Annotated in this window: 41 protein-coding genes; 18 read left to right on the top strand and 23 right to left on the bottom strand. The window is 74.2% G+C overall.

Annotation, left to right across the window (positions count from 1 at the left end):
• Nucleotides 1-286: 286 nt before the first annotated feature.
• A complete protein-coding gene (locus ACFV1L_RS12490; RefSeq protein ID WP_380365226.1) occupies nucleotides 287-490 on the top strand; it encodes a hypothetical protein in 204 nt (67 codons plus the stop codon).
• Nucleotides 491-547: 57 nt separating this feature from the next.
• Here ACFV1L_RS12490 and ACFV1L_RS12485 read toward each other — a convergent pair whose 3' ends face one another.
• Together ACFV1L_RS12485 and ACFV1L_RS12480 are read right to left on the bottom strand one after the other, a co-directional pair.
• Entirely contained in the window at nucleotides 548-955 is a 408-nt protein-coding gene (locus ACFV1L_RS12485; protein WP_380365225.1) for a RidA family protein, read from the bottom strand.
• 57 nt (nucleotides 956-1,012) lie between these two features.
• Nucleotides 1,013-1,780, bottom strand: a complete 768-nt coding sequence (locus ACFV1L_RS12480; RefSeq protein WP_380365224.1) for a GntR family transcriptional regulator — start codon at nucleotides 1,778-1,780, stop codon at nucleotides 1,013-1,015.
• A gap of 288 nt (nucleotides 1,781-2,068) precedes the next feature.
• Between ACFV1L_RS12480 and ACFV1L_RS12475 the strand changes: the two genes are divergently transcribed.
• The 7 genes from ACFV1L_RS12475 (at nucleotide 2,069) to ACFV1L_RS12445 (ending at nucleotide 8,250) form a co-directional block, all read left to right on the top strand.
• Nucleotides 2,069-3,235, top strand: coding sequence for an ABC transporter substrate-binding protein (locus ACFV1L_RS12475; protein ID WP_380365223.1), 1,167 nt, complete (start codon nucleotides 2,069-2,071; stop codon nucleotides 3,233-3,235).
• An 8-nt stretch (nucleotides 3,236-3,243) separates the two neighbouring features.
• Nucleotides 3,244-4,218 carry an ABC transporter permease gene (locus tag ACFV1L_RS12470; RefSeq protein ID WP_380365222.1) on the top strand — a complete coding sequence of 325 codons (975 nt, stop codon included), beginning with the start codon at nucleotides 3,244-3,246 and terminating at the stop codon, nucleotides 4,216-4,218.
• Complete coding sequence (locus ACFV1L_RS12465; RefSeq protein ID WP_380365221.1) at nucleotides 4,206-5,033, top strand: ABC transporter permease; 828 nt, start codon at nucleotides 4,206-4,208, stop codon at nucleotides 5,031-5,033. Before ACFV1L_RS12470 ends, ACFV1L_RS12465 begins: the two co-directional genes overlap by 13 nt.
• 22 nt (nucleotides 5,034-5,055) lie before the next feature.
• Nucleotides 5,056-6,123 (top strand): ABC transporter ATP-binding protein, encoded by a 1,068-nt coding sequence (locus ACFV1L_RS12460; protein WP_380365220.1) that lies wholly within the window; start codon nucleotides 5,056-5,058, stop codon nucleotides 6,121-6,123.
• Nucleotides 6,124-6,281: 158 nt separating this feature from the next.
• Nucleotides 6,282-6,947 (top strand): HAD family hydrolase, encoded by a 666-nt coding sequence (locus ACFV1L_RS12455; protein WP_380365219.1) that lies wholly within the window; start codon nucleotides 6,282-6,284, stop codon nucleotides 6,945-6,947.
• A complete protein-coding gene (locus ACFV1L_RS12450; RefSeq protein WP_380365218.1) occupies nucleotides 6,947-7,267 on the top strand; it encodes a DMT family transporter in 321 nt (106 codons plus the stop codon). Before ACFV1L_RS12455 ends, ACFV1L_RS12450 begins: the two co-directional genes overlap by 1 nt.
• Before the next feature lie 344 nt (nucleotides 7,268-7,611).
• Nucleotides 7,612-8,250 carry a DUF6584 family protein gene (locus ACFV1L_RS12445; RefSeq protein WP_380365217.1) on the top strand — a complete coding sequence of 213 codons (639 nt, stop codon included), beginning with the start codon at nucleotides 7,612-7,614 and terminating at the stop codon, nucleotides 8,248-8,250.
• 75 nt (nucleotides 8,251-8,325) lie between these two features.
• Here the strand turns inward: ACFV1L_RS12445 and ACFV1L_RS12440 are convergent, their stop codons facing one another.
• The 5 genes from ACFV1L_RS12440 to ACFV1L_RS12420 form a co-directional block, all read right to left on the bottom strand.
• Entirely contained in the window at nucleotides 8,326-9,567 is a 1,242-nt protein-coding gene (locus tag ACFV1L_RS12440; RefSeq protein WP_380365216.1) for a glycoside hydrolase family 3 N-terminal domain-containing protein, read from the bottom strand.
• 96 nt (nucleotides 9,568-9,663) lie between these two features.
• Nucleotides 9,664-10,344, bottom strand: a complete 681-nt coding sequence (locus ACFV1L_RS12435; protein WP_380365215.1) for a phosphonatase-like hydrolase — start codon at nucleotides 10,342-10,344, stop codon at nucleotides 9,664-9,666.
• A 32-nt stretch (nucleotides 10,345-10,376) separates the two neighbouring features.
• Nucleotides 10,377-11,498: a TIGR03364 family FAD-dependent oxidoreductase gene (locus ACFV1L_RS12430; RefSeq protein ID WP_380365214.1), complete on the bottom strand. Its 1,122-nt coding sequence runs from the start codon at nucleotides 11,496-11,498 to the stop codon at nucleotides 10,377-10,379.
• Nucleotides 11,499-11,606: 108 nt separating this feature from the next.
• Nucleotides 11,607-12,119: a pyridoxamine 5'-phosphate oxidase family protein gene (locus ACFV1L_RS12425; RefSeq protein ID WP_380365213.1), complete on the bottom strand. Its 513-nt coding sequence runs from the start codon at nucleotides 12,117-12,119 to the stop codon at nucleotides 11,607-11,609.
• Nucleotides 12,120-12,248: 129 nt separating this feature from the next.
• Nucleotides 12,249-12,887 carry a phosphatase PAP2 family protein gene (locus tag ACFV1L_RS12420; RefSeq protein WP_380365212.1) on the bottom strand — a complete coding sequence of 213 codons (639 nt, stop codon included), beginning with the start codon at nucleotides 12,885-12,887 and terminating at the stop codon, nucleotides 12,249-12,251.
• 215 nt (nucleotides 12,888-13,102) lie between these two features.
• Here ACFV1L_RS12420 and ACFV1L_RS12415 point away from each other — a divergent pair, with 215 nt between their 5' ends.
• The 3 genes from ACFV1L_RS12415 (at nucleotide 13,103) to ACFV1L_RS12405 (ending at nucleotide 16,012) form a co-directional block, all read left to right on the top strand.
• The gene (locus tag ACFV1L_RS12415) at nucleotides 13,103-13,471 is read left to right on the top strand and encodes a BlaI/MecI/CopY family transcriptional regulator (protein ID WP_380365211.1); all 369 of its coding nucleotides are present in this window, start codon (nucleotides 13,103-13,105) and stop codon (nucleotides 13,469-13,471) included.
• The gene (locus ACFV1L_RS12410) at nucleotides 13,468-14,460 is read left to right on the top strand and encodes a M56 family metallopeptidase (protein WP_380365210.1); all 993 of its coding nucleotides are present in this window, start codon (nucleotides 13,468-13,470) and stop codon (nucleotides 14,458-14,460) included. The genes ACFV1L_RS12415 and ACFV1L_RS12410 overlap by 4 nt, the downstream gene beginning before the upstream one ends.
• Before the next feature lie 136 nt (nucleotides 14,461-14,596).
• Nucleotides 14,597-16,012: a GAF domain-containing protein gene (locus ACFV1L_RS12405; RefSeq protein ID WP_380365209.1), complete on the top strand. Its 1,416-nt coding sequence runs from the start codon at nucleotides 14,597-14,599 to the stop codon at nucleotides 16,010-16,012.
• Here ACFV1L_RS12405 and ACFV1L_RS12400 read toward each other — a convergent pair.
• Nucleotides 15,931-16,428, bottom strand: a complete 498-nt coding sequence (locus tag ACFV1L_RS12400) for an SsgA family sporulation/cell division regulator (protein ID WP_380365208.1) — start codon at nucleotides 16,426-16,428, stop codon at nucleotides 15,931-15,933. The two genes, ACFV1L_RS12405 and ACFV1L_RS12400, sit on opposite strands and share 82 nt — an antisense overlap.
• Nucleotides 16,429-16,747: 319 nt before the next feature.
• On the opposite strand from ACFV1L_RS12400, the gene ACFV1L_RS12395 reads away from it, so the two are divergent.
• Nucleotides 16,748-17,689, top strand: a complete 942-nt coding sequence (locus ACFV1L_RS12395) for a hypothetical protein (RefSeq protein ID WP_380365207.1) — start codon at nucleotides 16,748-16,750, stop codon at nucleotides 17,687-17,689.
• 250 nt (nucleotides 17,690-17,939) lie between these two features.
• Here ACFV1L_RS12395 and pepN read toward each other — a convergent pair whose 3' ends face one another.
• Nucleotides 17,940-20,441 (bottom strand): aminopeptidase N, encoded by a 2,502-nt coding sequence (gene pepN, locus ACFV1L_RS12390; protein ID WP_380365206.1) that lies wholly within the window; start codon nucleotides 20,439-20,441, stop codon nucleotides 17,940-17,942.
• Nucleotides 20,442-20,579: 138 nt separating this feature from the next.
• Between pepN and ACFV1L_RS12385 the strand changes: the two genes are divergently transcribed.
• Entirely contained in the window at nucleotides 20,580-21,800 is a 1,221-nt protein-coding gene (locus tag ACFV1L_RS12385) for a TerD family protein (RefSeq protein WP_380365339.1), read from the top strand.
• A gap of 84 nt (nucleotides 21,801-21,884) precedes the next feature.
• On the opposite strand, the gene ACFV1L_RS12380 is transcribed toward ACFV1L_RS12385, so the two are convergent.
• Together ACFV1L_RS12380 and pruA are read right to left on the bottom strand one after the other, a co-directional pair.
• Nucleotides 21,885-22,814 carry a proline dehydrogenase family protein gene (locus ACFV1L_RS12380; RefSeq protein WP_380365205.1) on the bottom strand — a complete coding sequence of 310 codons (930 nt, stop codon included), beginning with the start codon at nucleotides 22,812-22,814 and terminating at the stop codon, nucleotides 21,885-21,887.
• Nucleotides 22,815-22,901: 87 nt separating this feature from the next.
• A complete protein-coding gene (pruA, locus tag ACFV1L_RS12375) occupies nucleotides 22,902-24,530 on the bottom strand; it encodes an L-glutamate gamma-semialdehyde dehydrogenase (protein WP_380365204.1) in 1,629 nt (542 codons plus the stop codon).
• Between the two features lie 202 nt (nucleotides 24,531-24,732).
• On the opposite strand from pruA, the gene ACFV1L_RS12370 reads away from it, so the two are divergent.
• Nucleotides 24,733-26,358: a PucR family transcriptional regulator gene (locus ACFV1L_RS12370; protein WP_380365203.1), complete on the top strand. Its 1,626-nt coding sequence runs from the start codon at nucleotides 24,733-24,735 to the stop codon at nucleotides 26,356-26,358.
• Nucleotides 26,359-26,445: 87 nt separating this feature from the next.
• On the opposite strand, the gene ACFV1L_RS12365 is transcribed toward ACFV1L_RS12370, so the two are convergent.
• The 3 genes from ACFV1L_RS12365 to ACFV1L_RS12355 form a co-directional block, all read right to left on the bottom strand.
• Nucleotides 26,446-27,933: an alkaline phosphatase PhoX gene (locus ACFV1L_RS12365; protein WP_380365202.1), complete on the bottom strand. Its 1,488-nt coding sequence runs from the start codon at nucleotides 27,931-27,933 to the stop codon at nucleotides 26,446-26,448.
• Between the two features lie 143 nt (nucleotides 27,934-28,076).
• Nucleotides 28,077-29,183, bottom strand: a complete 1,107-nt coding sequence (locus ACFV1L_RS12360; protein WP_380365201.1) for a hypothetical protein — start codon at nucleotides 29,181-29,183, stop codon at nucleotides 28,077-28,079.
• Between the two features lie 181 nt (nucleotides 29,184-29,364).
• Nucleotides 29,365-30,960 carry a hypothetical protein gene (locus ACFV1L_RS12355; protein WP_380365200.1) on the bottom strand — a complete coding sequence of 532 codons (1,596 nt, stop codon included), beginning with the start codon at nucleotides 30,958-30,960 and terminating at the stop codon, nucleotides 29,365-29,367.
• A 377-nt stretch (nucleotides 30,961-31,337) separates the two neighbouring features.
• Between ACFV1L_RS12355 and ACFV1L_RS12350 the strand changes: the two genes are divergently transcribed.
• Nucleotides 31,338-32,663, top strand: coding sequence for an MFS transporter (locus ACFV1L_RS12350; protein ID WP_380365199.1), 1,326 nt, complete (start codon nucleotides 31,338-31,340; stop codon nucleotides 32,661-32,663).
• 75 nt (nucleotides 32,664-32,738) lie between these two features.
• Here ACFV1L_RS12350 and ACFV1L_RS12345 read toward each other — a convergent pair whose 3' ends face one another.
• From ACFV1L_RS12345 to ACFV1L_RS12310, 8 genes are all read right to left on the bottom strand, one after another.
• Entirely contained in the window at nucleotides 32,739-33,026 is a 288-nt protein-coding gene (locus tag ACFV1L_RS12345) for a metal-sulfur cluster assembly factor (protein ID WP_051055973.1), read from the bottom strand.
• Between the two features lie 125 nt (nucleotides 33,027-33,151).
• A complete protein-coding gene (sufU, locus tag ACFV1L_RS12340; protein WP_380365198.1) occupies nucleotides 33,152-33,604 on the bottom strand; it encodes a Fe-S cluster assembly sulfur transfer protein SufU in 453 nt (150 codons plus the stop codon).
• A 10-nt stretch (nucleotides 33,605-33,614) separates the two neighbouring features.
• On the bottom strand, nucleotides 33,615-34,877 hold the full coding sequence (locus ACFV1L_RS12335) for a cysteine desulfurase (RefSeq protein ID WP_380365197.1): 1,263 nt from the start codon (nucleotides 34,875-34,877) through the stop codon (nucleotides 33,615-33,617).
• Nucleotides 34,874-35,638 (bottom strand): Fe-S cluster assembly ATPase SufC, encoded by a 765-nt coding sequence (sufC, locus tag ACFV1L_RS12330; RefSeq protein ID WP_043910029.1) that lies wholly within the window; start codon nucleotides 35,636-35,638, stop codon nucleotides 34,874-34,876. Before sufC ends, ACFV1L_RS12335 begins: the two co-directional genes overlap by 4 nt.
• Before the next feature lie 7 nt (nucleotides 35,639-35,645).
• The gene (locus ACFV1L_RS12325; protein ID WP_380365196.1) at nucleotides 35,646-35,969 is read right to left on the bottom strand and encodes a non-heme iron oxygenase ferredoxin subunit; all 324 of its coding nucleotides are present in this window, start codon (nucleotides 35,967-35,969) and stop codon (nucleotides 35,646-35,648) included.
• Nucleotides 35,966-37,198: a Fe-S cluster assembly protein SufD gene (sufD, locus tag ACFV1L_RS12320; RefSeq protein ID WP_380365195.1), complete on the bottom strand. Its 1,233-nt coding sequence runs from the start codon at nucleotides 37,196-37,198 to the stop codon at nucleotides 35,966-35,968. The genes ACFV1L_RS12325 and sufD overlap by 4 nt, the downstream gene beginning before the upstream one ends.
• A 59-nt stretch (nucleotides 37,199-37,257) precedes the next feature.
• The gene (sufB, locus tag ACFV1L_RS12315) at nucleotides 37,258-38,670 is read right to left on the bottom strand and encodes a Fe-S cluster assembly protein SufB (RefSeq protein WP_380365194.1); all 1,413 of its coding nucleotides are present in this window, start codon (nucleotides 38,668-38,670) and stop codon (nucleotides 37,258-37,260) included.
• A complete protein-coding gene (locus ACFV1L_RS12310; RefSeq protein WP_380365193.1) occupies nucleotides 38,667-39,527 on the bottom strand; it encodes a helix-turn-helix transcriptional regulator in 861 nt (286 codons plus the stop codon). Before ACFV1L_RS12310 ends, sufB begins: the two co-directional genes overlap by 4 nt.
• A gap of 124 nt (nucleotides 39,528-39,651) precedes the next feature.
• On the opposite strand from ACFV1L_RS12310, the gene ACFV1L_RS12305 reads away from it, so the two are divergent.
• Together ACFV1L_RS12305 and ACFV1L_RS12300 are read left to right on the top strand one after the other, a co-directional pair.
• The gene (locus ACFV1L_RS12305; RefSeq protein WP_380365192.1) at nucleotides 39,652-40,569 is read left to right on the top strand and encodes an ABC transporter ATP-binding protein; all 918 of its coding nucleotides are present in this window, start codon (nucleotides 39,652-39,654) and stop codon (nucleotides 40,567-40,569) included.
• A complete protein-coding gene (locus ACFV1L_RS12300) occupies nucleotides 40,566-41,336 on the top strand; it encodes an ABC transporter permease (protein WP_380365191.1) in 771 nt (256 codons plus the stop codon). The genes ACFV1L_RS12305 and ACFV1L_RS12300 overlap by 4 nt, the downstream gene beginning before the upstream one ends.
• Before the next feature lie 29 nt (nucleotides 41,337-41,365).
• Here ACFV1L_RS12300 and ACFV1L_RS12295 read toward each other — a convergent pair whose 3' ends face one another.
• Nucleotides 41,366-42,649: a choice-of-anchor A family protein gene (locus tag ACFV1L_RS12295; protein ID WP_380365190.1), complete on the bottom strand. Its 1,284-nt coding sequence runs from the start codon at nucleotides 42,647-42,649 to the stop codon at nucleotides 41,366-41,368.
• Between the two features lie 107 nt (nucleotides 42,650-42,756).
• On the opposite strand from ACFV1L_RS12295, the gene ACFV1L_RS12290 reads away from it, so the two are divergent.
• Complete coding sequence (locus tag ACFV1L_RS12290; RefSeq protein ID WP_380365189.1) at nucleotides 42,757-43,815, top strand: heme A synthase; 1,059 nt, start codon at nucleotides 42,757-42,759, stop codon at nucleotides 43,813-43,815.
• The last annotated feature ends 157 nt before the right edge of the window (nucleotides 43,816-43,972 follow it).

Below are 43,972 nucleotides of genomic sequence, written 5' to 3'. Positions count from 1 at the left end.
CCATGCCCCCCCGCTGCTGCTGGTGTTTTTGCCCACCGCGCCGCCCGGGGGCGGGGCGCCCGTGCCCCGCCCCCACCGCCGCCGGGGGGGGCGGGCCTGTCGCCGCCCGCCCCGCGGCGACGGCGGACGCCGCCGCTCCGGGCTCCGGGCCGTGCGGCGGCGCGCCCTCGCCGCACCTCCCCGCCCGTTGCCGGGAATTGGCAATCCGTTGCACCTGGTGCAACCCGCGGCCCGCGTCGAAGACTCAGGAGGAACCCTCGAACGGACCGCAGCGAAAGGCGCATCGATGTTCACCGGAGTCGTCCGGCAGGCGGCCGCCTGCCAGCGCGCAGTGGTGGTGGCCCTGGCCCTGCTGCCCGTGGTCATGGTGACCGCGGCCTGCCTGCCCGCCGTCCTGCTCCTGCCCGCGTTCCCCGGCGGTGTCCGCCGCCTGTCGGCGCTGCTCACCGCGTTGCACCGCTGGACGGACACCGTGCTGTCGCGGAGCTAGGGTCGGTCTTCGCCCCCGCCTGCCCCACGGCCCCCCGGCGCGGGTTCGAAGACGACGCTAGCCGTCCAGCGCCGCCGTCAGGTCGATCTCCACCAGCTGGCCGGTGTAGCCGAGGGCGGCGACGCCCAGCAGGGTGCTGGCGGTGGAGAACGCGGGGGCGAGCGGTCCGGCCTGGAGGTGGTGCCAGGCGGCGGCCAGGACGTCCGCCCGGTCGCCGACGACGTAGATCACCGAGCGGACCACCTGCTCGGGGCCGGCCCCGACGGCGGCGAGGGCGGTGAGCGAGTTGGCCACCACCTGGTCGATCTGGGCGAACAGGTCGCCCTCGCCGACCAGCGTGTCGGTGCGGTCCATCGGGCACTGGCCGGCCAGGTGGGCGGTGCGGCCGGCCTCGACGACGGTGATGTGCGCGTAGCCGCCGGTGGGGTGGAGCTCGGCGGGGCTGATACGAGTGATCCCGGTCATCCGTCGATGGTCGCCCGGAACGGCGCGCCCCGCACCCGGTTTTCCGCCGGCCCGGGCTCAGTCGTTCTCCCGGGCGTGCCGCGAAAGGGCGGACGAGGCCAGGGAGTTGTGGATGGAGAAGGCGACGGTGCCGGGCAGGTAGCGGTCCTGGGACCACTCCACGGGCGTGCCGGTCGGGTCCGTGGTGCGGCGCTTCTCGCGCAGCAGCGGGCTGCCGCGGCGGCAGCCGAGCAGGCGGGCGTCGTCGGCGTTGGCGCCGACCACGTCGATGGTGTGGTCGGCGTCGGAGAACAGGATGCCGTGCTCGCGCAGCGGTTCGGTGTGCGAGACGGCGTCGGGCGGCAGTTGGGCGACGAGTTCGCCGACCCGGGGCGGGTAGACGGTGCGCTCGACCATCACGGGGGTGCCGGACAGCGTGCGCAGCCGGAGCATCACGTACACCTCGGTGCCCGGGTCGAGGCGCAGCTGTTCGCGTTCGGCGGCGTCGGCGGGCCGGCGGACCATGGAGTCCAGCCGGCCGCCGGGCTCCTCGCCCATCGAGCGGGCCCAGTGGGTGAAGGAGAGCAGCTCGGAGAAGGACTGCACGCGGGCGCTGCCGAGGACGACCCGGCGGGTGCCGCGGCGGGAGGTGACCAGGCCGTCGGCGCGCAGCAGCGCGAGGGCCTGACGGACCGTTCCCCGGGAGACGCCGTACTGCTCGGCGAGGGCGCCCTCCGCCGGCAGCCGTCCGGCGTCGCCGAACGAGCCGGAGGTGATCGCTTCGCGCAGGTCGGCGGCCACCTTGCGGTAGAGCGAGCCGGCGGCGCGGTCCTGGTCGAGTGCCACGTGCGTCGAGTTCCCTTGGCTGGTAAGGAGATTGGGCTGTGTCCGCGGCGTGATCGCGCGTACACCATTGACTGTAACCGCTGCCGGCGTCCCCTCCCGCGCCGGGCGCGACCGTTCCGACAGCCGCCCCCTGCACTGGGCCGTCCGTTCACTTTCCCGTCACCGGCCTCGGGCGTACTTACCTCGGGCGACGGAAGTTGGCTGGCCAACTTGGCCAGGAGGTTCCGCGCCGCGCACCGAATCCTTCTCGCGATCTCTGCAGCTCCCCTTCCTCCAGGAGACCCTCCCGTGACCGTGCACCGCCACCGCGCCGCCGCCCTCGCGGCCGTGCTGACCGCTGCCGCGCTCTCCCTCTCCGCCTGCGGCTCCGCCGGCTCGACCGCCAAGTCCGGCGACGCCAAGGGCGGCGCGGGCAACGCGAAGACCGCCACCTCGCTGGCCGACTTCGGCGGCATGGACGGCCTGGTCGCCGCCGCGAAGAAGGAGGGCAAGCTGCACGTCATCACCCTCCCGCGCGACTGGGCCAACTACGGCAAGCTGATGGACGACTTCAAGGCGAAGTACGGCATCGAGATCGAGGACGAGAACCCGGACGGCTCCAGCCAGGACGAGATCAACGCGGTCAAGTCCCGCAAGGGCCAGGACCGCGCGCCCGACACCCTGGACCTGGGTTCGGCGTTCGCCCTGTCCGCCGCCAAGGAGGGCCTGCTCGCCCCGTACAAGGTCGCGGCCTTCGACAAGATCCCGGACACCATGAAGGACCCGGCCGGGCTGCGGGTCAACGACTACGGCGGCTACATCTCGATCGGCTGCGACGCCAAGAAGGTCGCCAACTGCCCGAAGACCTTCGCCGACCTGCTGAAGCCCGAGTACAAGGGCCAGGTCGCGCTGAACGGCAACCCGACCAAGTCCGGCTCGGCGTTCGGCGGCGTGTACGCGGCCGCGCTCGCCAACGGCGGTTCGCTGGACAACATCCAGCCCGGCATCGACTTCTTCGCCAAGCTGAAGCAGTCCGGCAACTTCAACCCGGTCGAGTCGACCCCGGCGACCGTCGAGAAGGGCGAGACCCCGATCTCGATCGACTGGTCGTACCTGAACGCCGGCTACACCGACGAGTTCAAGGGCAAGGGCGTCGACTGGAAGGTGTCCGTCCCCTCCGACGGCTCCTACGCCCAGTTCTACAACCAGGCCATCAACAAGGACGCCCCGCACCCGGCCGCGGCCCGCCTGTGGATGGAGTACCTGTACTCGGCCGAGGGCCAGAACGGCTTCCTGGGCGGCTACGCCACCCCGGCGCTGTTCGACTCGATGAAGAAGGACGGCACCCTGGACACCGCCGCCGCGGCGAAGCTGCCGGCCGTCGAGAAGCCGTTCACCACCTTCCCCAGCTCGGAGCAGATCGACGCGGCCAAGAAGGTCGTGACCGAGAACTGGGCCAAGGCGATCGCGGGCTGATCACCGACATGACCACGGCTCCCACCCCGGTGCCGGCCCCGGCCGCCGCTGACCCCAGCGGCGGCCCCCGGGCCGCCGGCGCCGCCACCGCACCCCCCACCTCCCCGCACTCCGCCCCGCCGCCCGCGAAGCGCAGCCCGCTGCGCGGCAAGGCCTGGCTGGCGACCCTGCCGCTGCTGCTGTTCTTCCTGGTCGGGTTCGGCCTGCCGGCCGTCGCGATCGTCACCGGGGCGTTCACCGTCTCCAGCGACGCGGAGACCGGCGCCGGCTCGTTCACCACCGCGAACCTCACCGACTCGGTGCAGGGCGCCTACTGGACGGCGCTGGTCTCCAGCGTGAAGCTGTCCGCGCTCACCGCGCTGATCGGCACCGTGATCGGCGTGCCGATCGCCCAGGCGGTCCTCACCTCCCGGTTCCGGATGCTGCGCGAGGCGGTGCTGACCGCCTCCGGCGTGCTCGCCAACTTCGGCGGCCTGCCGCTCGCGTTCGCGTTCGTCGCGACCCTCGGCAACGCCGGCGAGCTGACCAAGATGTTCCACCTGACCGACCACGGCTGGTCGCTGTACAGCTTCACCGGCCTGACCGTCGCCTACCTGTACTTCCTGGTGCCGCTGATGGTCCTCACCATCACCCCCGCCCTGGAGGGCCTGCGGGTCCAGTGGCGCGAGGCCGCCCAGAACAACCGGGCCACCGCCCTCCAGTACTGGCGGCACGTCGCCCTGCCGATCCTGTTCCCGTCGCTGCTCGGCGGCTTCGTGCTGCTGTTCGGCTCGGCGTTCGCCGCGTACGCCACCGCCGCCGCGATGGTCGGCGCCACCGTTCCGCTGATCAGCCGTCAGATCGCCGACGCGCTGTCCGGCAACGTGCTGACCGGCCAGGGCAACCTGGCGCTGGCGCTCAGCCTGGACATGATCATCGTCGCCGTCCTGGTGATGGCCGTCTACCTGCCCCTCCAGCGCCGGAGTGCCCGATGGCTCAGCTGATCTCCCGACTCCGGGTCTGGCGCGGGGCCGTCCTGCTGCTGGCCGGCCTGTACTTCCTGATCCCGATGGCCGCCTCGGTGTGGTTCTCGATCGACGACGTCAACGGCATCTCCTTCGACGCGTACACCGGACTGCTGTCCGCCCCCGGCTTCACCGACAGCCTGGTGCTCACGCTGGAACTCGCCGCCGTCACCGTCGTGGTGCTGCTGCTCCTGCTGGTGCCCGCGATGATCGCCGTCCGGCTCGGCTCGCCGAAGCTCCGCCCGGTCCTCGAAGTGGTCTGCACCCTCCCGCTGGTGGTGCCGCCGGTCGCGCTGACCGCCGGCCTGATCGGCGTGCTCCGCTGGGGCCCCGACTACCTGATGGACACGCCGTTCTTCCAGACCTTCGTGTTCGTCCAGCAGCCGCAGTTCCCGCTGGTCCTGGTGATCGCCTACGTGCTGATGGCCCTGCCGCTCGCCTACCGCGCCCTGGACTCCGGCCTGCGCGCCGTGGACGTCCGCACCCTCGTCGAGGCCGCCCGCAACTGCGGAGCGAGCTGGCCCCGCGCCGTCGTGTCGGTGATCCTGCCGAACCTGCGCGGCGCGCTGCTGAACGCCTCCTTCCTCACCCTGGCCCTGGTCCTCGGCGAGTTCACCACCGCCTCGATCCTCGGCTTCCAGCCCTTCGCCGTGTGGATCTACTCGGTCGGCAACAGCCAGGGCCAGATGTCCGTCGCGGTGTCCGTGCTCAGCCTGCTGATCACCTGGGTGCTGCTGCTCCTGCTGGCCGCCGCCGGCCGCGAGCGCCGCCACAAGACCGCCACCGCCTCCTGAGCCTCCCCCGGAGACACCACCCATGAGCACCGCCACCGTCGCCCCCACCACCAGCGCCACCGTCGAATTCCGCTCGCTGCGGCGGCAGTTCGGCACCACCACCGCCCTCGACGGCCTCGACCTGACGGTCGAGCCGGGCGAACTCCTCGCCCTGCTCGGCCCGTCCGGCTGCGGCAAGACCACCGCGCTGCGCATCCTCGCCGGGTTCGAGACCCACGACTCCGGCGAGGTCCTGGTCGACGGCGAGGACATCACCCGGATCCCGGCCCACAAGCGCGACGCCGGCATGGTCTTCCAGTCCTACAGCCTCTTCCCGCACCTCACCGCCGCCGACAACGTCGCCTTCGGCCTCCGCATGCGCGGCGTCGCCAAGACCGAACGGCGCAAGCGCGCCCAGGAGTTGCTGGAACTCGTCGGCCTGCCGCAGCGCGCCGAGCACTACCCCCACCAGATGTCCGGCGGCCAGCAGCAGCGCATCGCGCTGGCCCGCGCCCTCGCCCTCCAGCCGCGCGTCCTGCTCCTCGACGAGCCGCTGTCCGCGCTCGACGCGAAGGTCCGCCTCTCGCTCCGCGAGGAGATCCGCCGCCTCCAGCAGGAACTCGGCATCACCACCCTGTTCGTGACGCACGACCAGGAGGAGGCCCTCTCGATGGCCGACCGGGTCGCGGTGCTGCGCGCCGGCCGGCTCGAACAGTGCGCGACGCCCTCCGAGCTGTACTCCCGGCCCGCCACCGCCTTCGTCGCGGAGTTCGTCGGCACCATGAGCCGCATCCCGTGCTCGCGCACGGCCGACGGCCAGGTCGAGGTCCTCGGCCGCCGCCACGCCGTGGACGGCGCCCTCCCCGCCGACGGCGACCTGCACGTCCTGGTCCGCCCCGAGAACGTCGAACTCGCCCCCGCGGCGGACGGCCCCGCCCAGGTGGTCGCCGCCTCCTTCCTGGGCGCCGTCACCCGGCTCACCGTCCGCCTCCCCGACGGCACCGAGATCAAGTCCGACCTCCCCACCGAGGCGGCCACCGCCCTCCCCCTCGGCACCCACGCCACCCTCGCCCTCCCCACCCGCCCCGTCCTCGTCGACCGCGCGCCCTGACGCCCGCCCGACCCTCCAGGGGTGCGGGGAACTGCGCGAAGCGGAAGGCAACGGCCCGGAGCCCGCCCCCGGCGGGCAGTTGCACCCCGCCCCCGAACCCCTCGCCTCTCGCGTCGGCGCCCTCGTCGACGCCCGACAAGCCCCCGTAAGGTACCGCCATGCCTGCATCCCGCCCCTCCGCCGTCCTGTTCGACATGGACGGCACCCTGGTCGACACCGAGCACCTCTGGTGGCAGGCCGCGGCCGAACTCGCCGCCGAGCTCGACCTGACCCTCACCGACGCCGATCTCCCGGACGTCCTCGGGCAGGCCGTCGAGCACACCGCCGCCCATCTGCACCGCGCCTCCCGCACGTCCCGCCCGGAGGGCGATCTCGTCGCGCACCTGAACGACGCCTTCGCCGCCAAGGTCGCGGCCGAGATCGTCCCCCGCCCGGGCGCTCTCGCCCTGCTGTCCGCGCTCCGGGAGGCGAACGTCCCCGCCGCGCTGGTCTCGGCGTCCCCGCGTCGCGTCGTGGACCTCGTCCTGGACGCTCTCGGCCCGCACTGGTTCGCCACCACGCTCGCCGCCGAGGACACCCCGCGCACCAAGCCCGCCCCGGACCCGTACCTGGCCGCCGCCGAGCGTCTCGGCCTCGCGCCGGCCGCCTGCGTCGCCGTCGAGGACACTCCGACGGGTGTCGCCTCCGCGCACGCCGCGGGCTGCGCCGTCCTCGCGGTGCCGTCCGCCGTTCCGATCGCGGCGGGCGACGGGATCACCGTGCTGGACAGCCTTGAGCAGGCGGACCTCGCGTTCCTCGGCTCGCTGACGGCTTCGGCTTCCTGATGCCGTATCTGCTGCTCGCCCTGGCGATAGCGAGCGAGGTCTGCGCCACCAGCCTGCTCAAGCTCACCGAGGGCTTCTCCCGGCTGTGGCCGAGTCTCGCGGTCGGCGCCGGCTACGTGCTGTCGTTCTACCTGCTGGGCCGTGCGCTCAAGCACATACCGGTCTCCGTCGCGTACGCCGTGTGGTCGGGCGCGGGCACGGCGGCGGTCGCCGCGATAGGGGCCACGTTCTTCGGTGAGTCGCTGGGCCGGCTCCAGTGGGCGGGGATCGCCCTGGTGATCGTCGGCGTGGTCCTGCTCAACCTCCGCTCCACCCACTGACCTGCGGCGGAGACCCGGCTGCCCGCCGCACCGCCGATCGGCGGCATCCCCGCACGCCCTCGGACGCCGCCCTCTCCCGGATCGCCGCCTCTCGCGGCAGGCCGCGCCCGAACGGCCCTGCAGCGGCTGCGCGGCCCGCTCGCCCACTGCCCGGCCGGATCTGACGGTCCGCCACCGCCCGGGGGCGGCGCCCCGGCCGTCCGGGGAGCCGGCCGGGGCGGGCCGCCGGAACTGCCCGGACGAGGCCGCCGACCCGACGGAGACCGCCGCGTTCGGGATACCTCGCCCCGGAGGACGGGACCGCACCGCCCGGGTCGCGCGACGCCCGCCCGCCCGCCCGCCCGGTGCCCACCGGCCTGCCGCTCCTCGCCGTCCTCGCACTGGCCGTGGTGGGCGCGATCGCCCCCTCCACCACGTCCGGCGAGCCGCCCGCCGAGCGCCGTTCCCCGTACGATCCCGCCGTGAGCATCCAGTCCACCCTGGCCAAGGCCGCGGCCGATCTGCACCGGGGCCGGGTCGACCTGGCCCGACGACGCCTGCACGGCCTGCTGGCCGGCCACCCCGCCGATCTGACGGTCCGCCAGGCCCTCGCCGAGACCTACCGGCACCACCCGCAGCCGAGCGAGGTCGGCCGCTGGAACTACCTCGACGACTCCCTCACCACCACCGAACTCGCCGCCTTCGAAAAGCGGTTCCGCGACCCGGCGCGCCGCCTCGCCAACCTCCGCTGGCCCGACCCCGCCCACAACCCACCCGCGACCCGCACCGCCCGCCGCCGCCTCGCCGCCCTCCACCGCGAGGCCACCGGCGCCGCCCCCGCCTGGCCCGCCCACCGGAGGGACGCCGTCGCCCGCCCCCCGGCCCCGCGGGATCCCAACGCACGGCCGAAGCGCAGCTGGCCGGAACCCCCGGAGCACCTCTGGGCGTGGCGCTTCGGCCTGCTGGCCTCCCTCGCGGCCCTGGTCTGGCTCTACCTGCGCTGACGGTCGCTGCGCGCCGCCGTCCCGACCGGGACTCCTCCGGTGCGGACGGCGGCCCCGCTTCCCGTCGGAGGTCCGCTACTTGAGCGAGTCGCGCAGCGCGTCCACCCGGGTCGCGGAGGCGGTGAACGCCTCGCGGTCGAGGTCGCCGGCGTCGAGTGCGGAGGCGAGTGCGGCCGCGGCCTGGTCGCCCTGGGCGACGTCGCGCGCGGAGCAGAGGAGGAGGTCGACTCCGGCCCCGGCGACGGCGAGGGCCCGTTTCGAGGTGCCGCCGACCGGGTCGAGGGCCTTGGCCTCCAGCGCGTCGGTGACGGTGACGCCCCGGTAGGCGAGGCGGCCCCGGAGTTCGTCGCGGACGACGGTGCCGGACATGCCGGCGGGGTGGTCGGGGTCGAGCGCGGGGTAGATCGCCCAGGAGAGCATGACGAGTTTGACGTCGGCGGCGACCGCGTCGCGGTAGGGGCGTTCGTCGACGGCACGCAGCTGGTCGAGCGGGAGGTTCAGGGTGACGGGTTCCTCGTCGGTGTTGGCGCCGGCGGGGGCGCTGCCGAGGCCGGGGAAGTGCTTGGCGGTGGCGGCGACGCCGGCGGACTGCTGGGCCTTGATGAACGCGGAGCCGAGCCTGCCGACGGTCGCCGGGTCGGTGCTGTAGGAGCGCTGGGCGCTGTCGGCGAAGTCGCCGGGGGTGCGGTAGACGTCGAGGACGGGCGCCAGGTTGAGGTTGAGTCCGTAGCCGGAGAGCGTCGCGGCGGCCTCGCCGCCGGTTCGGGTGGCGGCGGCGGTGGGGTCGGCGGCCCGGCCGACGTCCTTCGCGGACTGCCCGGGGCCGCCGGGCAGCCGCCGCACCAGGCCGCCTTCCTGATCGGTCATCAGCAGCAGCGGCCGGGGGTGCGGGCTCTGCTGTTCGGCCTGCCGGAGCTGGTCGACGGCGGTGCGCAGGACGAACGGGTCGCTGCCGACGTTCTCGGCGAAGAAGATCACGCCGGCCACCCGGCCTTCGCGGATGCGCTGCAGCAGTGCGGCGGGCGGGGTGGTGCCGGGGTACGAGTAGACGATCCGCTGCCCGGCGAGGTCGGCGGAGCCGGCGGCGGTGGGGGTCGGCGTCGGACTGCCGGTGGGGCTGGGGGACGGGCTCGGGCTGGGTGTCGGACTCGGGCTCGGGGACGGGCTGGCGGGCACGGCGCTCCCGGTCGGCTCGGCGCTGGTGGTGGCGGGGCTCGGGGACGGGCTGCTGCCACCGCCGGTGCCGGGCGATCCGCAGCCGGCGGCCAGCGCCGTTCCGAGAGCGAGCAGTCCGATCGACCTCAGTGACAGTGCCATGCCATCAGATAAGCATGCGAATGACCGGCAAACCAGCACCGCGGGACCCCGGAGCGTCGCCGCCCCGGAGCCCCGCGCCGGCGCTCCGACCACCCGTCAGCCGAGCAGGATCCCCGGCAGTTCGGCGATCGAGCCGAGCACGTGGGTGGCGCCGTCGGCGCGCAGCCGCGCCTCGTCGTGGGCGCCGGTGAGCACGCCGGCCACCACGGACGCGCCGGCCCGGGCGCCGGTGAGCATGTCGTAGCCGGTGTCACCGGCCACCGCCATCTGCCGGACCGAGTCGGTGCGGGTGCGCAGCAGCGCGGTGAGCGCCAGGTCGGGGTAGGGGCGGCCGCGGCCCGCGTCGGCCGGGCACAGCGTCAGGTCGGCGACCGACCGCCAGCCGAGGGCGTCCAGGATGCGGTCCTGGGTGGTGCGGGAGAAGCCGGTGGTGAGGACCACTTTCCGGCCCCGGCCGCGCAGTTCGGCGATCGCCTCGGCGGCGCCGGGCAGCGCCTCGCAGTGGCCCTGGTCGACCAGGGCCTCGTACGCGGCCTCGAAGGCCAGGTTGGCGGCCTGGGCGCGGTCCTCGTCGCCGAACAGGTGGCGGAAGACCGAGATCTTGGACTCGCCCATGGTGGCGCGGACGTGTTCCAGCATGGCGGCGTGCTCGGGGCTGCCGGTCTCGACGCCCTGGGAGCGGGCGGCGGCGGCGAAGGCGAGCTCCACCAGGCCGTCGTCGGCGACGGTGGTGCCGGCCATGTCGAGCACCACCAGGGTCACATCGTGCGTGGTCATGTTCTGCCTCTGCGGTGGGAGCTGACGGGTGTTCAGAGACCGGCGGCGTCGGCGGTGGCCTCGGCGATCGCGGGCGAGCAGGTCATGCCGCGCCCGCCGGGGCCGGTGACCAGCCAGGCGCCGTCGGCGACCTGCTGACGGTGCACCACCCGGGTGGTGTCGACGCACTGGGCGTAGACGCCGGCCCAGCGGCGGCGGATCTTCGGCAGCGGCCGGCCGAGCAGTTCCCCGGCGACGGCGGCGACGTGCTCGTACGGGTCCTCGACGACGTCGAAGCCGAACGGCTGCTCGTACTCGTGGGTGTCGCCGACGGTCAGGCCGCCGTCCTTGCGCTGGACCATCAGCAGCTGCATCTTGTGCTCGGCGGCGACCGGGGGCTGCGGCTGGCCGGCGCGCAGCGCGTCCAGTCGGGGGCCGGCGAAGGCGGGGTAGTAGCGGAACGAGTCGCCGTCGGCGACCGAGGTGGTGAGGGTCTCGCCGAGCGGGTCGGTCTGCATCATCTGCAGGCGCACCCGGCGCACCGGCAGGTCGGGGGCGAGTTCGCGGACCAGGCCGCCGAGCCAGGCGCCGGTGCACAGGATCACCAGGTCGCCCTGGTGCAGCCGCCCGTGGTCGTCGCGGACGGCGGCGGAGCCGACCACTTCGCGGACCTCGCGTCCGGGCAGGAAGGTGTAGCGGCCGGTGGCCTCCAGCGCGGCGCGCAGCGCGGGCTGGGCGACCCGGGACTCGACGGCGCCGTCGCGGGTGCAGTGCAGGCCGCCGAGGAAGCGTCCGCGCAGGGCCGGGTTGACGGCCCGGACCTCGTCGGGGTCGAGCAGCCGGTAGCCGCGGGCGGCGGCGTCGGGCATCGTGACGGCGGCTTCGGCGACGGCGAGTTCGGCCTCGGTGCGGGCCAGGGTGAGCGAGCCGTTGGCGCGGAACCACAGGCCGGGGACGCGGGCGCCGATCCGCTCCCACAGTTCGCGGGCGCGCAGCGCGACCTCGAGTTCCTCGCCGGCGGCGCGTCCGCTGACCCACACCAGTCCGAAGTTGCGGACGGACGCGCCGCGCGCCTCGGCCTCGCGCTCCAGGTGGACGACCTCGTGGCCGCGCTCGACGGCCTGCCAGGCGTGCATGGTGCCCAGCACCCCGGCTCCTACGATGATGACCTTCATGCGGACAGGCTCGGGCGTCGAGGTGGCCGCAGGTCGTCCGGCTCCGGTCGGGCAGGTGAACCGCCCGCAAGAGTTGTCCATACAACCTGGGGGCGGGCCGACGGGCCGTCAGCGCACCACCCGCGCCCGCAGGTAGTTGCGCCGCCCGAATCGCGGCTCGTCGACGGCGGTGAGCTCCTCCACCTGGAACCGGTACAGCGCGGCCGCGCCCCGGCCGGCCAGGAACTGTTCGCGCACCTCGGGGTCGCGGGCGAAGTCCGGGTAGCGGCCCCGGTAGGCGGCGAGCGCAGCCTCCGCCTGCCTGCCCCAGGCCTCGCAGGCCCGGCCGGTGAGCTGGATGCCGCGCAGCTGCTCGCCGTAGACCGGCGGGGGGAGGTGGACGGTGGCGGCGGCCCGGGCGTCCTCGGCGAGGTGCAGGCTGTGCCGGGTGGAGCGCTCGCTGACGAAGTAGAGCACCAGGTCCGCGTCGAAGGCGTAGAACGCCAGGTTGGCGTGCGGCCCCCGTTCGTGGCCGGCGGTGGCCAGGCTGAGCACCGTGCTGTCCGCGAGCAGGCCCTCCACCCCCTTCCCGAGCTCGTCCGCGGGCCAGTTCCCCTGGGTGACGTCGAGTCGGTACGGCATGGCGCATCCCTCCGCAGAGCTGCAGAAAACACCGAGCCGGGCGGGGGTCCGTCTCCGACCCCGGCCCGGCTCACATGCTCTCCCTGCGCGGCGCGGCGGCACAAGGGTCCGACCGGCCCCGACCGCCCGTCAGGCCGCCCCGGCGCCCAGGACCGGCCCGAGCGGCCCGGTGCGCAGCCGGTCGACCAGCGGCGCGGCCCGCCCGGCGAGCAGCGCCAGAACGGCCGCCACCACGACGCCGACCACGGCGCCGACCACCACGTCGTGCGGGTAGTGCGCGCCGACCCACACCCGGGAGGCGCCCATCAGCACGGCGGCGAGCAGGCCGATCCACCCCAGGCGGCGGTCGGCGAACCAGAGCGCGGTGGCGGCGGCGAACGCGATCACCGTGTGATTGCTGGGGAACGACCAGTCGCCGGCGGCGGGGCAGGCCTCCAGCGGGACGGTGCCGGCGATCTGCTGGCAGGGCCGGACCTCCTCGACCATCCCCTTGAGCACCGAGTTGGCGAGGTACGCGAACACCACGATCAGCGGCGAGGCCAGCACCCGGGCCATCACCGCCGAGTCCGCGGCCCGGGCCCGCCACCAGGCCCACACCATGAGCAGCGCGAAGACGCCGAGGCCGTACGCCGACCACTCGGTGACCAGCCGGTCGAGCCAGTGCGGCGCGCTCCCGGCCCACCCGGTGATCCGGGTGTAGAGGCCGCCGTCGATGCCGCTGCCGTCGTACGCGAGCAGGCGGGCGGGGGGATGAACATTCGGGATCACAGGGACAACATGTACCAGAACGGACGCGTGCTGCGGCTCACTCGCCGCTCCGAGCGACGTTCCGAGGACCCCGTCGAGGGGCAGGGACTGGGGCAAGGCTGGCGGACCTCCCGTTACGTTGGGGGGTGTCCGTCTCGGGGCCACCCCCCGGGCGTCTACAGTGGTGTAGACGTCGATCGACGGAACTGTAGACGAACGCCGGAGGTTCGCGCGACATGACGGACTCGACCGCCCGCCGCCCGGCGGGGGAACTCGAAGCCCAGGTGCTCGCCGCCCTCTGGGCCGCCGGCGCCCCGCTCACCCCCCAGCAGGTGCAGGACGCCGTCGACGCCGACCTGGCCCGCACCACCGTCGCCACCATCCTGGCCAGGCTGCACGAGAAGGGCACCGTCGCCCGCACCAAGGCGGGCCGCGCCTTCGCCTACACCCCCACCGTCCAGGACGCCGACGGCCTCGCCGCCCGCCGGATGCGCACCGAACTCGACCGCGGCCGCGACCGCTCCACCGTCCTCGCCCGGTTCGTCTCCGACCTCTCCGACGAGGACGAGCGCCTGCTCCGCGGCCTGCTCGGGGAGCAGGCGTGACCATCGCCGTCTGGGCCCCGCTGCTGCTGCCGCTGCTCGCCGCCCCACTGGCCCGCCGCCTCGCCGAGCAGCTCGCCCCGCGCGCCGCCGCGCTCACCCTGGCCGCCACCGCCGCCGCCCTCGGCACCGCATCGCTGGCCTCGCTCGGCCTGCTCGCCGTCACCGGCCTGCTGCACCTGCCGTACGCCGCCGCACTCGCCCACCTCGCCCCCGGCCACTGGCACCCCGGCGCACTGGCCGGCACCGAATGGGCGCCCGCCGCCGTCGCCGCCGCCCTCGCCCTGCTGGTGATCGGCGCGCTCGCCGCCCGCACCGCCCGCCGCCAACTGGCCGACCTGCGCCGCGCCCGCCGCACCACCGGCGACGCCCCGGTCGGCCTGCGCGGGCTGCTGCGCCGCAGCGACCCGGCCGCCGCCGCCCTCACCGTCCTCGACGACGACCGCGCCGACGCCTACGCCCTGCCCGGCCGCCCGCCCCGGATCGTCGCCACCAGCGGCATGCTGGCCGCGCTCAGCGCCCCCGAGCGGGCCGCGCTGCTCGCCCACGAACGCGCCCACCTGACCGGCCGCCACCACCTGCTGCTGGCCGCCGCCGAGTACGCCGCCGCCTGCCACCCGGCCCTGCGCCCGCTGCGCGCCCCGCTCGGCTACCACCTCGAACGCTGGGCCGACGAGTGCGCCGCCGCCGAGGTCGGCGACCGGACGCTCACCGCCCGCGCCATCGGCCGGGCCGCGCTGGCCGCCTCCCGCGCCCCCGCCGACCCGCGCCCCCGGCTGGCCCCCGCCGCGGCCGGCGGGCCGGTGCCGCAGCGGGTCCGCGCCCTGCTCGCCCCCGGCCCGCCGCGCCGCCGCCGCGCCGTGCGCACGCTGGCCGCGCTCGCACTGGCCGGCTGCCTGGCCGCCACCGCGGCCACCGCCGCCGAGGCCGGCCACGACCTCCACCGGGCGGTCGAGACCGCCCAGGGCGAACGCCCCGCCCAGCACGGCTGAGCCGGCCCGCCGCGCCGCCGCCGAAACCGACCAGTGTCCACCGGCGGCCGCCCGGCGGACGACTCTTCTTCCCGGCCCGGCGTGTCCACGCCGACCGGCCTTACGCTGGCAGCCGACGGCGAGACGGGGGGTACGAATGCAGCGCGGAACCAGGGGCGCCGACCGGCCGCCGACCCGGGCGCACGCCCCGGCCCGGGCGTACGACCGGGCCATGGCGGGCGAGCGGCCCGCACCCGGCGACCGCTCCGTCCGCCCCGAGATCGAGGACTCCTGGGCCCGGCTGCGCCGCCTCGGCCTGGACCCGGAGCGCTCCCGCGAGACCCACCGCCTGCCGCCCGCCGAACTGGAGGAACTGCGCCGCGCCACCGGCCTCGCCCCGGTCCTCCCGGTGCTGCGCGCCACCCTGTTCGATCCCGGCGACTCCGCGCCGCTGGTGCTGGCGGTCTCCGACCCCAAGGCCCGGATCCTGTGGATGGAGGGCGGGCACCGGCTGCGCCGCGCCGTGGACGCGATCGGCTTCGAACCGGGCGCGCTCTGGTCCGAGGACGCGGTCGGCACCAACGGCATCGGCCTCGCCGCCCGCACCGCGAGGCCCTCCCAGGTGCACTCCGCCGAGCACTACCTGCGCAGCCACCACACCTGGACCTGCTTCGGCGTGCCGATCCGCGACCCGCGCACCGGCCGCCCGGCCGGCGTGGTCGACCTCAGCGGCCCCGCCTCCGGCGGCCCCCACTACCTGCGGCAGCTCGCCCTGACCGCCGCCCGGCTCGCCGAGACCGAACTGCGGGCCGCCCACCTGGAGGCGCTGCACCGGCTGCGCACCGTCGCCGTGCCGCTGCTGGCCCGCTTCGGCGGCCCCGCCCTGGTCGTCGACCCGGCCGGCTGGACGGCCGCCGCGGTCGGCGTCCCCGGCCCGCCCCGGCTCGCGCCCCCGCCGGACAGCTGGGAGCACGGCGGCGTCCACTTCGTGCCGGCCCTCGGCGAGTGCGCGGTGGAGCCGCTGGCCGACGGCTGGCTGCTGCGCCCGAGCGGACCCCGGCCCGCCGACCCGGCCGAACGCCCCGGGCCGGGCCTGGTGGAACTCGACCTGCGCCGCCCGGAACGCCCCGAACTGCGGGTGAACGGCAGCGCCGGCTGCTGGTCGCACACCCCGAGCCCGCGGCACACCGAACTGCTCCTGCTGCTCGCCCTGCACCGGGACGGCCTGAGCGCCGCCGAACTCGCCGAGGCGCTGTTCGCCGACCCGGCGCGCACCGTCACCGTCCGCGCCGAACTCTCACGGCTGCGGCGGCACCTGGGCCCGCTGCTGGAGGCCCGCCCGTACCGCCTGTCGGCCTGCGCCGAGGTGTCGGTGTTCGGCCCCGACGACCCGTACGACCTGCTGCCGGGGTCGGCCGCGCCCGCCGTGCGGGCGCTGCGGTCCGATCTGGCGCACGGCGCGCTGCGGCTGCCCCGGGCGGCCCAGGGCGCTCAGCCCTCGGCCAGCAGCTGCGCCAACTCCTCGTCACTGGGCAGCAGTTCGCCCGCCCGGCCGTCGGGCACGATCCGGTAGGTGCGTTCCAGCCAGGCTTTCACCTGCGGCCGGGACGCCTCCAGCAGCGCGCTGCCGTGCGGAGAGTCCAGCGCCAGGTGCAGGGTCGCGCCGTGGCAGGGGCAGTGCGCGGGCCACAGCTTGACGTCGCCCTGGCCGCTGAGCGAGTCCAGCCCGTCGCGCAGCAGGTCGCGGGAGAACACCCAGTCCGCCTCGTCGGGCCGCCCCAGGTGGAAGGTCAGGCGCACCTCGTACGGGGCCGCGGCGTCGTAGCGGAACCGGGTGCGCACCTCGCCGACCAGGTCCTGGTCGAGCGCGATCCGCAGCACCAGCACCTCCTCCACCGCACGGGGTGCGGCGGCGCCGTCCGGCTCGCCGCCCGTGGGGGTGGCGGCGAGCGGACGGTCGGACGGGGCGGACAGCGGGTCGCACGGCATGACGATCTCTCCGAAGCGGCTGGGTACCCGCCCAGCGTGCTCCGGCGCACCGGCGCCCGCAACGGTTGCATGGGGTTGCACCCGGCGCACCGGGTGGCGAATTCCGGCCACCCCGGGCCGCCGGTGGTCGCCAACCGGCCACACCGGCAAGGGACTCGATTCGGACGCCGGTTCGGTCCGGGATCTGGCGGTCCGTCAGACCGCTGGTAGTCTCGTCCCTCCCGCGCCGTTCGTCCGGGCCGGCCCCGGGCGGTGGACGGGTGCGGCGTCACGTCCGGTCCGGACGCCCGACGCGGACCAGACCAGGAAGGGGAGCCCGGTGGCGCTCCGCGAGCACTCCCGGCCCGTCGCCGCGGGCCGCACCGGACGGCACGGCCGGCCCCGGCCCTTCGGCGGGCGGCTGCGGCTGCCCACCATCCGTTTCTCCGGCGCGGCGATGGCGATGTCCACCGTGGTCGGGATCAGCCTGGCCACCACCTGGCTGCTGAACGAGCAGCAGCAGATCGGCCGCCGCCCCGGCGTCACCGTCGGCGGCCCGCCCGCGCCCAGCCCGGACCCGTCCGAGCCCACGGCCGACGCCACCCCCGTCGAAGGGCCCGCCACCACGCAGGCCGCGCCGCTGCCCGGCCACGGCTCGGCGAGCCCGACCGTCCGCCCCGGCGCCCGCCCGGCGGCCGTCACCGCCACCCCCGTGCCGACCGCGTCGGCCGGCAGCCCGGCGGCCCCGTCGACCACCCCCGCGCCGTCGCCGTCGCCGCTGCCCACCGGCCCGGCCGCGCCGTCGCCCGCCGCGAGCGGCACCGGCTCCCCGCTGGCCCCGACGCCCTCGCCGTCGGCGACGCCGCGACCCGACCTGCAGCCGCCCGTCCCGTCCGCCTCCCCCGTGCCGACCCACCCGCTGAGCGGCACCGCCTGGGTGGACGCCCTGGGCCGGGCCGGCACCCGGCACACCGTGCAGGTGCGGCTGGACGAGACGATGACCGCCCTTCAGGTCGAGTTCCGGCTCGCCCGCCCCGCCGCGCTGCCCGGCACCGTCCCCGCCACCGACCTGCCGGGCGCCGTCGCCACCGTCGCGCTGGAGCGCGACACCCTGGTGTACCGCTTCACCACGCCGTCCGACCTCCCGCTGGCGCCGGGCCTCTACACCTTCACCGTGACCGGCGCCCTCGCCGCCCCGGGCCCCACCACCCCCGAGACCTGGACGGCCTCCGCCTTCGCCCTCCCCACCACCCGCGCCGTCGCGGCCCGCGGCAGCTTCTGACGAACCCGAAGTTCAGGGCTCGGAGGAACGGCGAGGGCCCCTTCAGTGCCCCGGGCAGCGGCGAGAGCCCCTTCAGGGGCTCGGGGAACGGCGAGGCCGAGTCTGCGGAGGATCAACGGGGCGCGAATCGGTCCCGTGGTTTCGGGCCCCCGCCGTAAGGCCCGCCGCAAGCCGACCCTCCGCCGTCCCCGACCCTCCGCCGCCCCCGACCCCCCGCAGACCCGGCCTCACTGTTCCCCGAGCGCCTGCCTCACCGGACCTGTTCGAACGCCGCCCTGATCGCCCGCGTGCGCCGCAGATCGTCCGTGCAGTCCGCCAGGTTGCGCCGCAGCGACGGCGTCAGCCCCTGATCGCCGAGCGCGGTCTCGGCCGCGGCCACCACCTCCGGCTCGGCCCGGGCGACCGGGAACAGCGTGCTGCCGAGCAGCCGCGCGATGATGTCGCCGCGCTGCGCGGCCTCGCCGATCCGCTCGAAGAACCGCAGCGCGTAAGCGGTCTGCTCGGCCTCGTCGCCGGAGGCCCAGAAGCCGCGGGCGGTGGCCTCCAGCAGGCGGTTGGACATCGCGTCGGGCGTGAAGAGGTCCCGCCAGGCGCGGGCCTTGGCCTCGCTGCCGGGGAGGGCGGCGCGGCAGCGGGCGGCGCCGAACTCGGCCTCGGTGCCGGGCTCGCGGGCGAGTTCCGCGGCGATCCGGTCCTCGTCGAGTTCGCCGAGCGAGGCCAGCCGGGCGAGGCCCGCCCAGCGCAGCTCGGGGCCGATCTCCAGCCCGGCCGGGAGGCCGTCGCCGGCCAGCCAGCCGCGCAGTTCGGCGAGCTGCTGCGCTCCGCCGGAGCTCTCCACGGCGGCGCGCAGCGCGGCCAGCCGGATGCCGTCGCTGCCGCCGGCGGCGAGCAGCGCCCGGGCGGTGCGGCTGACGGCGGCCAGGCCCTCGGTGCGGCGCTCGCCGGTCAGGTGGCGGTCGGCCACGTGGACGCGGGCGAAGGTGAGCACCGTCTCGACGATGGCGTCGCTGGTCTCGGCGGGCAGGTGGCGCTCCATCAGGCGGAGGTACTCGGCCGGGTCGAGCTCGGCGTCGCGGACCAGGTCGCGGGCGTGCTCCCAGAGCACGGCGCGGGTGACGTCGTCGCCGATGTCGGACAGCGATTCGGTGACGAGCCGCCAGGAGTGCGCGTCCAGGCGGATCTTGGCCCAGGTCAGGTCGCCGTCGTTGGGGACGACCAGCTGTGCGCCGGCCTGGACCAGGGCGGGCACGGCGACCCGGCGGCCGGGGCCGATCTCGACGGCGGCGCGGCCGGCCGGGACGAGCCGGCCGTCCTCGATCCGGTGGCCGCCGACCTCGATCAGGTGCGGCCGCTCGCCCTCGTTGACCACGGTGAGCGCGGTCAGGGTGCCGTCGGCGGCGCGCTCGGTCTCGGCGCGCAGGGTGTCGACGCCGCTGGTGCGCAGCCAGGCGTCGGCCCAGCCGTGCACGTCGCGGCCGCTGGCGGTGGCCAGCGCGGCCAGGAAGTCGGGGAGTTCGGCGTTGCCGTACAGGTGGTCGGCGAAGTACGCGTTGAGGCCGGCGAAGAACGCCTCGTCGCCGAGCCAGGCGACCAGCTGGCGCAGCGCGGACGCGCCCTTGGCGTAGGAGATGCCGTCGAAGTTGACCATCGCCTCGGCGACCGAGCGGGTGCCGTTGCCGGCCACCGGGTGGGTGGAGGAGCGCTGGTCGGCGTCGTAGCCCCAGCCCTTGCGCTGGGCGGCGAACGCCGTCCAGGTGCCGGTGAAGCGGGTGGACTCGGCGGCGATCCGGTAGCCGAGCATCTCGGCGAACGACTCGTTCAGCCACAGGTCGTCCCACCAGCGCATGGTGACCAGGTCGCCGAACCACATGTGGGCCATCTCGTGGCAGATCACCATGGCGCGGCGCTCGTGCTCGGCCTCGGTGGCCGGGGAGCGGAACAGCATCTCGTCGCGGAAGACCACGCAGCCGGGGTTCTCCATCGCGCCCCAGTTGAACTCGGGCACGAACGCCTGGTGGTACTCGCCGAACGGGTAGCGCTCGTCGAAGAGTTCGTGCAGCCGGTCCAGCGAGGCGGCCGTCACCTCGAACAACTCGGGGGCTTCGCGGTCGAGTTCGGCGGCCAGCGAGCGGCGGGCGTGCAGGCCCAGCGGGATGCCGTCGTGCTCGCCGTACACCGAGTGCAGCGGGCCCGCGACGACGGTGAACAGGTAGGTGGAGATCGGCTTGGTGGCGGCGAACTCCCAGTGCCCGCCGTCGGACTTGACCGGTGCCCCGTTGGCGACCAGGGTCCAGTCCTCGGGGGCGGTGGCGGTGAGGGTGATCGGTGCCTTCAGGTCGGGCTGGTCGAAGCAGGCGAAGACCTTCGCGGCCAGGTCGGGGCCGCAGGTGGCGTACAGGTAGACGGCGTCGTCGGCGGGGTCGGTGTAGCGGTGCAGGCCCTCGCCGGTGCGCGAGTAGCGCATCTCGGCCTCGATCAGCAGCTCGTTCTCGGCCCGCAGGCCGGGCAGCGCGAGGCGGTTGCCGTCCAGGTCGGCCACGTCCAGCGGCTGCCCGTTCAGCACGGCCCGGTGCAGGGCGGCCGGCTCCAGGTCGACGAAGCTGTCGGCGCCGGGCTCGGCGCACCCGAACCGGATCACGGTGGTGCTGCCGAACCGGTCCGGCCCGCGGGTCAGATCCAGGTCGACGGTGTAGCCGCGGACCTTCAGGAGGCGGGCACGGACAGTTGCTTCGGCTCGTTGCAGTGCTGGCATGACTGCATGCTCGCCGAGCCCGCCCGGGCCCGGCAAGCGTGTGCGACCGGGATTCGCTGGCGGCGTACCGCGGCGGGCCGGGCGGGTTGGCTAGGGTGGTCGCGGCGGCGAGTCTAGGAGGAGCACGTGACGTCTGTTCTGGTGCAGGGCGGCAACGCGCCGCTCGGTGCGGGCCGGGTCGTGGTGGAGGTCACCGCACCCAAGCAGCTGGACGTGTCGGGGCTGCTGCTCACCCAGTCCGGCAAGGTCCGTTCGGATGCGGACTTCGTGTTCTTCAACGCCCCGACCGGCCCGGGCGTGACGCACCGTCCGGCCGCCGGCGGCGCCCCCGACGCGATCGCCGTCGACACCTCCGGCGTGCCCGCCGACATCACCCGGATCGTGGTCACCGCCTCGCTCGACGACCGGCAGGCCACCTTCGCCGGCACCGAGCCCACCGCGACCGTCCGGGACGCCGACAGCGGCCGCGAGCTCTTCACCTTCACCCCGCCCCGACTCGGCCCGGAGACCGCCCTGGTGGTGGTCGAGGTGTACCGCCGCGGTGCCGAGTGGAAGATCCGCGCCGTCGGCCAGGGCTACGCCAACGGCCTGGCCGGCATCGCCACCGACTTCGGCGTCTCCGTCGAGGACGCGCCGCCGGCCGCCGCCCCCTCCGCACCGCCGGCCTCCGCCGTCCCCTCCGCGCCTCCGGCCCCGCCCGCGCCGCCCGCCGCGCCGCCGGTGCCCACCGCCCCGGCGTCCGCCGCCCCGCCGCCGATGCCGTCCGGCTCCCCCGCCGTCGGCAAGATCACCCTCGACAAGGGCCGGGTCAACCTGGTCAAGGGCGGCTCGGTCTCCCTGGAGAAGGCCGGCAAGCCGTTCCTCGCCTCGGTCCGGATGGGCCTGGGCTGGGAGCCCGCCGCCCGCGGCCGCGGCATCGACCTGGACGCCTCGGTGATCGCCTTCGACGCCCGGCGGGAACGGCTGGAGACCGCCTGGTTCATGAAGCTCTCGGTCTTCAACGGCGCGATCGCCCACTCCGGCGACAACCTCACCGGCAAGGGCGGCGGCGACGACGAGTCCATCACCGTCCACCTCGGCGGCCTGCCCCCCGAGGTGTGCGGCCTGGTCTTCGTCGTCAACTCCTTCTCCGGCCAGAAGTTCACCGACGTCAAGAACGCCTACTGCCGCCTGGTCGACGCCGGCACCGGCGAGGAACTCGTCCGCTTCGACCTCACCCACGCCGAACCGCGCACCGGCGTCGCCATGTGCAAACTCGTCCGCCAGTTCTCCGGCGAATGGGTCATGACCGCCCTCGGCGAGTACGTCGACGCCAAGACCGCCCGCTCCATGGTCAAGCCCGCCGCCGCCATGCTGTGAGCCCGCGAACGGCGGCAGCACCCTGGAAGGCCGACGGGGCCCGCGGCGTCGTGCCGCAGGCCCCGCAGGGGAGTTGACCGGGCGTCAGCCGCGGGTGGCCATCGCGCGGAGGAAGAAGGTCAGGTTCGCGGGGCGCTCCGCGAGGCGGCGCATGAAGTAGCCGTACCACTCCTGGCCGTAGGGCAGGTACACGCGCATGGTGTTGCCGGCCTCGGCGAGGCGGAGCTGCTCCTCGGGGCGGATGCCGAAGAGCATCTGGTACTCGAAGGAGGTGACGTCGCGGCGGTTCCACTCGGCCAGCTGGCCCGCGATCTTGATCATGTTGGGGTCGTGCGAGGCCACCATCGGGTAGCCCTGACCGGCCATCAGGACCTTCAGCGCGCGGACGTACGCGAGGTCGACCTCGCGCTTGCCCTGGAAGGCGACCGACTCGGGCTCCTTGTAGGCGCCCTTGCAGATCCGGACCCGGGAGCCCTCGTGGGCGAGGTCCCGGCAGTCGGCCTCGGTGCGGCGCAGGTAGGCCTGGAGGACGACGCCGAGCCACGGGAAGTCGGCGCGCAGCTCGCGGGCGATGCCCAGGGTGGAGTCGGTGGTGGTGTGGTCCTCCATGTCGAGGGTCACCGTGGTGCCGGCGTCGGCGGCGGCCTGGCAGATCCGGCGGGCGTTCTCCAGCGCGATCTTCTCGCCGTCGACGGGCAGGAACTGGCCGACCGCGGAGAGCTTGACGGAGACCTCGGCGTCGGCGGCGAGGCCGGTCTCCTTGAGGGCGGTCAGCAGGTGCTCGTAGGCCAGGGCGGTGGCGGCGGCCTGGTCGGCGTCCTTGGTGTCCTCGCCGAGGTGGTCGAGGGTGACCTTGCGGCCGCTGTTGACCAGCGTCTCGGTCGCGCTCACGCCCTGGTCGAGGCGGTCGCCGGCGACGAAGCGCTCGACTATCGCGTGGGTGGGCGGGAACTTCTCGACCATGGTGCGCACCTGCGGGGAGCGCGAGGCGGCGAGGAGGGCGGAACGGAGCATCGTGGACTCCCGATCAAGGATCAGCTGGTGGGGAGAGGCGCGGGGCGGCCGGGGTGGCGGCCGCCCCGCAGGGGGCACTGGGCCTGGTCAGCCCATGTGCGGGTAGCGGTAGTCCGTCGGCGGGACGAACGTCTCCTTGATGGACCGGGTGGACGTCCAGCGCATCAGGTTCTGCTTGGCGCCGGCCTTGTCGTTGGTGCCGGAGGCGCGGCCGCCGCCGAAGGGCTGCTGGCCGACGACGGCGCCGGTCGGCTTGTCGTTGATGTAGAAGTTGCCGGCGGCGTTGCGCAGCACGTGCATGGCGTGCTCCACGGCCTCGCGGTCCTGCGCGATGATCGAGCCGGTCAGTCCGTAGGACGACACCGACTCCATCTGCGCGAGCATCTCGTCGTACTTCTCGTCCTGGTAGACGTGCACGGCGAGGATCGGGCCGAAGTACTCGTCCTTGAAGTACTCGGCCTCCGGGTTCGCGCAGACCAGCACGGTCGGGCGGACGAAATAGCCGACCGAGTCGTCGTAGGTGCCGCCGGCCAGGACCTCGACCTCGGGGTCGGCCTGGGCGCGGTCGATCGCGGCCTTGTTCTTGGCGAACGAGCGTTCGTCGATGACGGCGCCCATGAAGTTCGCCAGGTCGGTGACGTCGCCCATGGTGAGCCACTCGACCTCGTCGCGGAACTCGTCCTTCAGCTCGGCCCAGATCGACGCCGGGACGTACGCACGGGACAGCGCCGAGCACTTCTGGCCCTGGAACTCGAAGGCGCCGCGGGTCATCGCGGTCTTCAGCACGGCCTTGTCGGCGGACGGGTGGGCGACCAGGAAGTCCTTGCCGCCGGTCTCGCCGACGATCCGCGGGTAGGTGCGGTAGCCGGCGATGTTCTCGCCGACCGTGCGCCACAGGTGCTGGAAGGTGGCGGTGGAGCCGGTGAAGTGGATGCCGGCCAGCGCGGGGTGCTTGAGCGCGACCTCGGAGACGTCCAGGCCGTCGCCGGTGACCATGTTGATGACGCCCTTGGGCAGGCCGGCGGCCTCCAGCAGCTGCATCAGGTAGTGCGCGGCGAACTGCTGCGTGGGGGACGGCTTCCAGATCACCACGTTGCCCATCAGCGCGGGCGCGGTCGGCAGGTTGCCGGCGATCGCGGTGAAGTTGAACGGGGTGATCGCGTAGACGAAGCCCTCCAGCGGGCGGTGGTCGCTGCGGTTCCACACGCCCTCGGAGGAGATCGGCTGCTCGGCCAGGATCTGCCGGGCGAAGTGCACGTTGAAGCGCAGGAAGTCGACCAGCTCGCAGGGGGTGTCGATCTCCGCCTGCTGGGCGGTCTTCGACTGGCCGAGCATGGTGGCGGCGGCCAGCGTCTCGCGCCACGGGCCGGCCAGCAGGTCGGCGGCGCGCAGGAAGATCGCGGCGCGCGAGTCGAAGGAGAGCGCCTGCCACGCCGGCGCGGCGGCCAGCGCGGTGTCGATGGCCTCGCGCGCGTCGTCCTGGGTGGCGTTGCGCAGCGTGCCGAGCCGGGCCGCGTGGTTGTGCGGCTGCACCACGTGGAACTCGGAACCGCCGCCGAGGCGGCGCTCGCCGTTGATCGTCATGGTGAGCTGGATCGGCCCCTGGCCGCCCAGCTCCTTCAGCTTCGCCTCCAGGCGGGCCCGCTCGGGGCTGCCGGGGGCGTAGCTGTGGACCGGCTCGTTCACCGGCGCGGGGACCTGGGTCACAGCATCCATGGCGCGCACGCTCTCCTTCTCGTCATGGGACGCCGACGCGGGTCGCACGCCGGCCATGTACGAACGCTATTCCCCGCGCCGGGCGCGAACTGTTGGCCGCGCCGCCAAAGTCCCCCGCTCGCCGTTGTCCGCCCGGACGAACACCGTCACGCCCCGGTCACGGCCGCCGGATCCTGTCCGGCTCACTAAACTCGGGGCCGGGATGTTGTCCGACCCCACGAAGGACCCGCACATGAACGGCCTGCCGCTGCGCCAACTGCTGATGTCGCTCGGCGAACCCCTGGTCGAGCTCCAGGCCGCCCCGGCCGGGCTGGACGTGCCGGTCCGCCACGTCGCCATCCTCGACCCGGAGGATCCGCCGACCGCCGCCCCGGGCGAACTCGTCCTCGCCATCGGCGCCCGCGGCCGCGCCGCCCTGCCCGCGCTGCGCGCCGCCGGACGGGCCCGGGCCGCCGCCGTCGCCGTCAAACTCGACGGTCCCGGCCAGGCCGACGCGCTGCGCGAGGCCGCCACCGAGGCCGGCGTCGCCCTGCTGTCCGTCCGTCGCGAGACCCGCTGGGAGCACCTGGACTCGCTCGCCCGCACGCTGCTCACCGGCCCCGACAGCGCCGAACCGGGCGAGGCCGACACCGGCGACCTGTTCTCCCTCGCCCAGACGGTGGCCGTGCTCACCGGCGGCATCGTCTCCGTCGAGGACACCTCCAGCCGGGTCCTCGCCTACTCCCGCACCTCGGAGACCGACGAGGTCGACGACCTGCGCCGGCTCTCCATCCTGGGCCGCCAGGGCCCGGAGCCGTACCTCGCCAAGCTCCGCGAGTGGGGCGTCTTCTCCCACCTGCGCGGCTCCGACGGCGCGATCGAGATCGCCGCCCACCCGGAGCTCGGCATCCGCCGCCGCCTCGCCATCGCGATCCGCTCCGGCGCCCAGCCGCTCGGCACCATCTGGGTCCAGGAGGGCGCCCGCCCGCTGACCCCGAACGCCGCCCAGGCGCTGGTCGGCGCGGCCCGCGTCGCCGCCGGCCAACTGGTGCGCCGACGCCGCGAGTTGTCGGCGGACGCCCGGCTCACCCAGACCCTGCTCACCGGCCTGCTGGAGGGCTCCACCGGCCCGCAGTCGCTCGCCACCCACCTCGGCCTCGACCTGCGCCGCCCGGCCACCGTCCTCGCCTACGCCCCCGCCGCCACCGACGGCCGCGACGCCGAACTCTCCCGCGACGAGGTCACCGGCCTGATCTCCGTGCACACCGCGGCCCGGCACCGCGGCGCCCTGCTCGCCCCGGTGGACTCCCGCGTCTACGTCCTGCTGCCCGAACTCCCGCCCGGCCTCCCGCAGGCCACCCTCCGCGACTGGGCGCAGGAGACCGTCGACGCCGCCCGCACCCACCTCGCCATTCCGCTGCGCGCCGCCATCGGCCCCACCGTCCCCGGCCTCTCCGACGTCCCCGCCTCCCGCGCCCAGGCGGACCGGATCCTCGACGCCATGGGCCGCGGCGGCGTCGTCCCCGACGTCGCGGCCCTGCACGACGTCCAGGCCGAGGTGCTGGTCTCCGAGGTCCTCGCCCTGCTCCAGGACCGCCCCGAACTGCGCGATCCCCGCCTCACCGCCCTCACGGCCTACGACGCCCGCCACCACACCCGGCTCGCCGAGTCCGTCCTGGCCTACCTCGACGCCCTCGGCGAGGTCCGCACCGCGGCGGACGCCCTGCACATCCACCCCAACACCCTCAGGTACCGGGTGCGCAGGGCCGAGCAGTTGACCGGCCTGGACCTGGCCCAGCCTCAGCAGCGCCTGCTCGCCATGCTCCAACTGCGCCTGACCGACACGTAGTCCCCACTCCGGCCGGCGCCCCCGAACGGCGGGGTCCGCCCGGGGAGGGCACCGGCCCTCCCCGGGCGGACCGCGCCTGAGGGCGTGTCACATGCGGTGCCACGGCCCGGTGATCGCCAGCATGATCCCCGGCTCCTGGATGTTCGCGAACAGGGTCCGCCCGTCGTGCGAGAACGTCACGCCGGTGAACTCGCTGAACTCCGGCTCCTCCGCCGTCCCGAGGTTGAGCTCGTTGCGCGCCAGCGCGTACGTCCGCCCGTCCGTGGTGGTGCCGAACAGGTGCTGGAGCCCGTTGCCGTCCTCGGCGATGATCAGGCCGCCGTGGGGCGAGACGGTGATGTTGTCCGGGCCGTCGAAGTTGCCCTTGTCGGTCCAGATGTCGGCGTTGACGCCGAGGATCACCTTCAGCGTGAGCGTCCGCCGGACCGGGTTGTAGAACCACACCTGCCCGTCGTGCTGCAGCGGCGACTCCTCACGGGCGAAGGAGGAGACGAAGTAGATGCCGCCGTCGCCCCACCACATGCCCTCCAGCTTGCGGGCGCGGGTGACCTCGCCGTCCTTGAACTGCTTGCGGATCGAGGTGGTGCGCGCGTCCCGGTCGGCGACCTTGACCCAGTCCGCGCCGTACGTGGTGCCGGGCTTGGTGGCGCGGGACAGGTCGTCTACCAGCTTGCCCTGGGAGTCGAACGCCTTCAGCGCCTCCAGCACGCCCGCGTCGGCGGCCAGCGTGCGCAGCCTGCCCTTGCCGTGGCGGAAGCCGGCCGGCGGCGTCCAGCGGTAGAACAGGCCGTTCGGCTTGGACGCGTCCTCGGTCAGGTAGGCGTGGCCGCGCTTCTCGTCGATGACGACGGCCTCGTGCGCGAACCGGCCGAAGGCCTTGATCGGCTGCGGGTCGCGGTTGGCGTCCTGGTCGTGCGGGTCGACCTCGAAGACGTAGCCGTGGTCCTTGGTGAAGCCGTTGGTGCCGGCCTTGTCCTCGGTCTCCTCGCAGGTCAGCCAGGTGCCCCACGGGGTGGCGCCGCCGGCGCAGTTGGTGGCGGTGCCGGCGATGCCGACCCACTCCCGGACCTGCCGCTTGCCGTGCCCGTGGCCCTTGCCGTGCTCGTCGCCGCGCCCGTGCCCGTGTCCGGACACCTCGACGACGGTGCAGCCGCCGGCCGCCGCCGGGTCGTACACGTAGCCGGGCAGCAGCGGCACGGGGTGCGGCCACTTGGCCCGGGGGCCGGCCAGTTCGTGGTTGTTGACCAGCAGGGTCGCGCCGTGGCGGCCCTCGAACGCGGCGGTGCCGTCGTGGTTGCTGGGGGTGCTCTCGCCGGTGACCAGGGTGGTGGTGCCGGTGCGGGTGATGATCTCGTACGAGAAGCCCTTCGGCAGCGCCAGGATGCCCTGGGGGTCGGACACCAGTTCGCCGTAGCCGACCGCGGTGTGCCCGCCCTTGGCGAGGTCGGCCTCACCGCCGGCCGGGGCGGCGATCGCCCCGGGGGCGGTGCCGAGCACCTCGGCGCTTCCGGCGATCAGCACGCCTGCGCCGAGCACGGTCGAACGGTTCACGAAGTCCCGACGGGACAGCGACATGACGGTCACTCCTGGAGGGGGAGGTGTGGATCGGTGCCGTCAGAGTCCGGGCCGCACGTGAACCGGACGTGAACCCGACGCTGCGTCAACGTGCCGATCCGTGAACCGCTTTGCCAACCGCGCACCGCCCCATGACCGGGGCTTTACCGCCGGCTCCAGTGCTGGGTACGCTCGATCCGCCACTGCTCCCACGCGGTCAGCCAGGCGTCCTCGGTGCCGGACGGCAGCTCGGGGGTGCCGCCCGCCCACAGGCGTTCCCAGGCGCGCTGCGCGGGCAGGCTCGGCACCTCGCTGGCGAACACGGTGTACCGCACCACTTCCTCGATGGCGGCGCAGCCCTCCGCGGTGCCGATCAGCCAGTCGACGTGGTGGGCGAGCCGGCTGAGGTGATTGACCATCGAGGTGACGGCGCCGTCGGCCTCGTCCTCGGTCTCCGAGGCGAGCCGCATCTGCTGGCGCACCACGGTCTCCCAGCGTTCCTTGCGGTCGTCGCCGCGCAGGTGGCGGGGCAGCCGGGCGGAGCGGCCGGCCCGCAGCTGGGCCTGGATGGCGGTGGCCCGGGCGATGCCCTGCTCGACGAGTTCGCGGTGCGCGGTCAGGCCGAGCTCGCCGGGCGTCGGCGCGGGCCGGGGCTCGGCCGGGGCCGGCCGGCGGGCCGCCAGGGTCCGCAGCAGCGCGGTGCGGCCGATGATGTACTGCTCGAAGTCGGCGATCCGGCGCAGCTCGATCGCGCCCGGCGGCACGCCCCGGCCGGTGACGGTGACGGTCGCGCCGTCCATCCACAGCCGGCCGGCCCAGACGGTGCCGGCGCCGGGGCGGCGGTCCTCGTGGATCTGCAGGGCGCGCGGGTCGCCGTCCACGGTGATCCACTCGCGCAGGGCGCGGACGCCGCCCGGGGTGTCGCCCTCGTCGATGCCCAGGTGCTCGAAGACCCGGTCGCGTTCGTCCTCGACCACGTCCTCCAGGTCGGGCAGCGGCTCGGCGAGCTCCGCGCCGGGGCAGTAGGTGCGGACGGTCACGTACGGGCCGTCGACCGCGTCCCAGGCGCCGGAGCGGACCTCGACCCAGCCGAGTACGCCGTCGGCGACCCCGCACTCGGCCAGCACGTCCCGTCCGGGCAGGCCGCCCGTGCGGTGTTCCCAGCCGAACACCGGGAAGTCGGCGCCGGCCAACAGCCGCCGGCTGTACGCCTCCTGGTCCGCGTAGACCTCCTCGATCTCCCACGGCCCGCTCGCGCGCTGCCTCTTCATCCCTCGCCGCACCCCCGGCCACTCGCCGTACCGTCTGCCCGCCGGGCGGGGCCCGGCACCGCCCCACACCATACGGCCCTGGGAACCTGTCGATCCATCAGGTCCGCGGCGGCCTTCCGACAGGGCGACGCGGCGGGGTTGCGCCTCGGTTGCCGGTCGGCGCCGGCGGGTCGCGCGCCGGTCAGCCCCGGGCCCGCAGCGAGCGCGCCTTGACCGCGGCCCGCCGCGCCTCCTTGGCGACCTTGCGGTCCGGGTGGAGTTCGCCGACGGCCTCCAGCACCTCGGCCGTCAGGGGGTGCGGCACCCGCCACACCTCGCCGAAGTAGCTGGCGGGGTTGTCGGTGACCGGCAGCTCGGCGACCAGCGCCGGCAGGCGGCCGCTCTCGCCGGCGGTGAGCAGCAGCGCGGCGGCCATCGCGTCGACCGTCCGCCACAGCGCGGCGGAGCGCTCGGGGGCCTCCGCGTCGGCGCCGCGGGCGCGCAGCCATTCGCGGGCCAGGCCGCCGAGTTCCGGGTCGTCGACCGTCTCCCGGACGGCGGGGGCGGCGGCGTCGCCCAGTTCGCCGAGCGCGAGGAGGCAGTAGTGGCGGCGCACCGGGGACTGCACGTCGCGGCCCTTCGCGCCGGCCAGCAGGTCGCGGGCGGCGTCGGCGGGGTCCTCCCGGGCGGCCAGCCAGGCCTTGATCTCGGGTTCGACGAGCAGCGCGCCGTTCTCGGCGAGGGCGCGCAGCAGGGCGGGGCCGTCGCGATCGGCGAGGTCGCCGACCAGCGGGGCGTCGTAGCCGTCGGCGATCAGCCACTCGCGGACCGCGTACTGGCCGAGCGGGGTGAGCCGGACGGTGCCGAACCGGGCGGCGTCCTCGTCGGTCAGCGGCTGGTCGGTGTCGACGCCCTCCTCGTCCTGGTCGTCCTCCTCGAACAGTTCGGGGTCGATCGGGCGGTGCTCGACCAGGCCGAGTTCGGCGAGGTCGCCGAGCATCGGGTCGAGGACGACCATCAGGTCGGTGATCTCGCCGAGCATCTCCTCGTCGGGCTCCTGCCCGTCGGGGACGACCAGCAGCGCGGCCAGCACGCCGAGCGGGACGGTCTCGGCGCCCGGCTCGGCGAACGCGGTGGCCTCGTACAGCACGTGCAGCGCCTCGTCGAGGATCTCCGCGGCCTGGTCGTGGGCGTCCTCCACCTCGGCGAGGCCGTCCGGGTCCTCGGCGGCGGCGCGCACGTCGCCCTCGACCACCTCCGGGTCCACCGACTCGGCCTCGGCGGCGAGTTCGCGGACCAGTTCGGCGGCGTCGAACCACAGGCCGAGGACGGCCGCCGGGTCGCCGGCCTCGACGGCGGGCAGGTCGGGGCCGGGGATCGCGATGTGGCTGCCGTCCTCGGTGGTGCCGGTCTCCACCAGGTCGAGGTCGCAGGCCAGCGCCCAGGCGCGCATCGCCTCGACGATCTCCTCCTCGTCCGGGTCCTCGGCGCCGAGCATCCGGGCCGCGGTGGCGCGGTCCTCGGGGGCGAGGTCGCCGTGCTCGTCGACCGGGCGGTGCGGGGCGACCCAGCGGGCCAGCGCGACCACCCGGGCGATCAGCGGGACGGCGAGCGCCGCGTCGGCGAGTTCGCGGTCCGTCGGCAGCACGATCGGCGGGATCAGCACCGCGGTGTCGTCGGGGTCCTCGTCGTCGCCGCTCTGGGCGCCGTACAGGTCCGCGAGGTCGTAGTCGGCGGGCAGCAGGCCCTCGGCGTCGGACGGCTGCTGGTCAGGGGTGAAACGGCTTCGTCCGGCCATCGCTCGCGATCTCCCGCGGTTCGTCGGAGGGCACCGCCGCCCGGGGCGGTCCGACGGTGGGGCGGACGCCGGGGCATCGGCGGCGCGGGCCGGTGCGTGTCGGCCCGTCAACCCAGCGTATCGGCCGTCACCACCGAACGCGTGACCTGCGCGGGCGTCCCCCCGAACGAGTGGGACGGTGCGGCCGAACGAGTGCCCCGGGGCACGTATCCTTCGGTGAGCGACGCGCACACCCCCGCGCGTACGCCCCCGGAGCGACGAGGCTCCGACCCCTCAGTACCACGTGCACACCCGCACCGTCCGGGCCATGCCGCCGCGCCACCACTCCCCGGCCCGGACGCGCGCCCGGCGGCGCCCGGCCACAGGAGACCCCTGCCATGGCGGACCTCTCCCCCGCCGGCCCCGGCCCGAGCCCCGCTCGGTACGCCGGCCGCCGACTGTCGGAGGCCCTGCTTCCGCTGGAACTCGCCCCCCGCGGGCAGCTCCAGCTCGCCGCGATCAGCCGCTGGAACGCGCTGCGCGGCATCCGCGTCGGCCTGGTGGCCGCCGCCCTGCTGCTGATGCTGATCGGCGCCAACCTGGTCACGCCGCTCTACCCCGCCCTCCAGGTGCGGCTCGGCCTGACCCCGCTCGACACCACGGTCCTGTTCACGGTCTACGTGTTCGCCCTGGTCCCGGTGCTGGCCGCGGTCGGCCACTGGTCGGACCACCTCGGGCGGCGCGCCATGATCCTGCCCGCGGTCGCCCTGTCCGCCGCCGGCGACGTGGTGTTCGCCACCGCCGGCTCTTTCTGGCAGCTGGCCGCCGGCCGCGCCGTCCAGGGCATCGCGGTCGGCCTGTCCACCGGTGCGGCCGGCGCCGCGCTCGGCGACCTGCTGCCCGACCGCCCGACCCTGGCCGCCAAGCTCACCCTGGCCTGCTCGGCGGGCGGCGTCGCGCTCGGCCCGCTGGTCGGCGCGGCCGTCGCCTCCGGCGCGAACCCGCTGCCTGGCCTGTTCCTGCCGCACGCGCTCGCGCTGCTCGCCCTGTGCGTGCCGCTCGCCCTGGTGCACCCGCGGATGCCCGGCTCGGTCCGGCCGCCGGCCTCCCCGCCGCGCATCACCACCCCGGCCCACCTGCGCCCGCAGCGGCTGCGGCTGCCCCGCGCGGGCCGCCGCGAGTTCCTGCTCGCGGCGGGCGCCGGCTTCGTCTCGTACGCGGTCTTCGGCGTCTACCTGGCGCTCGCCCCGGCGTTCGCCGGCACCCTGCTGCACACCGAGTCCCGGATGGCGGGCGCCGCGGTGGCGGCCCTGCTGCTCGGCTCCTCGGCGGCTGCCCAGCTGCTGGTCCCGCCGACCTCCGACCGGGCGGTGGTCGCGGCGGGCCTGACCGGCCTGGCGGTCGGCCTGGGCCTGCTCACGGCGGCCGCCGCCACCGGCACCCCGGCGCTGCTGTTCGTCGGCAGCGTGGTCGCGGGCGTCAGTCAGGGCATCGCGTTCCGCTCGCTGTTCACGGCCTCCGTCGCCGCGCTGGACCCGGCCCGCCGGGGCAGCGAGCTGTCCGCCCTGTGGGTGATCGTCTACCTGGGCTCCTCCGCCCCGATCATCGCCGTCGGTGCCCTCACCCGCGCCTACGGCCTGCTCCCTGCCGTCACCGCCTTCGCGGTCCTGGCCGCCACCGCCTCGCTAGCCCTGGCCGCCGCGGTCCTGCGCCGCCGGACCTGACCGGGACGACGCGGACACGCGGAAGGGGCGGGATCCGGATGGATCCCGCCCCTCGGCGTCCGTGCCGGTGTCCGGTCAGACGTTGAAGCCGAGCGCGCGGAGCTGGTCGCGGCCCTCGTCGGTGATCTTGTCGGGGCCCCACGGCGGCATCCAGACCCAGTTGATCCGGAGGTCCTTGACCAGGCCGTCGGTGGCGGTGCGGGCCTGGTCCTCGATGACGTCGGTGAGGGGGCAGGCGGCCGAGGTGAGGGTCATGTCGACGGTGGCGGTGTCGTCCTCGTCGATGTGCAGGCCGTAGATCAGGCCCAGGTTGACGACGTCGATGCCCAGTTCGGGGTCGACGACGTCCATCAGGGCCTCCATGAGGTCCTCGGTGGTGACGGTGCCGGCGGTGGTGAACGCACCGGGACTGTCGGCCGGCGCGGCCTCGGCCGCGACGGCCTCGGGGGTCTCGTTCTCGCTCATGTGTCCAGTGTCCTAACGGGGCGTCAGTCGGTGATCGAGGGCCGGCCGGCGAGCGCCTTGGCGGTGGCGTCCTTCCAGGCCATCCAGCCGAGCAGGGCGCACTTGACCCGGGCCGGGTACTTGGAGACCCCGGCGAACGCGACGGCGTCCTCCAGGATCTCCTCGTCGCCCTCGGACTGGCCCTTGCTCTGCATCAGTTCGAGGAAGGCCTCCTGGACCTGCTGGGCCTCGCCGACCGTCTTGCCGACCACCAGGTCGTTCAGGACGGAGGCGGAGGCCTGGCTGATCGAGCAGCCCTGCGACTCGTAGGAGACGTCCGTGACGACCGCGCCGTCGAGCTTCACCCGGAGGGTGATCTCGTCGCCGCAGGTCGGGTTGACGTGGTGCACCTCGGCGTCGCCGTCCCGCAGCCCCTTGCCGTGGGGGTTGCGGTAGTGGTCCAGGATGATCTCCTGGTACATCGAGTCGAGCTTCATGGCAGCCACCTCAGCCGAAGAAGTTGCGGACGTGGTGGAGGCCGTCGACCAGCGCGTCCACCTCGCCGGGCGTGGAGTACAGGTAGAACGACGCCCTGGTGGTCGCCGGAATTCCGTACCGCAGGCAGACCGGCCGCGCACAGTGGTGGCCGACCCGGACCGCGATGCCCTGCTCGTCGAGCACCTGGCCGACGTCGTGCGGGTGGATGTCGCCCAGCGTGAACGAGATCGCCGCGCCGCGGTCGACGGCCGTGCGCGGGCCGATGATCCGCAGGTCGGGCACCTCGGCGAGGCGCTCGATGGCGTAGGCGGTGATCGCGTGCTCGTGGGCGGCGACCTTGTCCATGCCGATCGCCGACAGGTAGTCGATGGCGGCGCCCAGGCCGACGGCCTGCGCGATCGGCGGGGTGCCGGCCTCGAACTTGTGCGGCGCGGGGGCGTAGGTGGACGAGCCCATGGTGACGGTCTCGATCATCTCGCCGCCACCGAGGAACGGCGGGAGGTCCTCCAGCAGCTCCTGGCGGCCCCACAGCACGCCGATGCCGGTGGGCGCCAGCATCTTGTGGCCGGTGAAGGCGACGAAGTCGGCCTCCAGCGCCTGCACGTCGAGGACGGCGTGCGGGGCGGCCTGCGAGGCGTCGATGGCGACCAGCGCGCCGACCGACTGGGCCTTGCGGACGATGGTTTCCACCGGGTTGACGGTGCCCAGCAGGTTCGACACCAGCGTGACGGAGACGATCTTCGTCTTCTCGGTGATCAGCTCGTCGATGTTGGACAGGTCGAGCCGGCCCTCGTCGGTGAGCCCGAACCACTTCAGCTTCGCGCCGGTGCGCTGTGCGAGCAGCTGCCACGGCACGATGTTGGAGTGGTGCTCCATCTCGGTGATGACGATCTCCGAGTCGGCGTCCACCCGGTACGGCTCGTCGGCCCAACCCAGCATGTTGGCAACGAGGTTGAGCGACTCCGAGGCGTTCTTGGTGAAGATCACCTCGTTCCGGCTGGGCGCGTTGACGAACGCCGCGACCTTGTCCCGGGCGCCCTCGTACAGCGCGGTGGCCTCCTCGGCGAGCACGTGCACGCCGCGGTGGACGTTGGAGTTGTGCCGCTCGTAGTAGGCGTTCAGCGCGTCCAGCACCTGGCGCGGCTTCTGCGAGGTCGCCGCGTTGTCCAGGTAGACCAGCGGCTTGCCGTCGTGCAGCACCCGCGACAGGACCGGGAAGTCCTTGCGGATGGCGTCGGTGTCGAGCAGTCCGGTCAGATGGGAATGGGTCACTCGGAAGCGCCGCCCTTCACGTAGCTCTCGTAGCCCTCTTCCTCCAGCTTGTCGGCGAGCTCGGCGCCGCCGGACTCGACGATCCTGCCGCCCGCGAAGACGTGCACGTAGTCGGGCTTGATGTAGCGCAGGATGCGGGTGTAGTGGGTGACCAGCAGGGTGCCGACCTCGCCGGTGGAGCGGACCCGGTTGATGCCCTCGGAGACGATCCGCAGCGCGTCGACGTCCAGGCCGGAGTCGGTCTCGTCGAGGATCGCGACCTTCGGCTTGAGCAGCTCCAGCTGGAGGATCTCGTGGCGCTTCTTCTCACCGCCGGAGAAGCCCTCGTTGACGTTGCGCTCGGCGAACGCCGGGTCCATCTGCAGGGCGGCCATCGCCTCCTTGACCTCCTTGACCCACAGCCGCAGCTTGGGGGCCTCGCCGCGGACGGCGGTGGCGGCGGTGCGCAGGAAGTTGGAGACCGAGACGCCGGGCACCTCGACCGGGTACTGCATGGCCAGGAACAGGCCGGCCTTGGCCCGCTCGTCGACCGACATCTCCAGCACGTCCTCGCCGTCCAGCAGCACCTGGCCGCCGGTGACGGTGTACTTGGGGTGGCCGGCCAGCGAGTAGGCCAGGGTGGACTTGCCGGAGCCGTTCGGACCCATGATCGCGTGGGTCTCGCCCTGCTTGACCGTCAGGTCGACGCCCTTGAGGATCTGGCGCGGGCCGCCCTCGGCGTTGACGGAGACGTGCAGGTCGCGGATTTCAAGCGTTGCCATGGGGTACTCAGTTCTCCTGGTTGACGGAGACGAGCACATCGTCCCCTTCGATCTTTACGGGGTAGACGGCGACCGGCCTGGTCGCGGGCAGCCCGGACGGCTTTCCGGTGCGCAGGTCGAAGCTGGAGCCGTGCAGCCAGCACTCGATCATGCAGTCCTCGACCTCGCCCTCGGAGAGCGAGACGTTGGCGTGCGAGCAGATGTCGTTGATCGCGAACACGCCCTCGTCGGTGCGGACGATCGCCACCGGGACGCCGTTCAGCTCGACCTTCTTCGGCACGTCCTCCTGCAGCACGCTCAGCGCGCAGGCACGCAGGTAGCCGGCGCTCATGCGACGGTCTCTTCCAGCTCGGCCTCGATCTTCGCCATCAGGCGGTCCTGGATCTCGCTGACGCCGATCTGCTGGACCAGCTCGGCGAAGAAGCCGCGCACCACCAGGCGGCGGGCCTCGTCGGCCGGGATGCCGCGGGACTGCAGGTAGAACAGCTGCTCGTCGTCGAAGCGGCCGGTCGCGGAGGCGTGGCCCGCGCCGACGATCTCGCCGGTCTCGATCTCCAGGTTGGGGACCGAGTCGACCCGGGCGCCGTCGGTGAGCACCAGGTTGCGGTTGAGCTCGTAGGTGTCGGTGCCGACCGCGGCCGCGCGGATCAGCACGTCGCCGATCCACACCGCGTGCGCGTCCTCGCCCTGCAGCGCGCCCTTGTAGGCGACGTTGGAGCGGCAGTGCGGGGTGTCGTGGTCGATGATCAGGCGGTGCTCCAGGTGCTGGCCCGCGTCGGCGAAGTACAGGCCGAACAGCTCGGCCTCGCCGCCGGGGCCCGCGTAGGAGACCCGCGGGTGCAGGCGCACCACGTCGCCGCCGAAGGTGACCACCACGGACTTGAAGGTGGCGTCCCGGCCGACCAGCGCGTTGTGCTGGGCGGCGTGCACCGCGTCGCGCTCCCAGTCCTGGACGGAGACGAAGGTCAGCTTGGCGCCGTCGCCGACCAGCAGGTCGACGTTGGCGGCGCGGGTGCCGGTGCCGGAGTGGTTCAGCACCACGACGGCCTCGGCGAACGGCTCGACCTCGATCACCACGTGCGCGAAGCGGACGCCGCCCTCGCCGTGCACGTCGATCCGGACCGGCTCGGTCAGCACCGTCTCCGTGGGGACGGTCACCACCAGGGCCTGCTCGAAGGCGCTGAACGCCTGCGCGGCGATCCGGTCCACCGGGGTGCCGGCCTTGCCGATCCGGGCGTCGTCCCGGCCGACCAGCTCGGAGGTCACGCCCTCCGGCAGGCCCAGTTCGATCTTGTCCTCGCCGCGCACCGCGCCGACGGCGGTGCCGTCGTGCAGGCCGCCGAGGCGGTGCATCGGCGTGAACCGCCAGTCCTCCTCGCGGCCGGTCGGCACCGGGAAGTCGTTGACGTCGAAGGACGGCTTGACCGCGACGCGGGCGTCGATCGGCTGCCGGACGCTCTCGCGGCCGGTGCCCGGGCCGGCGAGCTGCGCGCCGGCGCCGGCGGTGCCCACCTCGATCGAACCGGCGGTGGTGGAGCCGGGGGTGTTCTGCTCAGCCATGGCTGTTCGTGTTGCTCTCTTTCGGAAATGGACGACGGACGGCGGGTGCTGACGGCGCGTCAGCCGACCGCGCCCTCCATCTGCAGCTCGATCAGCCGGTTCAGCTCCAGCGCGTACTCCATCGGCAGCTCGCGCGCGATCGGCTCGACGAAGCCGCGGACGATCATCGCCATCGCCTCGGTCTCGGTCAGGCCGCGGCTCATCAGGTAGAAGAGCTGGTCCTCGGAGACCTTGGAGACGGTCGCCTCGTGGCCCATCGACACGTCGTCCTCGCGGACGTCCACGTACGGGTAGGTGTCCGAGCGGGAGACGGTGTCGACCAGCAGCGCGTCGCACAGCACGTTCGACTTGGCGCCGTGCGAGCCCTCGCCGATCTCGATCAGGCCGCGGTAGGAGGTGCGGCCGCCGCCGCGGGCCACCGACTTGGAGACGATGTGCGACGAGGTGTTCGGCGCCATGTGGACCATCTTCGCGCCGGCGTCCTGGTGCTGGCCCTCGCCCGCGAACGCGATCGACAGCGTCTCGCCCTTGGCGTGCTCGCCCATCAGGTAGACGGCCGGGTACTTCATGGTGACCTTGGAGCCGATGTTGCCGTCGACCCACTCCATGGTCGCGCCCTCGTACGCCACGGCGCGCTTGGTGACCAGGTTGTAGACGTTGTTCGACCAGTTCTGGATGGTCGTGTAGCGGCAGCGGCCGCCCTTCTTGACGATGATCTCGACCACCGCGGAGTGCAGCGAGTCCGAGGAGTAGATCGGCGCGGTGCAGCCCTCGACGTAGTGGACGTAGGCGTCCTCGTCGACGATGATCAGCGTCCGCTCGAACTGGCCCATGTTCTCGGTGTTGATCCGGAAGTAGGCCTGCAGCGGGATGTCCACGTGCACGCCCTTCGGCACGTAGATGAACGATCCGCCGGACCACACCGCGGTGTTCAGCGCGGCGAACTTGTTGTCGCCGGCCGGGATGACGGTGCCGAAGTACTCCTTGAACAGCTCCGGGTGCTCGCGCAGCGCGGTGTCGGTGTCCAGGAAGATGACGCCCTGCTCCTCCAGGTCCTCGCGGATCTGGTGGTAGACGACCTCGGACTCGTACTGGGCGGCGACACCGGCGACCAGGCGCTGCTTCTCCGCCTCCGGGATGCCCAGCTTGTCGTACGTGGCCTTGATGTCGGCGGGCAGGTCCTCCCAGGACTCCGCCTGCTTCTCGGTGGAGCGCACGAAGTACTTGATGTTGTCGAAGTCGATGCCCGACAGGTCGGAGCCCCAGGTCGGCATGGGCTTCTTGCCGAACAGCTTCAGGCCCTTGAGGCGAAGGTTGAGCATCCACTCGGACTCGTTCTTCTTCGCCGAGATGTCGCGGACGACCTCTTCGCTCAGGCCGCGCTTGGCGGCGGCACCGGCCGCGTCCGAGTCGGCCCAGCCGTACTCGTACGTGCCGAGGCCTTCGAGCTCGGGGTGTGCGATGTCAGTCATGCGAGGTTCCTCCGCGCGGTGGAGCCGGTTTCGTTGGGAGACGTATTACCGGCAGCCGGCACGGCACCGGGCGTCCGGGAGGACGACGGTGCGGCACCGGATGCCGGCACATACGTGGTGCAGACCCCGTCGCCGTGGGCGATGGTGGCCAGCCGTTGCACATGGGTGCCGAGGAGCTGCGAGAAGACCTCGGTCTCCGCCTCGCAGAGCTGCGGGAACTGCTCGGCGATGTGCGCGACCGGGCAGTGGTGCTGGCAGAGCTGCGCGCCGGCCGGGGCGGCGGGCGCCGCGCCGGCGGCGGGGACCCGCCGCACCGTGGCAGCGTACCCGTCGGCGCTCAGGGCCCGGGCGAGTGCCTCGGCGCGCTGCTGGGCGTCGGCCTGCTCGACCGCGCCCCGGTACTTCCGGCCCTGCTTGGCGAGCCGGGCCCGGGCGAAGGCGGCGACCGCCTGCTCGCCCGCCTCGCCGCCGCCGGCGGCCTCCGAGATCCAGCGGAGCGCGTCGGCGGCGAGCTGGTCGTAGGCCTGGTAGAAGGCGTCCCGACCGCCGTCGGTCAGGGCGAACACCTTGGCCGGGCGGCCCCGGCCGCGGCTGCCGTAGACCCGCTGCTCGCGGGACTCCACCAGCCCGGCGGCGACCAGGCCGTCCAGGTGGCGGCGCACCGCGGCGGCCGTCAGGCCGAGGCGGCTGGCCAGGTCGGCGGCCGAGGACGGCCCGTGGTCGAGGATCGAGCGGGCGACCCGCTCCCGGGTCGCCCGGTGCCCCTCGGTGAGCGCCTCCGCCGCCGTCGCGGGCACGTCGCAGCCGGGAGCCTCGGGCTCCTCCGGCTGGGCGGCGCGCTCGCGAAAGTTTTTCACAACACGATTGTTGCGTAATTCGCCGACCGGAGACAAGCCGTGACCCGGGTCTCACCGGTGGCTTCCGTCACGGAAGGCAAGCCTTACCCGTGGGACGCGGTGAGCTGCTCCTACACTCGCCGGTATGCATGCAGACCCCGCCGTCGAGGTGACCGGACTGGTCAAGCGGTACGGCGACAAGACCGCCGTGGACGGCCTGGACCTGGCCATCGCGCGCGGGTCCGTCACCGCGGTGCTCGGCCCCAACGGCGCGGGCAAGACCACCACGATCGAGACCTGCGAGGGCTACCGCCGCCCCGACGCGGGCACCGTCCGGGTGCTCGGCCTGGACCCGGTGGCGCAGGCCGGGCAGCTCAAGCCCCGGATCGGGGTGATGCTCCAGTCCGGCGGCGTGTACGCCGGGGCGCGCGCCCTCGAAATGCTCCGGCACACCGCGACGCTGTACGCGGACCCGCTGCCGGTCGGCCCGCTCGCCGAACGCCTCGGCCTGGACTCCTGCGGCCGCACCCCCTACCGCCGCCTCTCCGGCGGCCAGCAGCAGCGCCTCGCCCTCGCCATGGCCGTGGTCGGCCGCCCCGAACTGGTCTTCCTCGACGAGCCCACCGCCGGCCTCGACCCGCAGGCCCGCCGCGCCACCTGGGACCTGGTCTCCGACCTGCGCGCCGCCGGCGTCACCGTGGTCCTCACCACGCACCAGATGGACGAGGCCGAGCAGCTCGCCGACGACGTCGCGATCGTCGACCGCGGCCGGGTCGTCGCCCAGGGCTCCCCCGACCTGCTGCGCGGCTCCGACGCGCAGCTGCGATTCGACGGCCCCGCCGGACTCGACCTGGCCGGCCTGCGCAAGGTGCTCCCCGACACGGCCGCGGTCGCCGAGGCCGCCCCCGGCTCCTACCGGGTCGAGGCCGCCCTGGACGCCGCCCTGCTCGCCGCCGTCACCGGCTGGTGCGCCGACGCCGGGGTGATGCCCGACAGGCTCGCGGTGCAGCGCCGCAGCCTCGAAGACGTCTTCCTCGACCTGACCGGACGGGAACTGCGATGACCGCCACCGACCTCACCCCCCGCCCGGGCGCCGCCCCGATCGGCCGGATGCTGCTCGCGCAGACCGCCCTGGAGACCAGGATGCTGCTGCGCAACGGCGAGCAGCTGCTGCTCACCGTGGTCATCCCGACCGTGCTGCTGGTGCTGTTCTCCGCCGTCGACGTGGTCGCCGTGGACGGCCCCGGCAAGCGCGTCGACTTCCTCGCCCCCGGCCTGCTGGCGCTCGCCGTGATGTCCACCGCCTTCACCGGCCAGGCCATCGCCACCGGCTTCGAGCGCCGCTACGGCGTCCTCAAGCGCCTGGGCGCGACGCCGCTGCCGCGCTGGGCGCTGCTCACCGCGAAGACCGGCTGCGTGCTGGTCACCGAGCTGCTCCAGGTGCTGCTGCTCTCCGTGATCGCGCTGGGCCTCGGCTGGTCGCCGCACGGCAACCCGCTGGCGGTGCTGCTCCTGCTGGTGCTCGGCACCGCCGCGTTCTCCGGCCTCGGCCTGCTGATGGCGGGCACGCTGCGCGCGGAGGCCACGCTGGCCGGCGCGAACCTGGTGTTCGTCCTGCTGCTGCTGGCCGGCGGCGTGGTCGTCCCGCTGTCGAAGTTCCCGGACGCGGTGCGCCCGGTGCTGGAGCTGCTGCCGATCTCGGCGCTCTCCGACGGCCTGCGCTCGGTCCTGCAGCTGGGCCACGGCACGCCCTGGGCGGACCTCGGCGTCCTCGCGGTCTGGGCGGTGCTCGGCCTGGCCGCCGCCGCCCGCTTCTTCCGCTGGGAGTAGGGCCCCCGGGCGGGGGCCCCGGCCCCCGGTCAGGAGGAGGCGGCCTTCTTGCGGCGCGCCTTGTACGCGAGCGCGCCGCCGACGCCGAGCACCGCGGCGCCGCCGACGGTCAGCGGCACCAGGCCCTCGGCGCCGGTGAACGCCAGCCCGCCACCGCCGCCGGAGCCGCCGGAGCCGCCGTGGCTCGCGGACGGGGCGGGCGTGGCGCCGGCCGGGCCGCTCGGCGCCGGGCTGCCCGAGCCGCCGGGTGCCGGGGACCCGGTGCCGCCGCCGGGAGTCGGGGCGCTGCTCGACGGCGTCGGGCCCTGCGAGGCGCCGGTGCTCCCCGAGGGGGACGGCGACGGCGAGGCAGGCGGCACGGTGGTGCCGGGCAGGCAGCCCTCGAACGGGTAGTGGTGGGTCTCGGCCCCGCCGCTGCCGGTCAGCGACTTCGCCCACACCGAACCGTTCACCGGCCCGCCCCTGCCCAGGTCGAACGCCGCGTTCGGGGCCAGGATGCTGCCGGGCCAGGCGTTCCCGCTGTGCTTGGTGATCTTCGTGGCGGCGGGGAAGTTCCACAGCAGCCGGGCCCGCTCGGCGCCGCCGTCCGCGGACTGCAGCTTGTCGTCCAGGACGTAGGCCTTCTTGGCGTTGTCCCAGATCAGGAAGGCGCTGGTGGGCGCCTTGGTCTGGTCGTAGCCGCCGCCGGTGACGGTGATCACGGTGGACGAGCCGGCCGGGACCTTGAGCCGGATCTCGTTCGCCTTCTGCAGGGTGTCCGCCGACACCGTGAAGACGTTGGCCCTGGCGTCGGCGCCGGTGAAGGTCAGCGTCCGACCGTCGGCGGTGGGGGCGGCGCCCGCGGTCTTCGCCAGGTCGGCGGAGAGCGCGCGCAGCCCGGCGAACTCGGCGGCGAAGTCGATCGGCGACGCGCCCTTGGCGACGCCCTCCAGCTGGCCGCCGCCGATCACCTGGCCGGCCACCACGCCCCTGCCCTTCATCACCTGGACGTGGGCGCCGTTCTGGATCAGGTTGCCGCCGACCACCAGGGCGTTGCCGCCGGGGAGGGCGGCCACCTCGGCGGCGGTGAGCTCGTTGCCGACGGTGAAGCCGCCGTGGCTGAAATCGGCGTTCCCGCCGACGGCGACCGCGCCCTCGGCGTCCGGGCTGTGGGTGTCGTCGCCCTCGATGAACTCGCCGTACTTGCCGGCGACGCCGAGGTTGACGCAGGCGCCCTCGCCGGGGGCGGCGGACGCGGCGGTCGGGACGACCAGGGCCGCGAGGGCGAGCGAGCCACCGAGCGCCATGGCGGCGGCGGACAGGGACGTGCGCATGGGCAGGACTCCGCGGGTGGGGGCGGGCAGGAGGGGATGAGTCCAAGCCGTGAAAGGTATGGACCAATGCGCACTCTTTCGGCCATGCGGTGAAGAGGTCAAGACCAATGACCGGACACGCTCGAAAGCATCCGGTTTGTCCGCGTGTCCCCCGAAACGCCCGCGCGACCCGACCGGCGGCGGGGCGCCGTGTAAAGCCCGCCTACCATGGTCCGGTGACCAACCCGTTCTCCCTCCTCGCCGCGCACTGGCATCCGAGCCCCCAGCACGTCCGCCGGGCGGCCATGGCCGCCGTGGTGATGAGCGTGGTGATCGTGGTCACCGGCGGCGCCGTCCGGCTGACCGACTCCGGCCTCGGCTGCACCACCTGGCCGACCTGCACCGACGGCAGCGTGACCCCGACGCCCGCGATGGGCATCCACGGCGTCATCGAGTTCACCAACCGGATGCTCACCTACGTGCTGTCCGCCGCGGTCGGCTGGTTCATCCTCGCCGCCCGCTGCTCCAAGCCGTGGCGGCACTCGCTGACCCGGCTCGGCTGGGCGCAGTTCTGGCTGGTGATGTCGAACGCGGTGATCGGCGGCATCACGGTGCTGACCCACCTCAACCCGTACGTGGTCGGCCTGCACATGGTCGCCGCGCTGGGCCTGGTGTGGACGGCGGTGCTCGGCTGGGAGCGGTCCAAGGAGGGCGACGGCGAGCCGCGGCTGCTGGTCGCCCCGGCGATCCACCGCTTCGCCCAGGTGCTGGTGGCGTCGATCGGCGCGCTCGCCATGGTCGGCACCCTGGTCACCGGCGCGGGCCACCACCCCGGCTCGGCCGGCACCCCCCGGATCACCCTGGACTACGACCGCCTCACCCAGGCCCACGCCGACCTGGTGTTCCTGTCGGTCGGCCTGACGCTGGCCGCGGTGCTGGTGTTCGCCGCCGTGAAGGCCCCGGCCGCGGCCCGCGCCCGGGTGTACGAGCTGTTCGGCCTGCTGCTGCTCCAGGGCGTGCTCGGCTTCGTCCAGTACTTCACCGACGCCCCGGAGATCATGGTCGGCCTGCACATGCTGGGCGCGGCCCTGATCTGGGGCGCCGCGCTGCGCATCCCGCTGGCGCTGCGCAGCCGCTCCGGCATCCCGGCCCAGGCCACCGCCCCGGACGCCGAACTGGTCGCCTGAGCGGGCGCCGGTCCCCCGGAACGAACGAGAAGAGGAGCGCGGACGGATCGTCCGGGCGCCCCTTAGGCCTGGGCCCCCGCCGGGGGTCAGATGAGGAATGCCCCGAACCGCCTCCACGCGGACGGGCCGGGGTTCAACTTCGCCCCCCGCACGCCCT

The organism is Kitasatospora sp. NPDC059646, assembly GCF_042734615.1.
Lineage (GTDB): Bacteria > Actinomycetota > Actinomycetes > Streptomycetales > Streptomycetaceae > Kitasatospora.
This window is presented reverse-complemented; position numbering and strand designations above follow the sequence as displayed.

Bases quoted from the DNA above. Each gene is read 5' to 3' on its own strand.
- ACFV1L_RS12490 (WP_380365226.1), top strand. From the start codon at position 287: ATGTTCACCGGAGTCGTCCGGCAGGCGGCCGCCTGCCAGCGCGCAGTG.
- ACFV1L_RS12485 (WP_380365225.1), bottom strand. From the start codon at position 955: ATGACCGGGATCACTCGTATCAGCCCCGCCGAGCTCCACCCCACCGGC.
- ACFV1L_RS12470 (WP_380365222.1), top strand. From the start codon at position 3,244: ATGACCACGGCTCCCACCCCGGTGCCGGCCCCGGCCGCCGCTGACCCC.
- ACFV1L_RS12465 (WP_380365221.1), top strand. From the start codon at position 4,206: ATGGCTCAGCTGATCTCCCGACTCCGGGTCTGGCGCGGGGCCGTCCTG.
- ACFV1L_RS12460 (WP_380365220.1), top strand. From the start codon at position 5,056: ATGAGCACCGCCACCGTCGCCCCCACCACCAGCGCCACCGTCGAATTC.
- ACFV1L_RS12455 (WP_380365219.1), top strand. From the start codon at position 6,282: ATGCCTGCATCCCGCCCCTCCGCCGTCCTGTTCGACATGGACGGCACC.
- ACFV1L_RS12450 (WP_380365218.1), top strand. From the start codon at position 6,947: ATGCCGTATCTGCTGCTCGCCCTGGCGATAGCGAGCGAGGTCTGCGCC.
- ACFV1L_RS12440 (WP_380365216.1), bottom strand. From the start codon at position 9,567: ATGGCACTGTCACTGAGGTCGATCGGACTGCTCGCTCTCGGAACGGCG.
- ACFV1L_RS12435 (WP_380365215.1), bottom strand. From the start codon at position 10,344: ATGACCACGCACGATGTGACCCTGGTGGTGCTCGACATGGCCGGCACC.
- ACFV1L_RS12430 (WP_380365214.1), bottom strand. From the start codon at position 11,498: ATGAAGGTCATCATCGTAGGAGCCGGGGTGCTGGGCACCATGCACGCC.
- ACFV1L_RS12425 (WP_380365213.1), bottom strand. From the start codon at position 12,119: ATGCCGTACCGACTCGACGTCACCCAGGGGAACTGGCCCGCGGACGAG.
- ACFV1L_RS12415 (WP_380365211.1), top strand. From the start codon at position 13,103: ATGACGGACTCGACCGCCCGCCGCCCGGCGGGGGAACTCGAAGCCCAG.
- ACFV1L_RS12405 (WP_380365209.1), top strand. From the start codon at position 14,597: ATGCAGCGCGGAACCAGGGGCGCCGACCGGCCGCCGACCCGGGCGCAC.
- ACFV1L_RS12400 (WP_380365208.1), bottom strand. From the start codon at position 16,428: ATGCCGTGCGACCCGCTGTCCGCCCCGTCCGACCGTCCGCTCGCCGCC.
- pepN (WP_380365206.1), bottom strand. From the start codon at position 20,441: ATGCCAGCACTGCAACGAGCCGAAGCAACTGTCCGTGCCCGCCTCCTG.
- ACFV1L_RS12380 (WP_380365205.1), bottom strand. From the start codon at position 22,814: ATGCTCCGTTCCGCCCTCCTCGCCGCCTCGCGCTCCCCGCAGGTGCGC.
- pruA (WP_380365204.1), bottom strand. From the start codon at position 24,530: ATGGATGCTGTGACCCAGGTCCCCGCGCCGGTGAACGAGCCGGTCCAC.
- ACFV1L_RS12370 (WP_380365203.1), top strand. From the start codon at position 24,733: ATGTTGTCCGACCCCACGAAGGACCCGCACATGAACGGCCTGCCGCTG.
- ACFV1L_RS12365 (WP_380365202.1), bottom strand. From the start codon at position 27,933: ATGTCGCTGTCCCGTCGGGACTTCGTGAACCGTTCGACCGTGCTCGGC.
- ACFV1L_RS12360 (WP_380365201.1), bottom strand. From the start codon at position 29,183: ATGAAGAGGCAGCGCGCGAGCGGGCCGTGGGAGATCGAGGAGGTCTAC.
- ACFV1L_RS12355 (WP_380365200.1), bottom strand. From the start codon at position 30,960: ATGGCCGGACGAAGCCGTTTCACCCCTGACCAGCAGCCGTCCGACGCC.
- ACFV1L_RS12350 (WP_380365199.1), top strand. From the start codon at position 31,338: ATGGCGGACCTCTCCCCCGCCGGCCCCGGCCCGAGCCCCGCTCGGTAC.
- ACFV1L_RS12345 (WP_051055973.1), bottom strand. From the start codon at position 33,026: ATGGAGGCCCTGATGGACGTCGTCGACCCCGAACTGGGCATCGACGTC.
- sufU (WP_380365198.1), bottom strand. From the start codon at position 33,604: ATGAAGCTCGACTCGATGTACCAGGAGATCATCCTGGACCACTACCGC.
- sufC (WP_043910029.1), bottom strand. From the start codon at position 35,638: ATGGCAACGCTTGAAATCCGCGACCTGCACGTCTCCGTCAACGCCGAG.
- ACFV1L_RS12325 (WP_380365196.1), bottom strand. From the start codon at position 35,969: ATGAGCGCCGGCTACCTGCGTGCCTGCGCGCTGAGCGTGCTGCAGGAG.
- sufD (WP_380365195.1), bottom strand. From the start codon at position 37,198: ATGGCTGAGCAGAACACCCCCGGCTCCACCACCGCCGGTTCGATCGAG.
- sufB (WP_380365194.1), bottom strand. From the start codon at position 38,670: ATGACTGACATCGCACACCCCGAGCTCGAAGGCCTCGGCACGTACGAG.
- ACFV1L_RS12305 (WP_380365192.1), top strand. From the start codon at position 39,652: ATGCATGCAGACCCCGCCGTCGAGGTGACCGGACTGGTCAAGCGGTAC.
- ACFV1L_RS12300 (WP_380365191.1), top strand. From the start codon at position 40,566: ATGACCGCCACCGACCTCACCCCCCGCCCGGGCGCCGCCCCGATCGGC.
- ACFV1L_RS12295 (WP_380365190.1), bottom strand. From the start codon at position 42,649: ATGCGCACGTCCCTGTCCGCCGCCGCCATGGCGCTCGGTGGCTCGCTC.
- ACFV1L_RS12290 (WP_380365189.1), top strand. From the start codon at position 42,757: ATGACCGGACACGCTCGAAAGCATCCGGTTTGTCCGCGTGTCCCCCGA.